General features: G+C 71.0%; 44 protein-coding genes and 1 pseudogene. 13 read left to right on the forward strand and 32 right to left on the reverse strand.

Annotated features, from left to right (window positions below):
* Nucleotides 1–77: 77 nt before the first annotated feature.
* Nucleotides 78–503, reverse strand: a complete 426-nt coding sequence (locus ACZ5ID_RS29680; protein ID WP_468903932.1) for a winged helix-turn-helix transcriptional regulator — start codon at nucleotides 501–503, stop codon at nucleotides 78–80.
* 105 nt (nucleotides 504–608) lie between these two features.
* Between ACZ5ID_RS29680 and ACZ5ID_RS29685 the strand changes: the two genes are divergently transcribed.
* From ACZ5ID_RS29685 to ACZ5ID_RS29695, 3 genes are all read left to right on the forward strand, one after another.
* Nucleotides 609–1,478, forward strand: coding sequence for an SDR family oxidoreductase (locus ACZ5ID_RS29685; protein WP_468903934.1), 870 nt, complete (start codon nucleotides 609–611; stop codon nucleotides 1,476–1,478).
* Nucleotides 1,479–1,653: 175 nt separating this feature from the next.
* Nucleotides 1,654–2,577: an EamA family transporter RarD gene (gene rarD, locus ACZ5ID_RS29690; protein ID WP_468904139.1), complete on the forward strand. Its 924-nt coding sequence runs from the start codon at nucleotides 1,654–1,656 to the stop codon at nucleotides 2,575–2,577.
* Between the two features lie 162 nt (nucleotides 2,578–2,739).
* Nucleotides 2,740–4,092 carry a M28 family metallopeptidase gene (locus ACZ5ID_RS29695; protein ID WP_468903936.1) on the forward strand — a complete coding sequence of 451 codons (1,353 nt, stop codon included), beginning with the start codon at nucleotides 2,740–2,742 and terminating at the stop codon, nucleotides 4,090–4,092.
* 54 nt (nucleotides 4,093–4,146) lie between these two features.
* Here ACZ5ID_RS29695 and ACZ5ID_RS29700 read toward each other — a convergent pair whose 3' ends face one another.
* From ACZ5ID_RS29700 to ACZ5ID_RS29715, 4 genes are all read right to left on the reverse strand, one after another.
* A complete protein-coding gene (locus tag ACZ5ID_RS29700) occupies nucleotides 4,147–4,752 on the reverse strand; it encodes a TetR/AcrR family transcriptional regulator (protein ID WP_468903938.1) in 606 nt (201 codons plus the stop codon).
* A 166-nt stretch (nucleotides 4,753–4,918) separates the two neighbouring features.
* On the reverse strand, nucleotides 4,919–5,914 hold the full coding sequence (locus ACZ5ID_RS29705) for an ABC transporter permease (protein WP_468903940.1): 996 nt from the start codon (nucleotides 5,912–5,914) through the stop codon (nucleotides 4,919–4,921).
* A complete protein-coding gene (locus ACZ5ID_RS29710; RefSeq protein ID WP_468903942.1) occupies nucleotides 5,901–6,848 on the reverse strand; it encodes an ABC transporter ATP-binding protein in 948 nt (315 codons plus the stop codon). Before ACZ5ID_RS29710 ends, ACZ5ID_RS29705 begins: the two co-directional genes overlap by 14 nt.
* A 172-nt stretch (nucleotides 6,849–7,020) precedes the next feature.
* The gene (locus ACZ5ID_RS29715; RefSeq protein WP_468903945.1) at nucleotides 7,021–8,280 is read right to left on the reverse strand and encodes a LolA family protein; all 1,260 of its coding nucleotides are present in this window, start codon (nucleotides 8,278–8,280) and stop codon (nucleotides 7,021–7,023) included.
* A gap of 618 nt (nucleotides 8,281–8,898) precedes the next feature.
* Between ACZ5ID_RS29715 and ACZ5ID_RS29720 the strand changes: the two genes are divergently transcribed.
* Entirely contained in the window at nucleotides 8,899–9,459 is a 561-nt protein-coding gene (locus ACZ5ID_RS29720) for a hypothetical protein (RefSeq protein WP_468903947.1), read from the forward strand.
* A gap of 30 nt (nucleotides 9,460–9,489) precedes the next feature.
* Here the strand turns inward: ACZ5ID_RS29720 and ACZ5ID_RS29725 are convergent, their stop codons facing one another.
* Nucleotides 9,490–10,500: a polyprenyl synthetase family protein gene (locus tag ACZ5ID_RS29725; protein ID WP_468903950.1), complete on the reverse strand. Its 1,011-nt coding sequence runs from the start codon at nucleotides 10,498–10,500 to the stop codon at nucleotides 9,490–9,492.
* Nucleotides 10,501–10,732: 232 nt separating this feature from the next.
* Here ACZ5ID_RS29725 and ACZ5ID_RS29730 point away from each other — a divergent pair, with 232 nt between their 5' ends.
* Together ACZ5ID_RS29730 and fahA are read left to right on the forward strand one after the other, a co-directional pair.
* Entirely contained in the window at nucleotides 10,733–12,730 is a 1,998-nt protein-coding gene (locus tag ACZ5ID_RS29730; RefSeq protein WP_468903953.1) for a CocE/NonD family hydrolase, read from the forward strand.
* Nucleotides 12,731–12,814: 84 nt separating this feature from the next.
* Nucleotides 12,815–14,038: a fumarylacetoacetase gene (gene fahA, locus ACZ5ID_RS29735; RefSeq protein WP_468903956.1), complete on the forward strand. Its 1,224-nt coding sequence runs from the start codon at nucleotides 12,815–12,817 to the stop codon at nucleotides 14,036–14,038.
* Nucleotides 14,039–14,181: 143 nt separating this feature from the next.
* Here the strand turns inward: fahA and recQ are convergent, their stop codons facing one another.
* From recQ to ACZ5ID_RS29810, 15 genes are all read right to left on the reverse strand, one after another.
* Nucleotides 14,182–16,116 carry a DNA helicase RecQ gene (gene recQ / locus ACZ5ID_RS29740; protein ID WP_468903958.1) on the reverse strand — a complete coding sequence of 645 codons (1,935 nt, stop codon included), beginning with the start codon at nucleotides 16,114–16,116 and terminating at the stop codon, nucleotides 14,182–14,184.
* A gap of 264 nt (nucleotides 16,117–16,380) precedes the next feature.
* A complete protein-coding gene (gene nuoN, locus ACZ5ID_RS29745; RefSeq protein ID WP_468903961.1) occupies nucleotides 16,381–18,036 on the reverse strand; it encodes an NADH-quinone oxidoreductase subunit NuoN in 1,656 nt (551 codons plus the stop codon).
* Complete coding sequence (locus ACZ5ID_RS29750; protein ID WP_468903963.1) at nucleotides 18,033–19,631, reverse strand: NADH-quinone oxidoreductase subunit M; 1,599 nt, start codon at nucleotides 19,629–19,631, stop codon at nucleotides 18,033–18,035. Before ACZ5ID_RS29750 ends, nuoN begins: the two co-directional genes overlap by 4 nt.
* Before the next feature lie 3 nt (nucleotides 19,632–19,634).
* On the reverse strand, nucleotides 19,635–21,590 hold the full coding sequence (nuoL, locus tag ACZ5ID_RS29755; RefSeq protein WP_468903966.1) for an NADH-quinone oxidoreductase subunit L: 1,956 nt from the start codon (nucleotides 21,588–21,590) through the stop codon (nucleotides 19,635–19,637).
* 15 nt (nucleotides 21,591–21,605) lie between these two features.
* A complete protein-coding gene (nuoK, locus tag ACZ5ID_RS29760) occupies nucleotides 21,606–21,905 on the reverse strand; it encodes an NADH-quinone oxidoreductase subunit NuoK (protein ID WP_067163047.1) in 300 nt (99 codons plus the stop codon).
* Nucleotides 21,902–22,714 (reverse strand): NADH-quinone oxidoreductase subunit J, encoded by an 813-nt coding sequence (locus ACZ5ID_RS29765; protein ID WP_468904141.1) that lies wholly within the window; start codon nucleotides 22,712–22,714, stop codon nucleotides 21,902–21,904. The genes nuoK and ACZ5ID_RS29765 overlap by 4 nt, the downstream gene beginning before the upstream one ends.
* Complete coding sequence (gene nuoI / locus ACZ5ID_RS29770) at nucleotides 22,714–23,394, reverse strand: NADH-quinone oxidoreductase subunit NuoI (protein ID WP_468903968.1); 681 nt, start codon at nucleotides 23,392–23,394, stop codon at nucleotides 22,714–22,716. Before nuoI ends, ACZ5ID_RS29765 begins: the two co-directional genes overlap by 1 nt.
* Nucleotides 23,387–24,745 carry an NADH-quinone oxidoreductase subunit NuoH gene (gene nuoH, locus ACZ5ID_RS29775; protein WP_468903971.1) on the reverse strand — a complete coding sequence of 453 codons (1,359 nt, stop codon included), beginning with the start codon at nucleotides 24,743–24,745 and terminating at the stop codon, nucleotides 23,387–23,389. The genes nuoI and nuoH overlap by 8 nt, the downstream gene beginning before the upstream one ends.
* Before the next feature lie 61 nt (nucleotides 24,746–24,806).
* Nucleotides 24,807–27,308, reverse strand: coding sequence for an NADH-quinone oxidoreductase subunit G (locus ACZ5ID_RS29780; RefSeq protein WP_468903974.1), 2,502 nt, complete (start codon nucleotides 27,306–27,308; stop codon nucleotides 24,807–24,809).
* Nucleotides 27,305–28,675, reverse strand: a complete 1,371-nt coding sequence (gene nuoF / locus ACZ5ID_RS29785) for an NADH-quinone oxidoreductase subunit NuoF (protein WP_468903977.1) — start codon at nucleotides 28,673–28,675, stop codon at nucleotides 27,305–27,307. The genes ACZ5ID_RS29780 and nuoF overlap by 4 nt, the downstream gene beginning before the upstream one ends.
* Nucleotides 28,675–29,532 (reverse strand): NADH-quinone oxidoreductase subunit NuoE, encoded by an 858-nt coding sequence (gene nuoE / locus ACZ5ID_RS29790; protein ID WP_468904144.1) that lies wholly within the window; start codon nucleotides 29,530–29,532, stop codon nucleotides 28,675–28,677. Before nuoE ends, nuoF begins: the two co-directional genes overlap by 1 nt.
* Nucleotides 29,533–29,558: 26 nt before the next feature.
* Nucleotides 29,559–30,893: an NADH-quinone oxidoreductase subunit D gene (locus ACZ5ID_RS29795; RefSeq protein WP_468903979.1), complete on the reverse strand. Its 1,335-nt coding sequence runs from the start codon at nucleotides 30,891–30,893 to the stop codon at nucleotides 29,559–29,561.
* Nucleotides 30,893–31,576: an NADH-quinone oxidoreductase subunit C gene (locus tag ACZ5ID_RS29800; protein WP_468904147.1), complete on the reverse strand. Its 684-nt coding sequence runs from the start codon at nucleotides 31,574–31,576 to the stop codon at nucleotides 30,893–30,895. The genes ACZ5ID_RS29795 and ACZ5ID_RS29800 overlap by 1 nt, the downstream gene beginning before the upstream one ends.
* Before the next feature lie 71 nt (nucleotides 31,577–31,647).
* Nucleotides 31,648–32,202 (reverse strand): NuoB/complex I 20 kDa subunit family protein, encoded by a 555-nt coding sequence (locus ACZ5ID_RS29805; protein WP_067163033.1) that lies wholly within the window; start codon nucleotides 32,200–32,202, stop codon nucleotides 31,648–31,650.
* A gap of 17 nt (nucleotides 32,203–32,219) precedes the next feature.
* On the reverse strand, nucleotides 32,220–32,579 hold the full coding sequence (locus ACZ5ID_RS29810; RefSeq protein ID WP_007383963.1) for an NADH-quinone oxidoreductase subunit A: 360 nt from the start codon (nucleotides 32,577–32,579) through the stop codon (nucleotides 32,220–32,222).
* 806 nt (nucleotides 32,580–33,385) lie between these two features.
* Here ACZ5ID_RS29810 and ACZ5ID_RS29815 point away from each other — a divergent pair.
* Nucleotides 33,386–34,207, forward strand: coding sequence for a C40 family peptidase (locus ACZ5ID_RS29815; RefSeq protein ID WP_468903982.1), 822 nt, complete (start codon nucleotides 33,386–33,388; stop codon nucleotides 34,205–34,207).
* Nucleotides 34,208–34,307: 100 nt separating this feature from the next.
* Here ACZ5ID_RS29815 and ACZ5ID_RS29820 read toward each other — a convergent pair whose 3' ends face one another.
* Nucleotides 34,308–35,594: a geranylgeranyl reductase family protein gene (locus ACZ5ID_RS29820; RefSeq protein WP_468903984.1), complete on the reverse strand. Its 1,287-nt coding sequence runs from the start codon at nucleotides 35,592–35,594 to the stop codon at nucleotides 34,308–34,310.
* Nucleotides 35,595–35,695: 101 nt separating this feature from the next.
* Between ACZ5ID_RS29820 and ACZ5ID_RS29825 the strand changes: the two genes are divergently transcribed.
* The gene (locus ACZ5ID_RS29825; RefSeq protein WP_468903987.1) at nucleotides 35,696–36,214 is read left to right on the forward strand and encodes a GNAT family N-acetyltransferase; all 519 of its coding nucleotides are present in this window, start codon (nucleotides 35,696–35,698) and stop codon (nucleotides 36,212–36,214) included.
* 121 nt (nucleotides 36,215–36,335) lie between these two features.
* Here the strand turns inward: ACZ5ID_RS29825 and ACZ5ID_RS29830 are convergent, their stop codons facing one another.
* From ACZ5ID_RS29830 to ACZ5ID_RS29850, 5 genes and pseudogenes are all read right to left on the reverse strand, one after another.
* Nucleotides 36,336–37,256: a glutaminase gene (locus ACZ5ID_RS29830; RefSeq protein WP_468903989.1), complete on the reverse strand. Its 921-nt coding sequence runs from the start codon at nucleotides 37,254–37,256 to the stop codon at nucleotides 36,336–36,338.
* Between the two features lie 23 nt (nucleotides 37,257–37,279).
* Complete coding sequence (locus ACZ5ID_RS29835; RefSeq protein WP_468903991.1) at nucleotides 37,280–37,975, reverse strand: demethylmenaquinone methyltransferase; 696 nt, start codon at nucleotides 37,973–37,975, stop codon at nucleotides 37,280–37,282.
* A gap of 261 nt (nucleotides 37,976–38,236) precedes the next feature.
* A pseudogene (locus ACZ5ID_RS29840) lies at nucleotides 38,237–38,739 on the reverse strand (imidazolonepropionase-like domain-containing protein).
* Nucleotides 38,740–38,756: 17 nt separating this feature from the next.
* A complete protein-coding gene (gene mqnC / locus ACZ5ID_RS29845; RefSeq protein WP_468903994.1) occupies nucleotides 38,757–39,956 on the reverse strand; it encodes a cyclic dehypoxanthinyl futalosine synthase in 1,200 nt (399 codons plus the stop codon).
* A gap of 129 nt (nucleotides 39,957–40,085) precedes the next feature.
* Nucleotides 40,086–41,867 carry a serine/threonine-protein kinase gene (locus ACZ5ID_RS29850; protein WP_468903996.1) on the reverse strand — a complete coding sequence of 594 codons (1,782 nt, stop codon included), beginning with the start codon at nucleotides 41,865–41,867 and terminating at the stop codon, nucleotides 40,086–40,088.
* Between the two features lie 200 nt (nucleotides 41,868–42,067).
* Here ACZ5ID_RS29850 and ACZ5ID_RS29855 point away from each other — a divergent pair, with 200 nt between their 5' ends.
* The gene (locus ACZ5ID_RS29855) at nucleotides 42,068–43,117 is read left to right on the forward strand and encodes an alpha/beta hydrolase (RefSeq protein ID WP_468903998.1); all 1,050 of its coding nucleotides are present in this window, start codon (nucleotides 42,068–42,070) and stop codon (nucleotides 43,115–43,117) included.
* Between the two features lie 12 nt (nucleotides 43,118–43,129).
* Here the strand turns inward: ACZ5ID_RS29855 and ACZ5ID_RS29860 are convergent, their stop codons facing one another.
* Entirely contained in the window at nucleotides 43,130–43,978 is an 849-nt protein-coding gene (locus ACZ5ID_RS29860; RefSeq protein WP_468904001.1) for a menaquinone biosynthetic enzyme MqnA/MqnD family protein, read from the reverse strand.
* A gap of 260 nt (nucleotides 43,979–44,238) precedes the next feature.
* Between ACZ5ID_RS29860 and ACZ5ID_RS29865 the strand changes: the two genes are divergently transcribed.
* On the forward strand, nucleotides 44,239–44,442 hold the full coding sequence (locus ACZ5ID_RS29865) for a cold-shock protein (RefSeq protein WP_006347360.1): 204 nt from the start codon (nucleotides 44,239–44,241) through the stop codon (nucleotides 44,440–44,442).
* A 100-nt stretch (nucleotides 44,443–44,542) separates the two neighbouring features.
* Here ACZ5ID_RS29865 and ACZ5ID_RS29870 read toward each other — a convergent pair whose 3' ends face one another.
* On the reverse strand, nucleotides 44,543–44,953 hold the full coding sequence (locus ACZ5ID_RS29870) for an ATP-binding protein (RefSeq protein ID WP_468904003.1): 411 nt from the start codon (nucleotides 44,951–44,953) through the stop codon (nucleotides 44,543–44,545).
* A 121-nt stretch (nucleotides 44,954–45,074) separates the two neighbouring features.
* Here ACZ5ID_RS29870 and ACZ5ID_RS29875 point away from each other — a divergent pair, with 121 nt between their 5' ends.
* Complete coding sequence (locus ACZ5ID_RS29875) at nucleotides 45,075–45,908, forward strand: helix-turn-helix domain-containing protein (protein WP_468904005.1); 834 nt, start codon at nucleotides 45,075–45,077, stop codon at nucleotides 45,906–45,908.
* Nucleotides 45,905–46,132 carry a DUF397 domain-containing protein gene (locus tag ACZ5ID_RS29880; protein ID WP_468904008.1) on the forward strand — a complete coding sequence of 76 codons (228 nt, stop codon included), beginning with the start codon at nucleotides 45,905–45,907 and terminating at the stop codon, nucleotides 46,130–46,132. The genes ACZ5ID_RS29875 and ACZ5ID_RS29880 overlap by 4 nt, the downstream gene beginning before the upstream one ends.
* Before the next feature lie 64 nt (nucleotides 46,133–46,196).
* Here ACZ5ID_RS29880 and ACZ5ID_RS29885 read toward each other — a convergent pair whose 3' ends face one another.
* Both ACZ5ID_RS29885 and ACZ5ID_RS29890 read right to left on the reverse strand, forming a co-directional pair.
* On the reverse strand, nucleotides 46,197–46,559 hold the full coding sequence (locus ACZ5ID_RS29885) for a hypothetical protein (RefSeq protein WP_468904010.1): 363 nt from the start codon (nucleotides 46,557–46,559) through the stop codon (nucleotides 46,197–46,199).
* Nucleotides 46,556–53,020, reverse strand: coding sequence for an RHS repeat domain-containing protein (locus ACZ5ID_RS29890; protein WP_468904013.1), 6,465 nt, complete (start codon nucleotides 53,018–53,020; stop codon nucleotides 46,556–46,558). Before ACZ5ID_RS29890 ends, ACZ5ID_RS29885 begins: the two co-directional genes overlap by 4 nt.
* Before the next feature lie 284 nt (nucleotides 53,021–53,304).
* On the opposite strand from ACZ5ID_RS29890, the gene ACZ5ID_RS29895 reads away from it, so the two are divergent.
* Nucleotides 53,305–56,916, forward strand: a complete 3,612-nt coding sequence (locus ACZ5ID_RS29895) for a ricin-type beta-trefoil lectin domain protein (RefSeq protein WP_468904016.1) — start codon at nucleotides 53,305–53,307, stop codon at nucleotides 56,914–56,916.
* A gap of 70 nt (nucleotides 56,917–56,986) precedes the next feature.
* On the opposite strand, the gene ACZ5ID_RS29900 is transcribed toward ACZ5ID_RS29895, so the two are convergent.
* Nucleotides 56,987–57,646: a TetR/AcrR family transcriptional regulator gene (locus tag ACZ5ID_RS29900; RefSeq protein ID WP_468904018.1), complete on the reverse strand. Its 660-nt coding sequence runs from the start codon at nucleotides 57,644–57,646 to the stop codon at nucleotides 56,987–56,989.
* Nucleotides 57,647–57,671 lie beyond the last annotated feature (25 nt).

Below are 57,671 nucleotides of genomic sequence, written 5' to 3' on the forward strand. Positions count from 1 at the left end.
CCAACTCGACCAAGCCACCGAACAACACGGCAAAGGCGACCTCACCACCCTCCTCACCGGCAACGACACCTGGACCGTCACCCCCTGACACCACCAGGATCAACCGCCGACCGGGCCGCGCGGGCCTCGTCGTACGCGGCGCGGGCCCGCTCCACGTCTTCCATCCGTACGCCGGTCCACTCGGCGAGGGCCTGGACGCGTTCGGCTGCCTCGCGGCCGAGCGGGGTCAGTGAGTAGTCGACGCGGGGCGGGATGACCGGCTTGGCGTCGCGGTGCACGAAGCCGTCACGCTCCAGCGTCTGAAGGGTCTGCGTCAGCATCTTCTCGCTGACCTTGCCGACGTGCCTGCGCAGCTCGCTGAACCGGAACGACCGCTCCGTCAGCGCCAGGAGGACGAGGACACCCCAGCGGCTGGTGACGTGTTCCAGGACGAGCCGGTGCGGACACATCGCCTCGCGGAGGTCCTCGGTGGGCCGGGCACCGCCCGGGGTACTTACTGCCATACCAGTACCTTACTTCAAGGTGGGTACTTACGAATGGTTAGCGCCAGCCGTACGGTGAGTGGCACGCGCTCCGCACGGGAGCCCAGAGCCAAGGAGTCACCAGCCATGAGCATCGTCGTCACCGGAGCCACCGGAGCCCTCGGCCGTCTCGTCATCGACGAGCTGCTGACCGCGGGAGTCCCCGCGGACGGGATAGCCGCCGTCGTACGGAACAAGGAGAAGGCCGCCGGGCTCGCCGAGCGCGGTGTGGAGCTGCGGGTCGCCGACTACAGCGCGCCCGAGACGCTGGCCGGGGCCTTCCGCGCCGGCGACCGCGTCCTGCTGATCTCCGGCAGCGAGGTCGGGCAGCGGGTGGCGCAGCACAGTGCCGTGATCGCGGCGGCGAAGGAGGCCGGGGTGGCGCAGCTCGCGTACACCGGCATCCTCGGCGGCCCGGACGCCGACTTCGTCCTCGCGGACGAGCACCGGGCCACCGAGGAGCTGATCCTCGACTCGGGGCTGCCGTACACCTTCCTGCGCAACGGCTGGTACACCGAGAACTACACCGACCACCTGGAGCCGGTCCTGGCGCGCGGGGCGGTCGTGTCCAACGCGGGCGAGGGCCGGGTGGCCTCGGCCGCCCGTGCCGACTACGCGGCGGCTGCGGCGGCGGTGCTGACCGGTGAGGGGCACCTCGGCCGGGCGTACGAGCTCAGCGGCGACGTGGCGTGGTCCTTCGCCGAGTACGCGGCGGAGGTCGCGCGGGTCACCGGCAAGGAGATCGGCTACCGGGCCGTGACCCCCGAGGTGCACCTCGGCATCCTCACGGGCGCGGGCGTCCCGGCGCCGTTCGCCGAGATCCTGGTCGACGTGGACCTCGCGATCGAGCGGGGCCGGCTCGCGGGCACGTCCGGCGAGCTGTCGCGGCTGATCGGCCGGCCGACGACGCCGATCTCCCGGTCCATCGCCCAGGCGACCGCGGCGACCGTGGCCTGAACGGATCGCTCGATGGTCAGGACCGTTTTCGGATATAGGGCATGACAGGCGTGGCCACCTGACGCTACCGTCGATTTCGTCGACGCGCGCGCAGGGAGGGCCAGTGGCCGAAGAACCGACAACCGCAGCCGGTGAGCAGCGGGCAGGACTGCTGTACGGGATCGGCGCCTACGGGATGTGGGGCCTGGTCCCGCTCTTCTGGCCGCTTCTGAAACCGGCCGGCCCGGTCGAGATCCTGGCCCACCGAATGGTGTGGTCCCTCGGCTTCGTCGGCATCGCGCTCCTCGTACTGCGCCGCTGGGCGTGGATCGGCGAACTCGTGCGCCAGCCGCGCCGGCTGGCGCTCATCGGGCTCGCCGCCGCCGTGATCACGGTCAACTGGGGCGTCTACATCTGGTCGGTGAACTCCGGCCATGTCGTCGAGGCGTCCCTCGGCTACTTCATCAATCCGCTGGTCACCATCGCGATGGGCGTCTTGCTGCTCAAGGAGCGGCTGCGCCCGGTGCAGTGGGTGGCGGTGGCGACCGGCGCGGTGGCGGTGGTCGTCCTGGCGGTGGGAGCGGGCAGGCCGCCGTGGATCTCGTTGACGCTGGCGCTGTCGTTCGCCACGTACGGGCTGGTGAAGAAGAAGGTCAACCTCGGCGGGCTGGAGTCGCTGGCAGCCGAGACGGCGATGCAGTTCGTGCCGGCGCTGGCGTATCTGATGTGGCTGGGGACGCGCGGGGAGGCGACCTTCGCGTCCGAGGGCGCGGGTCACGGGGCGCTGCTCGCGGCGACCGGCATCGTCACGGCGGCGCCGCTGGTCTGCTTCGGGGCGGCGGCGATACGGGTACCGCTGTCCACGCTGGGGCTGCTCCAGTACCTGGCCCCGGTGTTCCAGTTCGGCCTGGGCATCCTGTACTTCCACGAGGCGATGCCGCCCGAGCGGTGGGCCGGGTTCTCGCTGGTGTGGCTGGCGCTGTCGCTGCTCACCTGGGATGCGCTGCGGGCGGCCCGGCGCGGGAGGGCGGCGCTCGCGGCAGCGGCGGCCGAATGCCACGTGGAGCCGCTGCCGGTGGAACCGCTGCCCGCGCGGGGGGCGGCACCGGGCGCGCGCTGACCAGGCCGTTGCAGGACGGGCGGGGCCGGGGCTCCACTTCCGGCCACTGTCCGCCCATCGGACACCCGTGACCGGAATCCGTTCTTGACGGTGAGTCAACCCCTCCCTGAACATCAGGCTCGCGTTTCCGTCCCATCCCCGAACGGAATACGGAGCCCCCACATGCGCATCAAGCACCCCACACACCCCAGAACCACCCGCGCGGCCCGCATCGCGGCCACCGCCACCGCCACCGCCGCGGCCCTCGGCATCGGCATCGGCCTCGGCGCCCCCGCCGTACAGGCCGCCCCCACCGCCACCCCGGTCGCCGCCGCCGCGCCGGACATACCGATCGCCAACGTCAAGGCGCACCTCACCCAGCTCCAGCAGATAGCCAACGCCAACGGCGGCAACCGCGCCCACGGCCGCGCCGGATACAAGGCCTCCCTCGACTACGTGAAGGGCAAGCTGGACGCGGCCGGGTTCACCACTTCCGTCCAGCAGTTCACCTCCTCCGGCGCCACCGGCTACAACCTGATCGCCGACTGGCCCGGCGGGGACACCTCGCAGACCGTGATGGCGGGCGCGCACCTCGACTCGGTCACCGCGGGCCCCGGCATCAACGACAACGGCTCCGGCTCGGCCGGCATCCTGGAGACCGCGCTCGCCGTATCCCGCGCGCAGCTCAAGCCCGACAAGCACCTGCGGTTCGGCTGGTTCGGCGCCGAGGAGCTGGGCATGGTCGGCTCCAAGTACTACGTCAACAGCCTCTCGACGGGCGACCGCGGCAGGATCTCCGCCTATCTGAACTTTGACATGATCGGCTCGCCCAACCCGGGTTACTTCGTCTACGACGACGACCCGGCCCTGGAGAAGGTCTTCAAGGACTACTTCGCGACCCTCTCCATACCCACCGAGATCGAGACGGAGGGCGACGGCCGCTCCGACCACGCCCCGTTCAAGAACGCCGGGATACGCGTCGGCGGTCTCTTCTCCGGCGCCGACTACACCAAGACCTCGGCCCAGGCCCAGAAGTGGGGCGGCACGGCGGGCCGCGCGTTCGACGCCTGCTACCACTCCTCCTGCGACACCAGCGCCAACATCAACGACACGGCGCTCGACCACAACAGCGACGCCATCGCCTACGCGCTGTGGCAGCTGTCCGCCGGAACCACCACCCCGCCCACCGGCGACACGTACGAGAACACCACCGACGTCACCATCCCGGACTCCCCCGGCGCGGCCGTGACCTCGTCGGTCTCCGTGACCGGGCGTACGGGCAACGCGCCCTCCGCGCTGAAGGTCGGGGTGAACATCGTCCACACCTACAGCGGCGACCTCGTGGTCGACCTCATCGGTCCGAGCGGCAAGGCGTACCGGCTGCACAACTCCTCGTCGGACGCCACGCCGAACATCGACACCACGTACACCGTCAACGCCTCCACGGAGACGGCGAACGGGACGTGGAAGCTGAAGGTGCAGGACAAGGGGCCGCAGGACACCGGCTACATCAACAGCTGGAAGCTGACCTTCTGACCCTCAGCGGGTATGCGCGTGCATGTACCGCACGCGCATACCCGCTTACCCGTTTCAGCTCGCGGCCGAAGCCCGCAGCGCGCGCATGACGTGGGCGACCAGCACCGCGATCCTGTCCGGGTCGTGGAACGGCCGCTTCAACGCGTGCCGGTAGTACAGCGGCCCGTACAGCATCTCCACCGCCAGCTCCAGATCCGCGTCCGGCGGCAGCTGGCCCGCCCGTTGACCGGCCCGCAGCCGCTCGTACACCAGCGCCACCCGCGGCACGACCAGCGTCTCGTTGACGGCCGTGGCCAGCGCCTCGTCATGGAGCAGCTCGGAGAGGATCCCCGTGTACGCGGGGCCGATCACCGGAGAGGTGAAGACCCGCATCACGCTGGTGACATGCGTCACGATGTCGGTGTCCACGTCGCCCGTGTCGGGCAGCGGCGACGTACTGACCACGGCCTCGATCACGGCCTCCAGGAGCACCGCGCCCTTCGTCGCCCACCAGCGGTAGATGGTCTTCTTGCTCACCCCGGCACGAGCGGCGATGCCCTCGATCGTCACGCGTCCATAGCCGTTTTCCGAGCACAATTCGAGGGCTGCGGAGAGGATCGCGCGGCGCGATCTCTCGCTCCGGCGCCGGGGGTTGGGGGCGTGGCGTGGCGGCTCGGTCACGGGGCGAGTCTATGAGGACGGTCCGTAGCGTATTGACAGCGGAATGGTCTGCTCCAAGAATGTGCCAAGGAAACGGCACGTGTCGTGTCGAGCCGCCACGGGGGTCGGCTCGCACGGCCGTCCCGTTCCTCTTCGCCCACCCCCGTCTCCCGGGCGCCGTTCGCGCTCAGGCCGTGATGTCCTTCGCCGTGAAGCGCGCCCAGGCCGCGGCCCCGAACACCGCCACGTACAGCGCCTGCAACTCCAGGTTCTTCACCAGCTGGTCCCAGTAGACCGGCACCCGCAGCAGGTCCGCGAGGGACAGCCAGTAGTGCGGGAAGAGATAGGGCTGTATCGCGTGCAGCTGGGGGATCTGGTCCAGGATCTGCACGGTGATCAGCAGGCCGACCGTCGCCGCCATCGCCGCGACACCGCTGCCGGTGAGGGTGGAGATGAACAGGCCGAGCGCGGCCATGCCGGTCAGCGACAGGGCCACCGCCCCGGCGACCGCCAGCGCGCGCACCAGCCCCTCGGTGAACGATATCTCCGTACCGGAGAGGGTCGTGACGTCGCCGAGCGGGAAGAGCAGCGCCCCCACGGCGAGCCCGGACGCCGCCACGACCAGGGTCGCCAGCAGGCAGAACGCCAGCGTCGAGGCGTACTTCGCGAGCAGCAGCCTGGTCCGGCCCGCCGGGGCGACCAGGAGATAGCGCAGGGTGCCCGCGTTGGCCTCGCCCGCTATCGCGTCGCCCGCGACCACGCCGATCGCCATCGGCAGGAAGACGGGGAGGGTCGCGGCGAGCCCCGCGAAGACGAGGAACAGTCCGTTGTTGGTGATCTGCGAGATGAAGGCCGGGCCGCCACCGCCGTCGGGTCCGGCCGAGCCGCCGCCGCGCGTCTCGATCTTCACGGCGATGCCGATCAGGATCGGGACGACCGCGAGGACCCCGAGCAGCGCGAGGGTGCGCCACCGCCGTACGACGGTCACCAGCTCGGACCGGAAGAGCCCGAGCGTCCAGAGGGCGCCGGGCCGCCGGCCCTCGGCACCGACCGCGCCGGAGGTCACCGGCGCCGCCTCGGCCCGCCCCACGACGGGACCGCTCGAATCACTCGGACCGGCCGAACCGGCCCGGACAGTTGACGTGGGCGCGTCCTGCGCCGCGTTCACCTCAGCCCGCGACATCGAACCCCTCCCCCGTCAGCGCCACGAAGGCGTCCTCCAGCGAGGCCCGTTCGACCCCGAATGCCCTCACCCGTACGCCCCCGTGCACCAGCGCCGCGTTGAACTCGGCCAGTTCCACCTCGTCCGGCGGGAGCTCACCGGTCACCCGGTCTCCGTCCACGGTCACGTCCGCCACCCCGCGCTCCTTGAGCAGCCGGGCCGCGTCGGCCGGGTCCGGGGTGGTGACCGCGAGCCGGCCGCGGTTGCCCCCCGCCAGCTCGGCCACCTCGCCCTGGACGACCAGCCGGCCCTGGGTCATCACCGCCGCGTGCGTGCAGAGCTGCTCGATCTCGTCGAGGAGGTGCGAGGAGAGGAAGACCGTGGTGCCGTCGGCCGCGAGCTCGCGCACCAGGGCGCGGATCTCCCGCATGCCCTGCGGGTCGAGGCCATTGGTCGGCTCGTCCAGGACCAGCAGCTTGCGCGGCTGGAGCAACGCGGCGGCGAGCCCCAGCCGCTGCTTCATCCCCAGCGAGTACGCCCGCGCCTTCTTGCCGGACGCGGCGGCAAGACCGACCCGGTCCAGCGCGTGGGCGACCCGGCTCGCACGGGTGCGGGGGTCGGCGGTCGGGTCGGCGGAGTCATACCGGACGAGGTTGTCGCGGCCGGAGAGGAATCCGTACAGCGCGGGGCCCTCGATCAGGGCGCCCACCTGCGGCAGGACCGTGCGGCCCGCGTGCGGCATGGGGCTGCCGAGGACCCGGGCCGTGCCGGAGGTCGGCGCGATCAGGCCCATCAGCATGCGGATGGTGGTCGTCTTGCCCGAGCCGTTGGGGCCGAGGAAGCCGAAGATGCTGCCGCCGGGGACGGTGAGGTCCAGCCCGTCCACGGCCAGTTGGCCACCGCGGTATCTCTTGGTGAGACCGCGCGTTTCGATGACCGATGGAGAGTTCCCCACCCCGCCCCTTCCCTTGCCGGGTGCTGCGCCCCGGGCCCCCGTCGTCTGCGGAATCGCGACCCGTGCGCCCGCACGGGTCACGGGTGGTGGGCGGAAGGGGGACGGGACCGGGTGCCCGGGGCCGCGACCCCGAACCCCGAATCCCCGTCCCCCCTCGCGCCGACCGCGGTGTCTACTTCGCGGCGTTGGCCGCGTTCACCAGCGCGTCCTTGGTGACCGCGCCCACGAACACCTTGCCGTCGTCCGTCACCAGCGCGTTGATCAGACGGGTCTTGAAGACCGTGCCCGAGCCGAACTTGCCCGTGACCTTGTCGCCCAGGGAGCTGAGGAACTTCTCGGCCTCCGGCGGGACACCGCCCCTGCCGCCCTTGCCGGAGTGCGCGGACGGGATGCCCTTACCTCCTGGAACGTCGAGGCGGGCGATGGAGTTCCAGCCCTTCCCGATGACGTCGAGCCCCTTGAACGCGCTGCCCTCGGCGCCCTTGAAGCCCTTCTCGCCGCGGCCTGCGTGGCCCTTGCCGTCGTCCTGGGTGACCTTCGCACCCCTGGGCGGCGTGAAGTGGAACGTCGAGGCGGACGGCTTGCCGAAGTCGACCTTCGTGAAGCCCGCGTCGACCACCGCCTTGCCCCCGCCGGCCGGCGCGAGCGTGAACTTCAGCGGCACCCCGTTCCCGGCGTCCACCGCGATCCGGATCGCGCCGATGGTCGAGCCGGACTGCTTCGGCTTGATCACCAGCTGGTAGGCGTCCCGGCCCGCCACATGGGAGGTGCCGTCCACGGTCACCGAGGTGGTCGGGTCGACGGACTTCAGAGCCTGCTCGGCCAGCGCCCTGGGCGTGGTCGGCAGGGACTCGGGGGTCCCGCCCGGACGGCCGTGGCCCTTGGCCGCGCCGCCCCCGTGGCCCTTCTCGCCGCCGGCCGCCCGCTGGGAGTGGTAGACCTCGTTCGAGGAGCTGTCGTACGCCCACACGTCGTCCCCGCTGTGGATGACGCTGTACTCCGACGCCTTGTCGAGCACCGACAGCTTCTGCCGGTCGGGGCCGTCGGCCGCGACCCGCAGGGTGTGCGTGCCGGACGCGAGCTCCATCAGCTTGCTGTCGGGCGAGGCGGAGGACCCGCCTCTGTCCGCGCCGCCGCCCTTGGGGGCGAAGGAGTCGAGGCCGCCCAGGGACGGCAGGCCCAGATCCGTGGTGATCTTCACCGTGCCGGAGAGCTGCTGGGCGTCCGACGCGGCGATCTTCTCTATGAGCTGCTGTGCGCTGATCTTCGGCAGATCCGGGTCACCTGAAGCCGCGAGCGCCGGGACCAGCCCGATGGTCGCAGCCGCCACCCCCGCCACCCCGACCGGGACCAGGTACCGGGCGGCCTTGCGGCGGCCCGCGACGAGGTCCCCGGCCTCCTCGGTGGTGTGTGCGCTGTCGTTCGGTGCCATGTGTGCCTTACCTCCGTGGTCGGCGGCGTCCGTCCGTAGTGCTGCGCTCTGTCCACCCCGCGCCGCCATTCTCACCCGAATTGGTCAGGAGTGGTGTTCTCAATCTGACCAAATCAGCCGCCCTCAGGCGTCACCCTCCGGGAGCAACCTCGTGTACCTCTCTGGGATGACACCTGTGTGCGACAGCCGACCCGACCAGTAGGGGATGTACGTCGCGTACCTGTCAGACACCTGTCAGGGGCGGCAACTCCGCCGAGGCCAGGAGGGGTTGCCGCCCGGCCAACGTCAACCCTCCTCGGCCCGACCGGCACTGAGCGCTCTTCAGCCGCGGTCCGGGCGCTCGTCCGCGCGCCGGCTCGTACGCCGGACCGGGCCCCCGCCGCCCCGCCCCCACGGCGGCGCCGCCGCGCGCCACCGCTCCGGGACCGGTTCACTGGTGTTTCGCCAGGTATGCGGCCGTTCGCACAGCGCTACCGAACCCGCGACGATGTGACCTGGGTCACACTCTTGCCTGATCGGGTGTTCGAGTTGCTTTGGGCCGGAATCCGTACATCTGAATAAGAGCACCGGTGAACAAGAGCAGCCGGCACCGGCCGTGTACCACCAAAGGGGATCGCCATGCTCAGCGTCCACCGCATCGCCGTCGGCGCCGCAGCCGGGACAGCCGTCCTGGCGCTGGCCGCCACGGGATGCGGAAGCAACACCAGCAGCAGCAAGACCGAGAAGCCGTCCACGACGGCACCCGCGACCCCTGATCCGGCCGCCTCCACCCTCGCCGCCGCCCAGGTCGACAAGGTCGGCACCGTCGTCACGGACGGCAGCGGATACGTCCTCTACCGCTTCGACAAGGACACCGCGAAGCCGTCCCACTCCGCCTGTCTGGCCGCCTGCGCGGCGATCTGGCCCCCGGTCCCCGCCACCGGCACGCTGACCGTCAAGGGCGTCGACAAGGCCCTGGTCGGCAAGGTCGCCCGCCCCGACGGCACCACGCAGCTGACCCTCGGGGGCTGGCCGCTGTACCGGTACGCCAAGGACGACGCGCCCCGCGAGGCGTACGGGCAGGGCGCGGCCGGCACCTGGTTCGCGATCACTCCGACCGGGGGCAAGGCCACCGCCGACACGGGCGGCGGCACGACCTCCGGCGGTGTCAGCACACCGCCGGACGGCTCCGGGTACTGAGGCCATCCGCCGGGCCGACGGGTACGGGGACTAGCCCGCGCGGTGCACCACCGCGTCGCACAGCTCCTCCAGAGCCGCCTTCGCGTAGCACTCCGGCAGCGGGGCCAGCGTGGCGCGGGCCTCCTCCGCGTACCGCACGGTGTCCCTGCGGGCCTGTTCGAGCGCCGGGTGCACCCGCAGCCGGCGCAGCACCTCGGCGTGCCGGGCGTCGTCCGTCAGATCGCCGTCGAGGAGCGCGACCAGCTCCAGGTCCTCCGGGCGCCCGTGCTGGGCGGCGTGCGCCCGCAGGTGCAGGACCGGCAGCGTGGGGATGCCCTCGCGCAGGTCGGTGCCGGGGGTCTTGCCGGACTCGTGCGAGTCGCTGGCGATGTCCAGGACGTCGTCGGCCAGCTGGAACGCGGTGCCGAGCCGCTCGCCGTACTGCGTGAGGATGTCCACGACCGACTCGTCGGCGCCCGACATCATCGCGCCGAACCGGCCGGAGACGGCCACCAGCGAGCCGGTCTTGCCGGCGAGCACGTCGAGGTAGTGGTCCACCGGGTCGCGGCCGTCGCGCGGGCCCGCGGTCTCCAGGATCTGGCCGGTGACCAGCCGTTCGAACGCCTCGGCCTGGATGCGCACGGCCTCCGGGCCCAGGTCGGCCAGGATGTGCGAGGCGCGGGCGAACAGGAAGTCGCCGGTGAGGACCGCGACCGAGTTGTCCCAGCGGACGTTGGCGCTGGGTACCCCGCGCCGCACCTCGGCCTCGTCCATGACGTCGTCGTGGTAGAGCGTCGCCAGATGCGTGAGCTCCACGACCACGGCCGAGGGCACGACACCCGGCGCGTAGGGGTCGCCGAACTGCGCGGCGAGCATCACGAGCAGCGGCCGGAAGCGTTTGCCACCCGCGCGCACGAGGTGCTGCGCGGCCTCCGTGATGAAGGGGACCTCGCTCTTGGTGGCGTCGAGCAGGCCCGCCTCGACTGCCGCCAATCCGGTCTGGACATCGGCCTCAAGAGCCTGGTCCCGCACGCTCAGCCCGAACGGCCCGACGACGGTCACGAGGGGTACTCCTGTCTGCTGACGATCACACGGATTGTCGATGTGTCGCTGCCTTCACTCAAGTCAGCGTATCCGGTCGTTGTTCGATCACCGTTGGCGCCTTCCCGTCACCCCCCGCGCACAGCCCGATAGACCCCGGTATGTTCGTGATCAGCCCATATCTTAGGAAAGATGCCGATTGTCCGGAACCCACCGAGACCGTGACCGGCCCGGCGCCGAGGGATGGCTGACCATGCGGATCCGCACCGACTTCCCGTACGAGACGACCCGCACGGACGTGCTCGTCCCGCTCCCGGACGGGACACGGCTGTACGCACGGATCTGGCGTCCGGTGACCGAGGAGCCGGTCCCGGCGCTGCTCGAATACGTGCCCCACCGCCTCACCGACGCGACCGCGCCGCGCGACCACCAGCGCCATCCGTGGTACGCGGGCCACGGCTACGCCTCCGTACGCGTCGACGTGCGCGGGCACGGCAACAGCGAGGGGCTGCCGGGCGACCGGTGCGACGCGACCGAGCTCGCGGACGGGGTCGCGGTCGTCGAGTGGCTCGCCGCGCAGCCCTGGTGCGACGGCGGCGTCGGCATGATCGGGATCTCCTGGGGCGGCTTCAACTCCCTCAAGATCGCGGCCCTCGCGCCCGGGCCGCTCAAGGCGGTCGTCACCGTCTGCGCGCCGGACGACCGCTATGACAACGACGGGCACTACCTGGGAGGTTCCGTCCTCGCCGGAGCCATGCACGCACGGGCGGCGCGGACGCTGGCGTTCACGGCGCGCCCGCCGGACCCGGAGCACGTCGGCGAGCGGTGGAGCCGGCTGTGGGCGGACCGGCTGGAGGCCCTGGAGCCGCCCCTGCACATCTGGCTGGCGCACCAGCGGCGCGACGACTACTGGCGGCACGGCAGCGTCCGGGAGGAGTACGGGGCGGTCCGGGCCGCCGTGCTCGCGGTGGGCGGCTGGCACGACCCGTACCGGGACACCGTGCTGCGCCTGGTGGAGCAGCTGCCCGCGGACCGGGTGCGCGGGCTGATCGGGCCGTGGTCGCACCAGTACCCGGACCGGGGGCTTCCGCCGGGACCCGCCATCGGCTTCCTCCAGGAGACCCTGCGCTGGTGGGACCAGTGGCTCCGGGGCCGGGACAGCGGGATCATGGACGAGCCGCTGCTGCGCTCCTGGATCAGCGACTCGCACCGGCCCGCCACGGTGTACGGGGAGCTGCCCGGCCGCTGGGTCGGCGACCCGGCCTGGCCCTCCCCGCACGTCACCCCCGTCGTGTACACGCTCGGGGGCGCCCCGGTCCGGGTCGACTCCCCGCAGCACACCGGGCTGGACGCGGGCCGCTTCCTCCCGTCCGGCGGCGACGGCGATCTGCCGCCGGACCAGCGGGCGGAGGACGCGCACTCGGCGGCGTTCGACTTCGCGGTACCCCTGGACGGGCCGCCGCTGGAGATCCTGGGGCGTCCACGGGTGACGCTGCGGCTGCGGGTGGACGTGCCGTTCGGGCAGGTCGTCGCGCGGCTCTGCGATGTGGCCCCGGACGGCTCGTCCACGCTGGTCACCCGGGGCGCGCTCAATCTCTCCGCCCGCGAGGGCCCGGACCGCGCGGACGCCTGGCCGCTGGGCGCCACCCAGGACGTGACGTTTCCCCTCGCCGGCATCGGCCACGCCTTCCCGCCCGGCCACCGCGTCCGCCTGGCGGTCTCCTCCGCGTACTGGCCGTGGCTCTGGCCGCAGGCGGACTCGGTGGGATTCACGCTCGACCCGCGGGACAGCGCCCTGAGCCTGCCGGTCCGCGAGCGCACGACCGACAAGATCGCCTTCGAGGAGCCCGAGCAGGCGGCACCGCTCAACGTGGTCTGCCCCGAGCCGCTGGACGAACCCCGCCCCGAGCGCCTGGTCGTCCGCGATGTCGCCAAGGGCGAGTGGCGCCTCGAAGTGACCCCCCGCTCCGGCGGTACGAAGGTCCACCCCGACGGTCTGGAGGTCACCGAGGAGGTCGTGGAGACATACACGATCGAGGAGGCGGACCCGCAGTCCGCGCGCGCCCGCTCCGACTGGACGCTCCGGCTGCACCGGCCGGAGCTCGCCTGGAACGTGACCATCACCACCCGCTCCGAGCTCGCCTGCGACGCGGCGGACTTCCTCACCTCGGACGAGGTGGTGTGCCGCGACGGCGACGAGGTCGTCTTCCACCGGACCTGGGAGAAGCGCATCCCCCGGACGGCGGGCTGAGGCGGCCCGGTTCGGGGCACTGCCCGGGCAACCGCCGCCGACGTAACGTGTCCTCCACACCCGTGGAAAGCGAGGCAGGCACAGATGTCCGAGCAGAGCCCGCTCGACCTGGCCGAGGGCGATCCCTTCGGCCCGCACAACCTTCCGTACGGCGTCTTCTCCACGCCCGACGCGCCCGGCCACCGCCGCGTCGGCGTCCGCGTCGGCGACCACGTCCTGGACGCGGGGGCAGCCGCGCACGCGCTCGGCTCCCCGTACGCGGCACTGCTCGCGAAGCCCACACTGAACCCGCTGCTCGCGGCAGGGCGCACGGCCTGGCGCGATGTGCGGCGCGCGCTCACCGCGTGGGTGACGGTGCCCGCGCACCGGCCCGACATCGAGCCCCTGCTGCACCCGCTGGACACGGTCACCCTGCATCTGCCGTACGAGGTCGCGGACTACGTCGACTTCTACGCGAGCGAGCACCACGCCACCAACGTGGGCCGGATCTTCCGCCCGGACGGGGACGCGCTCACCCCCAACTGGAAGCATCTGCCCATCGGTTACCACGGCCGGTCCGGCACGATCGTGGTGTCGGGGACGGACGTGGCGCGCCCGCACGGGCAGCGCAAGGCGCCCTCGGACCCGGCGCCGGTGTTCGGCCCCTCGGTGAAGCTGGACATCGAGGCCGAGGTGGGCTTCGTGGTGGGCACCCCCTCCGAGCTGGGCAGGCCGGTGGAGCTGGCCTCCTTCGAGGACCACGTCTTCGGCCTGTTCCTGCTGAACGACTGGTCGGCGCGGGACATCCAGGCCTGGGAGTACGTGCCGCTGGGCCCCTTCCTCGGCAAGTCCTTCGCCACCTCCGTCTCGGCGTGGGTGACGCCGCTGGAGGCGCTGACGGCCGCCCGGGTGGCCCCGCCCGCGCGGGACTTCCCGCTGCTGCCCTACCTCGACGACGCGGGGGCGGAGGTCCCCGGCGGCTTCGACATCCACATCTCGGTCGCCCTCAACGGGCAGGTGGTGGCCGAGCCGCCGTTCGCCGGCATGTACTGGACCGCCGCCCAGCAGCTCGCCCATATGACGGTGAACGGCGCCTCGCTGCGCACCGGCGACGTGTACGGCTCGGGGACCGTGAGCGGCCCCGAGCGCGACCAGCGCGGCTCCTTCCTGGAGCTCACCTGGAACGGTACGGAGCCGATGGACCTGCCCACCGGCAAGCGCACGTTCCTGGAGGACGGCGATGTCGTCACCATGACCGCGTGGGCCCCCGGCCCGGACGGCGTCCGGGTCGGCCTCGGCGAGGTCACGGGCCGGATCGTCGAGTCCTAGCGGGGCAGGCGTCGAGTCCCGGCGGGGCAGGCGTCGAGTCCCGGCGGGCCGGGGCAGGCAGTCCCGGCGGGGCAGGCAGTCCCGGCGGGGCAGGCAGTCCCGGCGGGCGGGGCAGGCGGAGGGGCGCTCGGCGCGCCCTCCGCCTACTCCTGCTCCTGCTCCTGCTCCCCCAGCACCGCCAGCACGCCCTCGCCGTACGTCAGCAGCTTCTTCTCGCCCACCCCCGCGATCGTGCCCAGCTCCTCCACCGATCCGGGGCGGGCCACGGCGATCTCCCGCAGGGTGGCGTCGTGGAAGATCACATACGCGGGGACGCCCTGCTCCCGGGCCTGCGCGGCCCGCCAGGCGCGCAGGGCCTCGAAGAGCGGCGCCGCCTCCTGCGGGAAGTCGGCCGGGGCGGCCTTGGCCTTGCCCGCGCCCCGGGCCCGGGCAGCGCGCTCCGGCTTGGCCGGCTCCGAGCGCAGCCTGACCTCCCGCTGACGCCCCAGGACCTCGGCGCTCGTCCCGGTCAGGACCAGCGTCCCGTACTCCCCCTCCACCGCCAGCAGGCCCTGGGCGAGCAACTGCCGCACCACGCCCCGCCACTGGGCCTCGGAGAGGTCCTCGCCGATGCCGAACACCGACAGCGCGTCGTGGTCGAACTGGATGACCTTCGCGGTCTTGCGGCCGAGCAGGATGTCGATGATCTGGCCGGCCCCGAACTTCTGGCGCCGCTCCCGCTCCAGCCGCACCACCGTCGACAGCACCTTCTGCGCCGCCACCGTGCCGTCCCAGGTCTCGGGCGGGTTCAGACAGGTGTCGCAGTTGCCGCAGTGGGCGGCCGGGGCGTCCTGGCCGAAGTACTGCAGGAGCTGGGCGCGGCGGCACTCGGCGGTCTCGCAGAGCGCCAGCATCGAGTCCAGGTGCGCGCCCGCCCGGCGCCGGAACGCCTCGTCGCCCTCCCCGCCCTGGATGAGCTTGCGCTGCTGGACCACGTCCTGGAGGCCGTACGCCATCCACGCGGTGGACGGCAGGCCGTCGCGGCCCGCGCGGCCCGTCTCCTGGTAGTACCCCTCGACCGACTTGGGCAGGTCCAGATGGGCGACGAACCTGACGTCCGGCTTGTCGATGCCCATGCCGAACGCGATGGTCGCCACCACGACGAGGCCGTCCTCGCGCAGGAAGCGGGACTGGTGCAGCGCGCGCGTGGCCGCGTCCAGGCCCGCGTGGTACGGCACGGCCGCCACGCCGTTGTCGTTCAGATACTGCGCGGTCTTCTCCACCGACGCGCGCGAGAGGCAGTAGACGATGCCCGCGTCCCCGTCGTGCTCCTCCTTCAGGAAGGACAGGAGCTGCTTCTTGGGGTCGTTCTTCGGCACGATCCGGTACTGGATGTTGGGCCGGTCGAAGCTCGCCTCGAAGTGGCGGGCGTGCGGCATCACGAGCCGGTCGGTGATCTCGCGGTGGGTGACCCGCGTCGCCGTCGCCGTCAGGGCGATGCGCGGCACGTCCGGCCAGCGCTCCCCCAGCATCGACAGCGCCAGGTAGTCCGGCCGGAAGTCGTGGCCCCACTGCGCCACGCAGTGCGCCTCGTCGATCGCGAAGACGGAGATCTTGGCCCGGGAGAGCAGATCGAGGGTGGCCTCCACGCGCAGCCGCTCGGGGGCCAGATAGAGCAGGTCGAGCTCGCCCGCGAGGAGCTCCGCCTCCACCGTGCGGCGCTCGTCGAAGTCCTGGGTGGAGTTGATGAACCCGGCCCGCACGCCGAGTGCCCGCAGCGCGTCCACCTGGTCCTGCATCAGGGCGATGAGGGGCGAGACCACGACTCCCGTACCGGGTCTGACCAGGGCGGGGATCTGGTAGCAGAGCGACTTGCCGGCGCCCGTGGGCATGAGCACCACGGCGTCGCCGCCGCCGACCACGTGCTCGATGACCGCGCCCTGGTCGCCACGGAAGCTCTCGTAGCCGAAGACCCGGTTCAGCGTACGCAGCGCCTCGCTCTCGACCGCCGCCCCGGCCGTCGTCCCGGCCGCGGCCCCGGCCACCGGCTGGTCCACCGGCTGGTCCACCACCTCGACCGCCCCTTCCGTCCCGTTCATCCCGCCGTCCCCCACCGTCGTTCTCCTGTCTCCGCCACCCCTGCCACGATAGGGCGCCGCGCGGACACCCCCTGCCGCACTCCGCCCAGATCCGGCCAAAGCCGCAGGTCAAGTGGGGCGAAAAGTTATCCACAGGCCCCGATGGGGGTAGCGCGGAGCCCCGGCACGCCGTGGCGTACCGGGGCTCCTGAATCTGTCGGGGGCACGGGGAGCCGCGCGGGCGGCCACCACGGCCGGCCGGCGTATCCCCGGCCCCGCCGAGCGCTACCGCACGAACACCCCCGCCTGACCGGCCAGGTCCAGGAAGTACTGCGGCGCCACACCCAGCACCAGCGTCACCGCGACACCGACACCGATCGCCGTCATCGTCAGCGGCGAGGGCACGGCCACGGTCGGCCCGTCCGCCTTCGGCTCGCTGAAGAACATCAGCACGATCACCCGGATGTAGAAGAACGCGGCGATCGCCGAGGAGATCACACCGACCACGACCAGCGAGCCCGCGCCGCCCTCCGCCGCCGCCTTGAAGACCGCGAACTTCCCCGTGAAGCCGGAGGTCAGCGGGATACCGGCGAAGGCGAGCAGGAAGACCGCGAAGACCGCCGCCACCAGCGGCGAACGGCGGCCGAGCCCGGCCCACTTGGACAGGTGTGTCGCCTCGCCGCCCGCGTCGCGCACCAGCGTGACGACCGCGAACGCCCCGATCGTCACGAACGAGTACGCGCCGAGGTAGAAGAGCACCGACGAGATCCCGTCCGCGTTGGTAGCGATCACACCGGCGAGGATGAAGCCCGCGTGCGCGATCGACGAGTACGCGAGGAGCCGCTTGATGTCGGTCTGGGTGATCGCCACGATCGCGCCGCCGACCATGGTGACGATGGCGACGCCCCACATCACCGGCCGCCAGTCCCAGCGCATGCCGGGCAGCACCACGTACAGCAGCCGCAGCAGCGCGCCGAAGGCGGCGACCTTGGTGGCGGCGGCCATGAAGCCGGTGATCGGGGTGGGCGCGCCCTGGTAGACGTCCGGCGTCCACATGTGGAACGGCACCGCGCCCACCTTGAACAGCAGCCCCATCAGGAGCATCGCGCCGCCGATCAGCAGCAGCGCGTCGTTGCCCATGGTGCCCGCGAGCGCCGGGTCCACGGTCTGGACCGTGCCGTCCACGACGTCCGCGATCGTCGCGTACTGGACGGAGCCCGCGTATCCGTAAAGAAGGGCGATGCCGAACAGCAGGAACGCCGACGAGAAGGCGCCGAGCAGGAAGTACTTCACCGCCGCTTCCTGCGACATGAGCCGCTTGCGGCGGGCCAGCGCGCAGAGCAGATAGAGCGGCAGGGAGAAGACCTCCAGGGCCACGAAGAGCGTCAGCAGGTCGTTGGCCGCCGGGAACACCAGCATCCCGGAGACGGCGAAGAGCGCCAGCGGGAAGACCTCGGTGGTCGTGAAACCGGCCTTGACCGCGGCCTTCTCGCTGTCGCTGCCGGGCACGGACGCGGCCTGCGCGGCGAAGGAGTCGACCCGGTTGCCGTGGGCGTCCGGGTCCAGGCGGCGCTCGGCGAAGGTGAAGACGGCGACGATCGAGGCGAGGAGAATGGTCCCCTGGAGGAAGAGCGCCGGGCCGTCGACGGCCACCGCGCCCATCGCCGCGATGTGCGCCTTCGTCGTGCCGTACCCGTCCGCGGCGAGTCCGACGACCGCGGCGAAGGCGGCGGCGAGCGCGACCACCGAGAGGAACACCTGGGCGTAGTACCGGCTTCTGCGCGGGACGAACGCCTCGACGAGGACGCCCACCACCGCCGCGCCGAGCACGATCAGCGTGGGTGCCAGCTGGGCGTACTCGATGTGCGGCGCCGGGATCTTGTCGACCTTCCCGTCGGCCGCCGTCGTCCACAGGCTGTGGACAGCTGCTGCTGTGCTCACTGGGCCGCCTCCACCACGGGCTCGGGGTCCTTTTTGTGTACGTCGGACATGGTGTGCTGGACCGCCGGGTTGACGATGTCGGTCAGCGGCTTGGGATAGACCCCCAGGAAGACCAGGACCGCGATCAGGGGGGCGACCACCAGGAGCTCGCGGACCTTCAGGTCGGGCATGCCCCGCACCTCGTCCTTGACCGGGCCGGTCATCGTCCGCTGGTAGAGCACCAGCACGTACAGCGCGGCCAGCACGATGCCCAGCGTGGCGATCACGCCGATCGCCGGGTAGCGGCTGAACGTGCCCACCAGGACCAGGAACTCGCTCACGAAGGGCGCGAGGCCCGGCAGCGAGAGCGTCGCCAGACCGCCCACCAGGAAGGTGCCCGCCAGCAGCGGGGCCACCTTCTGCACCCCGCCGTAGTCCGCGATCAGACGCGAGCCGCGGCGCGAGATCAGGAAGCCGGCCACCAGCATCAGCGCTGCCGTCGAGATCCCGTGGTTGACCATGTAGAGCGTGGCGCCGGACTGGCCCTGGGTGGTCATCGCGAAGATGCCCATCACGATGAAGCCGAAGTGCGAGATCGAGGCGTACGCCACCAGGCGCTTGATGTCGCGCTGGCCGACCGCCAGCAGCGCCCCGTAGATGATGCTGATCACGGCGAGGACCAGGATCACCGGCGTGGCCCACTTGGAGGCCTCGGGGAAGAGCTGGAGGCAGAAGCGGAGCATCGCGAAGGTGCCGACCTTGTCGACCACCGCCGTGATCAGCACCGCGACCGGGGCCGTGGCCTCGCCCATCGCGTTCGGCAGCCAGGTGTGCAGCGGCCACAGCGGGGCCTTCACCGCGAAGGCGAAGAAGAAGCCGAGGAACAGCAGCCGTTCGGTGTTGGTCGCCATGTCCAGCGAGCCGTTCGCGCGCGCCGCCGCGATCTCGTCGAGCGAGAAGGTCCCGGCGACGTCGTAGAGGCCGATCACCGCGGCCAGCATGATCAGACCGCCGACCAGGTTGTAGAGCAGGAACTTGACCGCCGCGTACGACCGTTGGGTGGCCGCCGCCTCGTCCCCCCGCGCCGCGTCGGCGGCGGATCGGTACGAACCGTGCGCCCGGTCGCCGAAGCCGCCGATCAGGAAGTACATCGGGATCAGCATGGCTTCGAACAGGATGTAGAAGAGGAAGACGTCGGTGGCCTCGAAGGAGAGGATCACCATCGCCTCGACGGCGAGGATCAGGGCGAAGAAGCCCTGGGTGGGCCGCCAGCGGCTGCTGCTGGTCTCCAGGGGATCGGCATCATGCCAACCCGCCGCAATGATGAACGGGATCAGCAGGACCGTGAGCGCGATCAGCGCCACTCCGATGCCGTCCACGCCCAGTTCGTAGCGGACGCCGAAGTCCTTGATCCAGGCGTGCGACTCGGTCAGTTGGTACCGGTCGCCGCCCGGCTCGAACCGGACGAGCTGGACGGCGCCGAGCACCAGCGTGCCGAGCGAGACCAGCAGCGCCAGCCACTTGGCGGCCGTCCGCCGCTCGGCCGGGACGGCGGCGGTGGCGATCGCGCCGACCGCCGGGAGCGCCGCCGTCGCGGTAAGGAGGGGGAACGACATGCCTTACACCGCCCTCATCAGCAGGGTCGCGGCGATGAGCACCGCCGCACCTCCGAACATCGAGACCGCGTAACTGCGGGCGAAGCCGTTCTGCAGCTTGCGCAGTCGGCCCGAAAGGCCGCCGAACCCGGCCGCGGTGCCGTTGACCACTCCGTCGACCAGGGTGTGGTCGACGTACACCAGCGAGCGGGTGAGGTGCTCGCCGCCGCGGACCAGGACCACGTGGTTGAAGTCGTCCTGGAGGAGGTCGCGGCGGGCGGCCCGGGTGAGCAGCGAGCCGCGCGGGGCGGTGACCGGGACCGGCTTGCGTCCGTACTGGAGGTACGCGAGACCGACGCCGATCAGCAGCACCGTGACGGTGGCCGCGGTGACCACGCCCTCGCTCACCGGCGAGTCGCCGTGCGAGAGGCTCGTGACCGGCTCCAGCCACTTCACGAACGACTCGTTGATGCTGAAGAGCCCGCCCGCGAGGACCGAGCCGAAGGCCAGCACGATCATCGGGATCGTCATGGTGCCGGGCGACTCGTGCGGGTGCGGCTCGGCGTGCTCCCCGCGGTGCTCGGCGGCCGGCTCCACGCTCGGCTCGGCCGGCGACGGGGTCGGGGCGTCCCGCCAGCGCTCCTCGCCGAAGAACGTCATCAGCATCACGCGCGTCATGTAGTACGCGGTGATGGCCGCGCCCAGCAGGGTGACCGCGCCGAGGATCCAGCCCTCGGTGCCGCCCTTGGCGAACGCGGCCTCGATGATCTTGTCCTTGGACCAGAAGCCGGACAGCCCCGGGAAGCCGATGATGGCGAGGTAGCCGAGGCCGAAGGTGATGAAGGTGACCGGCATGTACTTGCGCAGACCGCCGTACCTGCGCATGTCGACCTCGTCGTTCATGCCGTGCATCACGGAGCCCGCACCGAGGAAGAGCCCGGCCTTGAAGAAGCCGTGGGTCACCAGGTGCATGATCGCGAAGGGGTAGCCGATGGGGCCGAGGCCGGTGGCGAGGACCATGTAGCCGATCTGCGACATGGTCGAGCCCGCCAGGGCCTTCTTGATGTCGTCCTTGGCGCAACCGACGATCGCACCGAACAGGAGCGTGACCGCGCCGACGACCACCACGACCGTCTGCACGTCCGGCACCGCGTTGAAGATCACGCCGGAGCGGGTGATCAGATAGACGCCGGCGGTCACCATCGTCGCCGCGTGGATCAGGGCCGAGACCGGGGTCGGGCCCTCCATCGCGTCCCCGAGCCAGGACTGCAGGGGCACCTGGGCGGACTTGCCGCAGGCGGCGAGCAGCAGCATCAGGCCGATGGCGGTGTTGCGGCCGTCGCCGGTCTCGCCGACCTCGTTGAAGACGGTCGAGAAGGCGAACGAGCCCCAGGTGGTGAACATGATCATGATGGCGATGGACAGGCCCATGTCGCCGACCCGGTTGACCAGGAAGGCCTTCTTGGCCGCCGTCGCCGCGCTCGGCTTGTGCTGCCAGAAGCCGATGAGCAGGTAGGACGCCAGACCCACGCTCTCCCAGCCCACGTACAGCAGCAGGTAGTTGTCGGCGAGGACCAGCAGGAGCATCGCCGCCAGGAACAGGTTGAGGTAGCCGAAGAACCGGCGGCGGTTCTCGTCGTGCTCCATGTAGCCGATCGAGTAGATGTGGATCAGCGTGCCCACACCGGTGATCAGCAGGACGAAGGTCATCGACAGCTGGTCGAGCTGGAAGCCGACGTCGGCCTGGAAGCCCTCCACGGGGACCCAGCTGAACAGGTGCTTGTGCACCGCCCGGTCGTCGGCCGAGCGGCCCAGCATGTCGGCGAAGAGCGCCACACCGAGGCCGAAGGAGACGGCCGCGAGCAGGGTGCCCAGCCAGTGTCCGACGGCGTCGAGCCGCCGTCCGCCGCACAGCAGGACGGCCGCTCCGAGCAGAGGCGCCGCGATGAGCAGCGCAATCAGGTTCTCTGTGTTTCCCACGGTTCTAGCGACCCCTCAGAGCTTCATCAGGCTGGCGTCGTCGACCGATGCCGAGTGGCGGGAACGGAAGAGCGACACGATGATGGCGAGCCCGACCACGACCTCCGCGGCGGCGACGACCATCGTGAAGAACGCGATGATCTGGCCGTCGAGGTTGCCGTGCATCCGGGAGAAGACCACGAACGCGAGGTTGCAGGCGTTGAGCATCAGCTCGACGCACATGAAGACCACGATCGCGTTCCGCCTGATGAGCACGCCGGCCGCGCCGATGGTGAACAACAGGGCTGACAGATAGAGATAGTTGACGGGATTCACTTCGCGGCCTCCTCTTCCCTGCCGAGCCGTTCGGCGGAGCGCTGCTCCAGCGCCTTCAGGTCCGACAGCGCCTCGCTGGAGACGTCACGGATCTGGCCCCGGCCGCGCAGCGTCTGGTTGACGGTGAGCTCCGACGGCGTGCCGTCGGGGAGCAGGCCCGCGATGTCCACCGCGTTGTGCCGGGCGTAGACACCCGGGGCCGGCAGGGGCGGCAGGTGCTTGCCGTCGCGCACGCGCTTCTCGGAGAGCTCGCGCTGGGTCATGGCGCGCTCGGTGCGCTCGCGGTGGGTGAGGACCATGGCGCCGATCGCCGAGGTGATCAGCAGGGCGCCGGTGATCTCGAAGGCGAACACGTACTTGGTGAAGATGAGGGCGGCCAGGCCCTCCACATTGCCCCCGGCGTTGGCCTCCTTGAGCCCGTCGAAGTGCTTCAGGGAGGCGTTGGCGATGCCCGCGACGAGGAGCACCCCGAAGCCGATCCCGCAGACCGCGGCCCAGACGCGCTGGCCCTTGATGGTCTCCTGGAGCGAGTCGGCCGCGGTGACACCGACCAGCATCACCACGAAGAGGAAGAGCATCATGATCGCGCCGGTGTAGACGACGACCTGGACGATGCCCAGGAAGTACGCCCCGTTGGCGAGGTAGAAGACCGCCAGGATGATCATCGTCCCGGCCAGGCACAGCGCGCTGTGCACGGCCTTCTTCATCAGTACGGTGCACAGCGCGCCGATGACGGCGACGGTGGCGAGCACCCAGAACTGGAACGCCTCCCCGGTGGAGGTCGTCGTGGCGGAGACGGCGAGCTGCATCACGCGTCCACCTCCTCGGGCTGCTCCCCGTTGGCGGACTGCTCCCCGTTGGCGGGCTGCTCGGGGGCCGGGGGCCGCTCGCCCCGGGAGACCGCGACCTGGCGGACCGTGCCGGGGGCGGCCTCGGTGACCAGGCCCCGGTAGTAGTCGCCCTCGGTCATACCGGGGTGGATCGCGTGCGGCGAGTCGACCATGCCCTCGTCGAGCCCGGCGAGCAACTGCTCCTTGGTGTAGATCAGGTTGGCGCGGCTGGTGTCGGCCAGTTCGAACTCGTTGGTCATCGTCAGCGCGCGCGTGGGGCACGCCTCGATGCACAGGCCGCACAGGATGCAGCGGGCGTAGTTGATCTGGTAGACGATTCCGTACCGCTCGCCCGGCGAGTAGCGCTCCTCGTCCGTGTTGTCGGCGCCCTCCACATAGATCGCGTCGGCCGGGCACGCCCAGGCGCACAGCTCGCAGCCGACGCACTTCTCCAGGCCGTCCGGATGCCGGTTGAGCTGGTGGCGCCCGTGGAAGCGGGGGGCCGTGGTCTTCTGCTGCTCCGGATACTGCTCGGTCAGCCGCTTCTTGAACATGGCCTTGAAGGTCACGCCGAAGCCGGCCACCGGGTTCAGGAACTTGCCCTCGGACGAAGCCCCGGGTTCCCCCGAAGTCTCCGCCGGTTCCGATGACTTAGACACCCTCGTCCTCCCTTCCGTCACGGTCACTCTCAGTATCCGACCCACCACTGACAACCAACTCCCGCTGGTGCCTCGGGCGTCGGCGCGGCACCGGCGGAAGGGTCTGTCCGGGCAGCGGTGGCACCGGGAACCCGCCCGCCATCGGGTCGAACGCGGGTGGCTCGGCCTCGGCCGCCGACTCATCCCGGCGGCCCCGGAAGACATCCGCGACCAGGGAGATCAGCAGGACCGCGACGACCGCGCCACCGACGTAGAGCACGATCCTGGAGAAGTCGTGGCCGTCGTTGCGCAGCGCGCGCACGGTCGCCACCAGCATCAGCCAGACGACCGAGACCGGGATGAGGACCTTCCAGCCCAGCTTCATCAGCTGGTCGTAGCGGACGCGGGGCAGCGTGCCGCGCAGCCAGATGAAGAAGAACAGCAGCAGCTGGACCTTGATGACGAACCAGAGCATCGGCCACCAGCCGTGGTTGGCGCCCTCCCAGAAGGTGGACACGGGCCACGGGGCCCGCCAGCCACCCAGGAAGAGGGTGGTCGACACCGCCGAGACGGTGACCATGTTGACGTACTCGGCCAGCATGAAGAGCGCGAACTTGATCGACGAGTACTCGGTGTTGAAGCCGCCGACGAGGTCGCCCTCGGACTCCGGCATGTCGAAGGGGGCGCGGTTGGTCTCGCCCACCATGGTGACGACGTAGATGATGAAGGAGACCGGCAGCAGCACGATGTACCAGCGGTCGTGCTGCTGGGCGACGATCTCCGAGGTCGACATCGACCCCGAGTAGAGGAAGACCGAGGCGAACGCGGCGCCCATCGCGATCTCGTACGAGATCATCTGCGCGCACGAGCGGAGCCCGCCGAGCAGCGGGTACGTCGACCCGGAGGACCAGCCCGCGAGCACGATGCCGTAGATGCCGACCGAGGCGCACGCGAGGATGTAGAGCATCGCGATCGGCAGGTCGGTGAGCTGCATCGTGGTGCGGTGGCCGAAGATCGAGACCTCGTTGCCGGACGGCCCGAAGGGGATCACGGCGATCGCCATGAAGGCGGGGATCGCGGCGACGATCGGGGCCAGGACGTAGACCACCTTGTCGGCCCGCTTGACGACCACGTCCTCCTTCAGCATCAGTTTGATGCCGTCGGCGAGGGACTGGAGCATCCCCCAGGGGCCGTGCCGGTTGGGGCCGATGCGCAGCTGCATCCAGGCGACGACCTTGCGCTCCCAGACGATCGAGAACAGCACGGTCACCATCAGGAACGCGAAGCAGAACACGGCCTTGAGGGCGATGAGCCACCAGGGGTCGCGGCCGAACAGGGAGAGGTCCTCGGCCGCGAGGAAGGTCGGGGTCACGCGCGCACCTCCGGTACGTGGACGGCGGCGCCCGGTGCCGCGGGGCGGGAGGGGAAGTCGGTCACGGCCGCACCTCCGGTGCGACGGTGGCATCGGCACGCGCCGCCGGGCCGATGCGGACGATCCGGCCCGGGACCGCTCCGGTGTCCGCGTACACGCCGTGGCCGGTCGAGGCGAGCGGCAGCCACACCACCCGGTCGGGCATCTCGGTGACCTTCAGCGGCAGCCGGACCGCGCCCGCGGGGCCGCTCACCTGGAGCAGGTCGCCGTCCTTGACGCCGCTCTCGGCCGCGGTGGCCGCCGAGAGCCGGGCGAGGGCCTCGTGCCGGGTCCCGGCCAGTGCCTCGTCGCCCTCCTGGAGGGTGCCGAGGTCGAGCAGCAGCCGGTGGCCGGCGAGGACCGCCTCGCCCTCGGCGGGCCGGGGCAGGGCCTGGGAGGTCTCCAGGGGCTCGGTGGCGCGCGGGCCGTCCCAGTGGCCCAGGCGCCGCAGCTCCGCGCGCGCGGAGCGGTTGTCGGGGAGCGCCAGGTGTACGTCCATGGCGTCCGCCAGCATGTGCAGCACGCGCGCGTCGGCGGGCGCCAGGGGCCGGATCATCTGCTCGGGCTTCAGCGCGGCCTCGAACATCCGCGCCCGGCCCTCCCAGTTGAGGAAGAAGCCGGACTTCTCGGCGACGGCCGCGACCGGGAAGACCACGTCCGCCCGTTCGGTGACCTCGCTCGGCCGCAGCTCCAGGGAGACCACGAAGGCACCGGCCAGCGCCTCACGCGCGCGTGCCGGGTCCGGCAGGTCGGCCGGGTCGACGCCCGCGACCAGCAGCGCGCCCAGCTCACCGGTGGCCGCGGCCTCGACGATCTGGCCGGTGTCCCGCCCGAAGCGGTGCGGCAGTCGACGCACCCCCCAGACGGCGGCGACCTCCTCACGCGCGCGTGGATCGGTGGCCGGGCGCCCGCCGGGCAGCAGCGCCGCCAGGGCACCCGCCTCGATCGCGCCCCGCTCCCCGGCCCGGCGCGGAATCCAGACCAGTTCGGCCCCGGTCGCGGCGGATGCCCGGACGGCCGCGGTCAGGGCGCCCGGGACCGCCGCGAGGCGCTCACCGACCACGATGACCGAGCCGGGGGCCCGCAGCGCCTCGGCGGCGGCCGAGCCGTCGCCGTCCAGGCCGACCCCGCCCGCGAGCGCGTCCAGCCACTCGGTCTCGGTGCCGGGCGCGGCGGGAAGCAGGGTGCCGCCCGTCTTCTCCAGACCCCGGGTCAGATGGGTGGCCAGCGAGAAGGTGCGCTGGCCGTGCTTGCGCCAGGCCTTGCGCAGCCGCAGGAAGACGCCGGGCGCCTCCTCCTCCGCCTCGAACCCGACGAGCAGCACCGCGGGCGCCTTCTCCAAGGAGGTGTACGTGACGCCCTCCCCGGTGAGGTGGCCGCGTCCGGCGACCTTCGCCGCCAGGAAGTCGGCCTCCTCGGCGGAGTGCACGCGCGCGCGGAAGTCGACGTCGTTGGTGTCGAGGGCGATCCGGGCGAACTTGGCGTACGCGTAGGCGTCCTCGACGGTCAGCCGGCCGCCGGTGAGCACCCCGGCCCGGCCCCGGGCCGCGGTGAGTCCGGCCGCCGCGGCCTCCAGCGCCTCGGGCCAGGAGGCGGGCTCCAGCTCCCCGGCCGCGTTGCGCACCAGCGGATGGGTCAGCCGGTCCGGCTTCTGCGCGTACCGGAAGGCGAACCGGCCCTTGTCGCACAGCCATTCCTCGTTGACCTCGGGGTCGTTGGCGGCGAGGCGCCGCATGACCTTGCCGCGCCGGTGGTCGGTGCGGGTGGCGCAGCCGCCCGCGCAGTGCTCGCACACCGACGGCGAGGAGACCAGGTCGAAGGGGCGGGAGCGGAACCGGTACGCCGCCGAGGTCAGCGCGCCGACCGGGCAGATCTGGATGGTGTTGCCGGAGAAGTACGACTCGAACGGGTCGCCCTCGCCGGTGCCGACCTGCTGGAGGGCGCCGCGCTCCAGGAGCTCGATCATGGGGTCGCCCGCGATCTGCTCGGAGAAGCGGGTGCAGCGCGCGCACAGCACGCAGCGCTCGCGGTCCAGCAGCACCTGCGCCGAGATCGGTACCGGCTTCTCGTAGGTGCGCTTGTGGCCGTCGAAGCGGGTGTCGGGGTCGCCCACCAGCATGGCCTGGTTCTGGAGCGGGCACTCGCCGCCCTTGTCGCAGACCGGGCAGTCCAGCGGGTGGTTGATGAGCAGCAGCTCCATCACCCCGCGCTGGGACTTCTCCGCCACCGGCGACGTCAGCTGCGACTTGACCACCATGCCGTCGGTGCAGGTGATGGTGCAGGACGCCATCGGCTTGCGCTGGCCCTCCACCTCCACGATGCACTGGCGGCAGGCGCCGACCGGGTCGAGCAGCGGGTGGTCGCAGAACCGGGGGATCTCGATGCCGATCTGTTCGGCGGCCCGGATCACCAGCGTGCCCTTGGGGACGCTGATCTCCACGCCGTCGATGGTCAGCGAGACCAGGTCCTCCGGCGGCACCGCCGCCTCTCCGCCGCCGGAGGGAGCGCCAGTCGTCACCGTCATGCGTTCACCTCCGTGGTGCGGTGCGGGTTGTCGGCCCACAGGGTCGACTTGGCCGGGTCGAAGGGGCAGCCCCGGCCCGTGATGTGCTGCTCGTACTCCGCGCGGAAGTACTTGAGCGAGGAGAAGATGGGCGCCGCGGCGCCGTCGCCGAGCGCGCAGAACGACTTGCCGTTGATGTTGTCGGCGATGTCGGAGAGCTTGTCGAGGTCGTCCATGGCGCCCTTGCCCGCCTCGATGTCCCGCAGCAACTGGACCAGCCAGTAAGTCCCCTCGCGGCAGGGTGTGCACTTGCCGCAGGACTCGTGGGCGTAGAACTCGGTCCAGCGGGTGACCGCCCGCACCACGCAGGTGGTCTCGTCGAAGCACTGGAGCGCCTTGGTGCCGAGCATGGAGCCCGCGGCGCCGACGCCCTCGTAGTCCAGGGGTACGTCGAGGTGCTCGTCGGTGAACATCGGGGTCGAGGAGCCACCGGGCGTCCAGAACTTGAGGCGGTGGCCCGGCCGCATCCCGCCGCTCATGTCGAGCAGCTGGCGCAGCGTGATGCCGAGGGGCGCCTCGAACTGGCCGGGGCTCGCGACGTGCCCGCTGAGCGAATAGAGCGTGAAGCCGGGCGACTTCTCGCTCCCCATCGACTTGAACCAGTCTTTTCCCCGGTTGAGGATCGCGGGAACGCTGGCGATGGACTCGACGTTGTTCACCACAGTGGGGCACGCGTAGAGACCGGCGACCGCGGGGAAGGGGGGACGCAGCCGGGGCTGACCGCGACGGCCTTCCAGGGAGTCCAGCAGGGCGGTCTCCTCACCGCAGATGTACGCGCCGGCGCCGGCGTGCACGGTGAGTTCGAGGTCGAGTCCGCTGCCGAGGATGTCATTGCCGAGGTAGCCCGCCGCGTAGGCCTCCCGCACGGCCTCGTGCAGCCTCCGCAGTACGGGGACGACCTCCCCGCGCAGATAGATGAACGCGTGCGACGACCTGATCGCGTAACAGGCGATCACGATGCCCTCGATGAGGCTGTGCGGGTTGGCGAAGAGGAGCGGGATGTCCTTGCAGGTCCCTGGCTCCGACTCGTCGGCGTTGACAACTAGATAGTGCGGTTTGCCATCGCCCTGCGGGATGAACTGCCACTTCATGCCCGTGGGGAAGCCCGCGCCGCCCCGGCCGCGCAGCCCGGAGTCCTTCACGTACGCGATGAGGTCGTCCGGTGACATGGCCAGGGCCTTGCGCAGCCCTTCGTAGCCGTCGTGCCGGCGGTAGGTCTCCAGGGTCCAGGATTCGGGCTGGTCCCAGAAGGCGGAGAGAACGGGCGCCAGCAGTTTCTCCGGGCTGCTTCCGTTCCCGTTGCCGCTGAGTTCGGCTGCCAAGGTCATCACTCCCCCTCCTCGTCGACCGGGCCCGCCGGGTGTGCGGGGTCGGACGCAGAGGTCTGCTGTGGTGCGTCGTGCGAACTCAGGTGCCCGGAGCCGGGCTGGGCCGCCTCGCGGGGGCTCTCGTCGGGGCGGCTCCGGTCGTGGGGGCCGCCGTCGCCCGGTCCCTCGCCGCGCGGGTGGACCACGCGCGCCTGCGGTGCCTCGCCCCTCGCCAGTCGCAGCCCGACCAGGGAGGCCGGGCCCGCGCCACCGCTCGCCGCGACGGCGCCGGGGCGCTCGTCGGGGAAGCCGGCCAGGATGCGGGCGGTCTCCTTGTAGGTGCACAGCGGGGCCCCGCGGGTGGGCTCCACCGGCCTGCCCGCGCGCAGGTCGTCGACCAGGCGCTTGGCCGACTCGGGAGTCTGGTTGTCGAAGAACTCCCAGTTGACCATCACCACGGGCGCGAAGTCGCAGGCGGCGTTGCACTCGATGTGTTCGAGCGTCACCTTGCCGTCGGGGGTGGTCTCGTCGTTGCCCACCCCGAGGTGGCGCTTGAGCTCGTCGAAGATGGCGTCCCCGCCCATCACCGCGCAGAGGGTGTTGGTGCAGACGCCCACCTGGTAGTCGCCCGAGGGCTTGCGCCGGTACATGCTGTAGAAGGTGGCCACCGCGGTCACCTCGGCGGTCGTGAGGCCCAGCATCTGTGCGCAGAAGCGCATCCCGGTGCGGGAGACATGGCCCTCCTCCGACTGCACGAGGTGCAGCAGCGGCAGCAGCGCGGAGCGGCTGTCGGGATAGCGGGCGATGACTTCCCCGGCGTCCGCCTCCAGCCGGGCGCGGACGTCGGCCGGGTAGTCGGGCGCGGGCAGCTGGGGCATGCCCAGGCTCGTCGGCGTGGTCTCGGTCACCGGTCGACGCCTCCCATCACGGGGTCGATGGATGCCACGGCCACGATGACGTCGGCGACCTGGCCGCCCTCGCACATCGCCGCCATGGCCTGGAGATTGGTGAAGGACGGATCGCGGAAGTGGACCCGGTAGGGGCGGGTGCCTCCGTCGCTGACGACGTGCACCCCGAGCTCGCCCTTGGGCGACTCGACCGCCGCGTACGTCTGTCCGATGGGCACCCGGAAGCCCTCGGTCACCAGCTTGAAGTGGTGGATCAGGGACTCCATGGAGGTGCCCATGATCTTCTTGATGTGGTCGAGGGAGTTGCCGAGTCCGTCCGGGCCGAGCGCGAGCTGGGCGGGCCAGGCGATCTTCTTGTCGGCGACCATGACCGGGCCGGGCTCCAGCCGGTCCAGGCACTGCTCGACGATCCTGAGCGACTGGCGCATCTCCTCCAGCCGCACCAGGAAGCGGCCGTAGGCGTCGCAGCTGTCGGCGGTGGGGACCTCGAAGTCGTAGGTCTCGTAGCCGCAGTAGGGGTCGGTCTTGCGCAGGTCGTGCGGCAGCCCCGCGGAGCGCAGGATCGGGCCGGTTGCCCCCAGCGCCATGCAGCCGGTCAGATCGAGGTAGCCGACGTCCTGCATCCGGGCCTTGAAGATCGGGTTGCCGGTGGCGAGCTTGTCGTACTCCGGCAGGTTCTTCTTCATCGTCTTCACGAACTCGCGGAGCTGGTCCACCGCGCCCGGCGGCAGGTCCTGGGCGAGGCCGCCGGGGCGGACGAACGCGTGGTTCATCCGCAGGCCGGTGATCAGCTCGAAAACGTCGAGGATGAGTTCGCGGTCCCGGAAGCCGTAGATCATGATCGTGGTGGCGCCGAGCTCCATGCCGCCGGTGGCGATGCAGACCAGGTGCGAGGAGAGCCGGTTCAGCTCCATCAGGAGCACCCGGATCACCGAGGCGCGGTCGGGGATCTGGTCGGTGATGCCGAGCAGCTTCTCCACGCCCAGGCAGTACGCCGTCTCGTTGAAGAACGGCGTCAGGTAGTCCATGCGCGTGACGAAGGTGGTGCCCTGCGTCCAGGTGCGGAATTCGAGGTTCTTCTCGATGCCGGTGTGGAGGTAGCCGATGCCGCAGCGGGCCTCGGTGACCGTCTCGCCGTCAATCTCCAGGATCAGCCGGAGCACACCGTGCGTGGAGGGGTGCTGGGGCCCCATGTTGACGACGATGCGCTCGTCGTCGGCGCGGGCGGCGGTGCGGACGACCTCGTCCCAGTCGCCGCCGGTGACCGTGTAGACGGTCCCCTCGGTCGTCTCCCTGGCAGAAGCGCGGGAAGCGTCGCTGGAAGTACTCATCAGGTGTACGACCTCCGCTGGTCCGGAGCCGGGATCTGGGCGCCCTTGTACTCGACGGGGATGCCGCCGAGGGGGTAGTCCTTGCGCTGCGGGAAGCCCTGCCAGTCGTCCGGCATCATGATCCGGGTGAGGGCGGGGTGGCCGTCGAAGACCAGGCCGAAGAAGTCGTAGGCCTCGCGCTCGTGCCAGTCGTTGGTCGGATAGACGCCGACCAGGGACGGCAGGTGCGGATCGCTGTCGGGGGCGGTGACCTCCAGACGGATCAGCCGGCCGTGGGTGAGCGAGCGCAGGTGGTAGACGGCGTGCAGCTCGCGGCCCTTGTCGCCCGGGAAGTGGACGCCGCTGACGCCCGTACAGAGCTCGAAGCGCAGGGCCGGGTCGTCGCGCAGGGTCCGGGCCACGCGGACGAGGTGCTCGCGCGCGATGTGGAAGGTGAGCTCGCCGCGGTCCACGACCGTCTTCTCGATGGCGTTCTCCGGGAGGAGGTCCTGCTCCTCCAGGGCGCCTTCGAGTTCGTCGGCCACCTCGTCGAACCAGCCGCCGTAGGGGCGGGAGGAGGCGCCGGGCAGGGTGACGGTGCGCACCAGGCCGCCGTAGCCGGTGGTGTCGCCGCCCTTCTCCGCGCCGAACATGCCCCGGCGGACGCCGATGACGTCGCCGGTGTCGTCGCGCTGGGCGGGCAGACCGCCGCTCTCGGGCGCCTCGGGCGTCCCGGGGGCGCCGTCGCCCGGCCCCTTGGGAGTACGGTCGTCGCTCACCGCAGCAGCCCCTTCATCTCGATGGTGGGCAGCGCCTTGAGGGCGGCCTCCTCCGCCTCGCGGGCGGCCTCCTCCGCGTTCACGCCGAGCTTGGAGCCCTGGATCTTCTGATGGAGCTTGAGGATCGCGTCGATGAGCATCTCGGGCCGGGGCGGGCAGCCGGGCAGATAGATGTCGACCGGGACAATGTGGTCGACACCCTGCACAATCGCGTAATTGTTGAACATTCCGCCCGATGATGCGCAAACCCCCATGGAGATGACCCACTTGGGGTTCGGCATCTGGTCGTAGACCTGCCGCAGGACCGGCGCCATCTTCTGGCTGACCCGGCCGGCCACGATCATCAGGTCCGCCTGGCGCGGCGAGCCGCGGAAGACCTCCATGCCGAACCGGGCCAGGTCGTAGCGGCCCGCGCCGGTCGTCATCATCTCGATGGCGCAGCAGGCCAGACCGAAGGTGGCGGGGAAGACGGACGCCTTGCGCACCCAGCCCGCGGCCTGTTCGACGGTGGTCAGCAGAAAGCCGCTCGGCAGTTTCTCTTCGAGTCCCATAGGTGCCCCTCAGCCCCTCAGTCCCATTCCAGGCCGCCGCGCCGCCATACGTACGCGTAGGCGACGAACACGGTGAGCACGAAGAGCAGCATCTCCACGAGCCCGAAGACCCCCAGGGCGTCGAAGGTGACGGCCCAGGGGTAGAGGAAGACGATCTCGATGTCGAAGACGATGAAGAGCATCGCCGTCAGGTAGTACTTGATGGGGAAGCGGCCTCCGCCGGCCGGCGTGGGAGTCGGTTCGATGCCGCACTCGTACGCCTCAAGTTTCGCCCGGTTGTACCTTTTTGGGCCGATAAGCGTGGCCATGACCACGGAGAAGATCGCAAACCCAGCCCCGAGGGCGCCGAGCACGAGGATGGGCGCGTAGGCATTCACGCTCCTCGCTCCTTCCAGTCGTCCTTGACCGTTGGACCGCACACGGGCCCCGCTGCCGCCCCTCCCGCCGCGCGAAGATCGCGCACATGTGAGGCAGTTCACAAGCCCGACTGCCCCGCATCCTATGCCCGGCGGTCTGTGATCTGCGACACGGGGTGCGCCAACGGCTTTGTGATCTCCACCACCTGACGAAGGATCATGAAGTCGGATGAGCGGTGATCTTCACACCCGAAGCGGCCGAGTGATCACAAGGCGTAGCATCTGCTCCTGTTACCGCTGGTCGCAGGGGGTGCGGCACTATCAAGACATGGGGTCTACAGGCAAATTGGCGATGGACTCGTTCGAGTGATAAAGGATCGCCGCCCACTCGTGCGGGTGAGAGCGTCGCCGACCGGTGGACCTGTGCACGCGTTCACGAACTCCGCAGCACCACACCGACCGGTCCGGACCGATCCGGACCGGGCCTAAACGATCTAGAACCGACACCACGCCACCGCGCCCCGCGCCCCCATGATCACGGCCCGGTCACGGGAGGGCGGAGGCATGGCCACGAAGTGACCTGCGTCACACCGAACCGTCACGGATTAAACCGGGCTTGGCCAACGGTGTGAACGGATGGTAAGCGGCGGGCAATTCGGACTATTTATAAAAACCACATGATCACAGCCGTGATCGCGCATGCCCGTATTGCCCGTTACGGCGTCAATAAGGGCGCGCAGGAAGCGGATTCGCCCGTTCCGAGCGCAACTGTGGCGCAGCACACGTTTCTTGAAGGGAACCCCGTACCCCTGATAGCGGTTGTACCCATGTCCCACACCGCTCACATACCCAGCCACCGGAAGCCCCGCCGCAGCGCCTCCAAGCTCGCGCTCCGTGCCGGAGTTGCCGGTGGCGTCCTCAGCACCCTCGCGGTGGCAGGCGCCGCCGCCCCGGCCATCGCCGCCGAGCCGGTGACCGAGACCATCGAGATGCCCACGCTTACGACCGGTCTCGCGAGCACCGCCGCCGCCGCCTCCGAGGCCACCCAGCAGGTCGCCGCCGACCTCCAGCTGAAGGCCGAGCAGAACGCCGCCGCCTCCACCGCCGCCAAGGTCGCCAAGAAGGCCAAGGCCGACGCGGACGCCAAGGCCGAGGCGGAGAAGAAGGCCAAGGCGGAAGCCGAGGCCAAGGCGAAGGCGGAGGCCACCGAGCGCGCCTCCCGCTCCTCCGCGCGCACCACCCTGGCCTCGACCGGTGGCGGCAGCAGCTCCGTCACCACGTCCTCCACCGCCACGGGTTCCGCCGCCACCATCGTGAACTTCGCGCTGGCCCAGGTCGGCAAGGCGTACGTGTCCGGGGCCACGGGCTCCAGCGCGTACGACTGCTCGGGCCTGGTGCAGGCGGCCTACCGCCAGGTGGGCGTCGACCTGCCGCGCGTCTCGCAGGACCAGTCGACCGCGGGCCGCCAGGTCTCGCTCTCGAACCTCCAGCCGGGCGACGTCCTGTACTGGGGCAGCGCGGGCTCCGCGTACCACGTGGCCATCTACGTCGGCGGCGGCAAGTTCGTCGGCGCGCAGAACTCCTCGACCGGTGTGGTCGAGCGCAGCATGGACTGGGACCAGCCGACCGGCGCGGTCCGCGTCCTCTAGTCGCGGCGCTCACGGATACGGATACGGATACGGCGAAGGGCCGGTGCTCCTCTCGGGGAGCACCGGCCCTTTCGCGTGCGCGCGTGGGCGAGGGAGCCGCTCAGGCCTTGGGGGCCACCTTCGACAGCCCGTTGATGATGCGGTCCATCGCGTCGCCGCCCGTGGGGTCGGTCAGGTTCGCGAGCATCTTCAGCGTGAACTTCATCAGCACCGGGTGCGTCAGACCGCGCTGGGTGGCGATCTTCATGACCTTCGGGTTGCCGATGAGCTTCACGAAGGCGCGGCCCAGCGTGTAGTAGCCGCCGTAGGTGTCCTTGAGGACCTTCGGGTAGTTGTGCAGGGCCAGTTCCCGCTGGGCTGGGGTCGCGCGGGCGTGGGCCTGGACGATGACGTCGGCGGCGATCTGGCCGGACTCCATGGCGTACGCGATGCCCTCGCCGTTGAACGGGTTCACCAGGCCGCCCGCGTCGCCCACCAGCAACAGGCCCTTGGTGTAGTGCGGCTGGCGGTTGAAGGCCATGGGCAGGGCCGCGCCGCGGATGGGGCCCGTCATGTTCTCCTCCGTGTAGCCCCAGTCGGCGGGCATGGAGGCGCACCAGGCCTTCAGGACCTCGCGCCAGTCGAGCTCCTTGAAGGAGGCGGAGGTGTTCAGGACGCCGAGGCCGACGTTGGAGGTGCCGTCGCCCATGCCGAAGATCCAGCCGTAGCCGGGCAGGAGGCGGTCCTCGCCCGGGCCGCGCCGGTCCCACAGCTCCAGCCAGGACTCCAGGTAGTCGTCGTCGTGGCGGGGTGAGTGGAAGTACGTCCGGACGGCGACGCCCATCGGGCGGTCCTCGCGGCGGTGCAGGCCCATGGCGAGGGAGAGGCGGGTGGAGTTGCCGTCGGCGGCGACGACCAGCGGCGCGTGGAAGGTGACTTCGCGCTTCTCCTCGCCGAGCTTGGCGTTCACGCCGGTGATACGGCCCGTACGGTCGTCGATGACCGGCGCGCCCACGTTGCAGCGCTCGTACAGGCGGGCGCCGGCCTTCTGGGCCTGGCGGGCGAGCTGCTCGTCGAAGTCGTCGCGCTTGCGGACGAGGCCGTAGTCGGGGTAGCTGGCGAGCTCCGGCCAGTCGAGCTGGAGCCGGACGCCGCCGCCGATGATGCGCAGGCCCTTGTTCCGCAGCCAGCCGGCCTCTTCGGAGACGTCGATGCCCATGGCGACCAGCTGCTTGGTGGCGCGCGGGGTGAGCCCGTCGCCGCAGACCTTCTCGCGCGGGAAGGCGGTCTTCTCCAGCAGCAGTACGTCGAGTCCGGCCTTGGCCAGGTAGTACGCCGTGGTCGATCCGGCGGGGCCTGCCCCGACGACGATCACATCCGCGGTGTGTTCGGAGAGGGGCTCGGTCACAGCGGGTTCTCCCGAAGACTCGATTTCGTGTGCCGGAACGCACGGGACATGTGCAGTCTATGGGTGGGTGTTGATCGTTATCGCGAAGGGTTGCCCACGCCATGAGCTCCACTGAGGAGAAGTCCCTGCCCCTCGTACGGCTGCGCGTGCCGACCGAGGAGGACGCCTACGCCTGGCACGAGGTGTTCGACGACCCGGAGGTCATGGAGTTCCACGGGGGCAGGGCGGCGGAGCTGTCGGTGTACGAGGAGCTGACCGCGCGCCAGCGCCGGCACGACGCGGAGCGGGGGTTCTGTCTCTGGACGCTCCTCGACGAGGACGACGCGGTGATCGGCTTCACGGGCGCGCAGCCGTGGCCCCACGGGTGGGGCCCGGTCGGCGAGGTGGAGATCGGCTGGCGGCTCGCCCGCCGGGCGTGGGGGCGGGGGTACGCCACGGCGGCGGCCCGGGTCGCGGTCGACCGGGTGCGGGCCGCCGGGGTCGGCGGGGTGGTGGCCATGGTCGATGCCCGCAACGAGCGGTCCGTCGCCGTTACGCGGCGGTTGGGGATGCGGCTCGCCGAGACGTTCCGGACGCCCACGTCCGACCGGGAGGGATACTGCTTCCGGCTGGGGCTGTGAGGGGCGTCCTCGGGTCGTCGTGGCCTGGTCGCGCCCGCGCGGCGGAGCCGCAGATGTCACAGCCCCGTCTCCTAAACCCCATGGGAGCGGCGTCTTTCGGCCAAGCTGGGGCACGCCGGGGTCAGAACACCGACAGGCCCGTCAGGGTCGTGAAGCGGTCCAGCGCGGCCACGCCCGCCACCGAGTTGCCCCGGGCGTCCAGCCCCGGGCTCCACACGCACAGCGTGCACCGGCCGGGGACGACCGCCATGATCCCGCCGCCCACCCCGCTCTTGCCCGGCAGACCGACGCGGTACGCGAAGTCGCCCGCCGCGTCGTAGGTCCCGCACGTCAGCATCACCGCGTTGACCTGCTTCGCCTCACTGCGCGACAGCAGCCGCGAGCCGTCCGCGCGCAGCCCGTGGCGGGCCAGGAAGCGGGCCGCCAGGGCCAGATCAGCGCAGCTCATCTCGATGGCGCACTGCCAGAAGTAGTGGTCGAGCAGGGTCGGTACGTCGTTGGCGATGTTGCCGTACGAGGCCATGAAGTGGGCGAGCGCCGCGTTCCGGTCGCCGTGGGCCGACTCGGACTCGGCCACCACCGCGTCGAAGGCGAGCCCGGGGTTGCCGGTCTCCTCCCGCAGGAACTCCAGCAGTTCACTGCTGGCGTCCCCCGTGAGGGTCTGGAGCCGGTCGGTCACGACCAGCGCGCCCGCGTTGATGAACGGATTGCGCGGGATGCCGTTCTCGTACTCCAGCTGGACGAGGGAGTTGAACGGGTTGCCCGAGGGCTCGCGGCCGACGTGCTCCCACAGGCTGTCGCCGCCGCGCGCGAGGGCCAGGGCGAGCGTGAACACCTTGGTGATCGACTGGGCGGAGAAGGGGCGCTGCCAGTCCCCCACCCCGTAGACCGTGCCGTCGAGGTCCGCGACGGCCATCCCGAAGCGGGAGGGGTCCACGTCGGCGAGGGCGGGGATGTACGCGGCGGGGGTGCCGGTGCCCACGAGGGGCGCGACGTCGTCCGCGATTGTGTGGAGGACGGCCTGATAGTCCTGCTGGTCCACGGGGTGCCGGTACCGGTGCCGGGTTACTGCGGCTTGTAGCCGCGGTGCAGCGCCACCACACCGCCGGTGAGGTTGCGCCAGGCGACCCTGGTCCAGCCGGCCCGCTGGAGCCGGGCGGCCAGGGCGGGCTGGTCGGGCCAGGCGCGGATGGACTCGGCGAGGTAGACGTACGCGTCGGGGTTGGACGACACGGCGGTGGCGACCGGGGGCAGGGCGCGCATCAGGTACTCGCTGTAGACCGTACGGAACGGCTTCCAGGTCGGCTGCGAGAACTCGCAGATGACCACCCGGCCGCCGGGGCGGGTCACGCGCAGCAGCTCGCGCAGGGCGGTGTCGGTGTCCTGGACGTTGCGCAGGCCGAAGGAGATGGTGACGGCGTCGAAGGTGTCGTCCTTGAACGGCAGCTTCGTGGCGTCGCCCGCGGTGAACGGCAGGTGGGGGTGGCGGCCCTTGCCGACCTTCAGCATCCCGAGGGAGAAGTCGCACGGGACGACGTAGGCGCCGGTGGCGGCGAAGGGGAGGGAGGAGGTGGCGGTGCCGGCGGCGAGGTCCAGGACCTTCTGGGCGGGGCGCGCGTCGACCGCCTTGGCGACCTCCTTGCGCCAGAGGCGGGTCTGGCCGAGGGAGAGCACGTCGTTGGTGCGGTCGTAGTTCGCGGCGACGTCGTCGAACATCGAGGCGACGTCGTGCGGCTGCTTGTCCAGGGATGCGCGGGTCACGCGTTCATTGTGCCTGGGCGCTCCGCCCCCACCGCCCACGCCCCCCGTGTTGCGCCGGGTCCTTTCCGCCTGCGGGCCGGTGGTGGGCCGGTCGCGCAGTTCCCCGCGCCCCTGGGCAAACGGGGGTGCGGGCGCGAGCGGGTGTGATCCGCCGGAGGCGGCTCGAAGGGGCGCGGGGAACTGCGCGATCAGCCCCCACCGGCCCGCAGACGGAACAGGCACCCTCGGAGAGTTTCGGGAGGGGGCGGGGTGGGGGCCGGATCAGCGGGCGCGGTACACCAGGCGGCCCCCCACCACCGTCGCCACGCACACCTCGCCGTCGAAGACCGCGAAACGGGCCGGGCCGCCCACGGCCAGCGGGGGCAGGACCGACGAGGGCACCACGGCGAGGCCCGAGCGCCGCACCGCCTCCGCGACCACCCGCACCCGCAACTCCCCGACCACCGCCACCACCCCGCGCGCCAGCAGCCGCTGCACGCCCCGCCGCGCGCTCCCGCCCCGGCGGACGTCGTCGATGGGGAAGGAAGCGCGAGGATCGGCTCGGTGCCGAGGGCGTCCGCCTCGCGGGGATCCGGGTGGTACGCGCGCTCCAGGAGCTCCGGACCGGAGGTGTCGACGAGCCCGGGCGACACCACCCCCGGCCACCGCCGCACCCGCGCGGCCGGATACGCCGCGGCCAGCGACTCGTACGGGCCGATCGCCGCCAGCCGGTCGCCCTCGACCAGGACCGCGTCGCCCGTCGAAGGGGCGTGGATCGTCAGCACGGAAAGCTGCGGGAGGGCTAGTTGGACGCCAGCAGCTTCAGCTCGGGGTGCGCCGTGCCGCCCTCGATCGCCGTCGACGAGATGTGCGACATGACCCGCTCGTCGACCGGGTCGTTCGCCGGGTCGTCGTGGACGAACAGGTGCTCGTAGGTCGTGGCGCGCTGCGCCGGCACCCGGCCCGCCTTGCGGATCAGGTCGATGAGTTCCATGCGGTTGGAGCGGTGCCGGGCGCCGGCCGAGGAGACGACGTTCTCCTCCAGCATCACGGAGCCCAGGTCGTCCGCGCCGTAGTGCAGCGACAGCTGGCCCGCCTCCTTGCCGACGGTGAGCCAGGAGCCCTGGATGTGCGCGACGTTGTCGAGGAAGAGCCGCGCGACCGCCAGCATCCGCAGGTACTCGAAGACGCTCGCCTGCGTCCGGCCCTTCAGATGGTTGTTCTCGGGCTGGTAGGTGTACGGGATGAACGCGCGGAAGCCGCCCGTGCGGTCCTGTACGTCGCGGATCATCCGGATGTGCTCGATGCGCTCGGCGTTGGTCTCGCCGGTGCCCATCAGCATCGTGGAGGTGGACTCCACGCCCAGCCGGTGCGCCGTCTCCATGATCTCCAGCCAGCGCTCGCCGCTCTCCTTGAGCGGGGCGATGGCCTTGCGCGGACGCTCCGGCAGCAGCTCCGCGCCGGCGCCCGCGAAGGAGTCGAGACCGGCGGCGTGGATGCGCTCGATCGCCTCCTCCACGGAGACCCCGGAGATACGGGCCATGTGGTCGACCTCGGAGGCGCCGAGGGAGTGGATGACCAGCTGCGGGAAGGCCTGCTTGATGGCGCTGAAGTGCTTCTCGTAGTACTCGACGCCGTAGTCCGGGTGGTGGCCGCCCTGGAACATGATCTGGGTGCCGCCCAGCTCGACGGTCTCCGCGCAGCGGCGCAGGATGTCGTCGAGGTCGCGGGTCCAGCCCTTCTTGGTGTCCTTGGGGGCCGCGTAGAAGGCGCAGAACTTGCACGCCGTGACACACACGTTCGTGTAGTTGATGTTGCGCTCGATGATGTACGTGGCGATGTGCTCGGTCCCGGCGTACCGGCGGCGGCGCGCCGCGTCGGCGGCGGCGCCCAGCGCGTGCAGCGGCGCCGAGCGGTAGAGGTCGAGCGCCTCTTCGGGGGTGATGCGTCCACCCGCGGCGGCACGGTCGAGGACGGACTGGAGGTCGGCCTTCTCAGTCACCGGAGTGTCCCTTTCGGCAGGGTTGCGGACGGACCGCGCCAGCCTACGCCAGCGGGCCGGACCCACTGCGGCCCGGGTGCCGGGGCTGCCCCGTACGGACCTGTACGGACCCGTACGGACCCGTACCGCTCAGCCCGTCTGCTTGACCAGCGTCGCGTACGGCTTGCCCGCGCCCGCCTCCTGGGATTCGTACTTGAGCGTGCCGTCCGCGTTGCGGGTGAAGACCAGGATCGCCCTGCCGCCGGTGCACAGGCCCGCCGTGCCCGGGCGCGCCGGGTCGGTGCGCTCCTCGATCGTGACGCTGCGGTCGGTTCCGGAGACGAGCCTGCCGACTCCGAAGCACTCCACGGTCGTGCCGAGCACGCTGATCCTGGAGGAGGTGCGCAGGACGTCCTTGCCGGTGCCGCCCGCCGTGAACACGGCCGTCAGGTCGCCGTGCGGCTGTCCGGTCGTGGACTCCGTCATCGGGCCCTTCCAGGTCCCCAGGAACGTCCTCGGCACCTGGGTGACGGCCGGGCCGCCCGTCCCGCCGGGGGTCGAGTCCGGCGGCGTGGCCGAGCTGCTGGGGCTGCCCGACGCCGCGTCGTGCTTTTGGCCGCTGTCCCCCGGCATCAGGTCGAAGAGGAATGCGGCGCCGACGGTCGCGGCGGCCACCGCCCCCGCGACGGCCAGCGCGACCGTGCAGCTCATGCGCCGGCCCCGGCCCCGTTCGCCGGGCTCGACGGCGGTGCCCACGGAGAACGAGAACCGTGACGGCGGGGCGGGCGGCTCGGGAGCGCGCGGCCCCGGCACGGCGTCGGCGGGGCCGCCCCCGCCGCCGGTTCCGCCGCCGGTGCGACTGTGCGCGTACGCCCCGGGCGCCCCGGAACCGTACGAGTCCTCCGCGCCGCCGGGCCCGAACGGACCCCGCGCCCCGTAGGAGGCGTCCGGCGGCCCGAACACCCCCACCGCCGGGCTGGTGAACGCCACCGGCCCCGACGCCTGCTCGTCCGCCGCCCGCGCGTCCGCCGCCTCCGGTTCCAGGTCCAGCAGCCGCACCGCCGACCGGCTGACCTCCTCCACCAGCGCCCCCGGCAGCCAGCCCGCCGCGACCAGGGCGGACGCGCCCCGCGGGGCGAGCCGGCGGGCGAGTTCGGCGGGGGCGGGGCGGGCCCCGGGCGTCTTGACGAGGCACGCCTCCACGGCCGCCCGCAGCTCCCCGTCGAGCCCTTCGCCCAGCTCGGGCTGCTCGTGCACCACCTTGTAGAGCAGGGCGGCCGAGGAGTCGCCCGGGAACGGGGGCTCGCCGGTGGCCGCGTAGGCCAGGACCGCGCCGAGGGAGAAGACGTCGGCGGCGCCGGTGACGCCCTTGCCGAGGATCTGTTCGGGCGCCATGTAGCCCGGCGAGCCGATCGAGACCCCGGAGGCGGTGAGCGAGGCCGTGCCCTCCAGGGCGCGGGCGATCCCGAAGTCGATCAGTCGGGGGCCGTCGAGGGTGAGCAGCACGTTGGAGGGCTTCACATCGCGGTGGACGAGCCCGAGCGCGTGCACGGCCGCCAGCGCCTCCGCGAGCCCCGCGCCCAGCGCCCGCACCGAGTGTTCGGGCAGGGGGCCGTGCGCGGTGACCGCCTGGGCCAGCGAGGGGCCGGCCACATAGCCGGTGGCGACCCAGGGCACGGCCGCCTCGGGGTCGGCGTCCAGGACCGGCGCGGTCCAGGCGCCACCCACTCGGCGGGCCGCTTCCACCTCGTGGCGGAACCGGGCGCGGAACTGTTCGTCGAGGGCGAAGTGCGGGTGGACCACCTTCACGGCGACCGTGCGCCCGCCCGCGCTGCGGCCCAGGTAGACCCGGCCCATGCCGCCCGCGCCGAGTCGGCCGAGCAGCCGGTAGGCGCCGATGGTGCGCGGTTCGCCGGCTTCCAGCGGCTGCATCGCGATCTGCCTTCCCCCATGCCGTCACGTACGGTCGACAGCAGGGTAGAGCGTGGGGTGTGCCGGATCACCGGGCCGGGCCGGATCGGGACCGTACGGCGACGAACCGATACCGGTACCCGGTCGTCTCTCCCTGCGGAGTCCGCCCGGAAGACCCCGCCGCCCGCCGGCACCCGCACCAGACCGTCTCGGAGCAACGTATGAATCGCCGTACCGCCGCACTCATAGCCGCCGCCGTCCTCGGCCCGGTCGCGCTGGTCTCCGGCTGCTCCGACGAGGGCGAGCCGGTGAGCTTCGACAGCCCGGCGGCCTCCACGCCGGCGCCCGCGCCCAAGGGCGGCGGTCCCGGCGGGCAGAACAAGGCGGGCGGGGGCGCGGTCTCCGAGGCCGTGGCGAAGACCCTGCTGCCGACCGGCCCGAAGGCGCAGTTCACCACGCAGAACACGCTGGAGGACGGCACGAAGATCGGGATGACCACCCTTCACGGGAAGAAGTCGGGGTTCACGGGCAAGGTGTGGGTCTGGGCGCCGAAGCAGTACTTCGACCCCAAGTACGCGCAGAGCGGCTTCCCGGTGCTCATAGCCCTGCCGGGCGGCAACGGCTACCCGAAGAACTACTGGATGGGCACCGACCTCAAGCTCCAGAGCAGCATCACCCAGTGGTCCAAGGAGGGCAAGAGCGTCCCCTTCGTGGTGGTGATGCCGGTCCTCAACCCGGACGCGAAGTACTACTACGACGGCAGTGACATACCGGGGCGGCCCAGGATGGGCACCTGGATGACCGAGGACGTGCCGGACTTCGTGAAGGCGAACTTCCGGACCTTCAAGTCCCGTGACGGCTGGGCGTTCATGGGCTCCTCCTCCGGCGGCTTCGTCGGCCTGAAGTCGGTGCTGAAGCGTCCCGACCAGTTCAAGGCCGTGATCGCCTCCGGACCCGACACCGTGCCGGACTCGCCGCTGTGGGCCGGCCACGAGGCCGAGAAGCAGGCGAACAACCCGGAGAAGCTGGCCCAGGCCCTGATCGACCGCAACGGCCCCGAGGTCGACCTCGCCTTCCAGATCGGCACCAAGGAGGGCGGCATGGCGAACCTGAACGGCTTCATCGCCCGGTACGGCAAGGGGCCGGTCAAGACCCACCTGCAGGTGATCCAGGGCGGCCGGCACAACGCCCACACCTACATCAAGGGGATGGGCGACGGGACCATGCAGTGGATCAGCAGCAAGCTCCAGGCCCCGATCCCGTCGCCCTGACGGAGGGCTCGCCTAGGCGCCGAGCAGCTCGACCGTCACGTCCGCCGGGAACCCGGTGGTCGGTCCGGTCCGGCGGGCGAACTCCCGTACGCCCGCGATCTGGTCGGCCCCGAAGCGGAAGTCCAGGGTGGTGAAGTAGCGCTCCAGCAGCTCCGCGTCGAAGACCTCCCAGCGGGCGGCCTGCTCGGCGACCTTGGTGACCTCCTCCAGGGAGAGGTCGCGGGAGGCCAGGAACGCCTGGTGGATCTCGCGCACCACCCCGGGCTCACGGGCCAGGTAGTCCTTGCGGGTCGCCCACACGGCGAAGACGAACGGCAGACCCGTCCACTCCTTCCACATGGCCCCCAGGTCATGGACCTGGAGCCCCAGGCGCGGGGCGTCGTGGAGCGAGGCGCGCAGGGCGGCGTCCCCGATCAGGACCGCCGCGTCCGCCTCCTGCATCATCAGCCCGAGGTCGGGCGGGCACGAGTAGTACTCGGGCGTGACGCCGTACCGCTCGGCAAGGAGCAGCTGCGCCAGGCGTACGGAGGTGCGCGAGGTGGAGCCGAGGGCCACCCGGGCGCCGTCGAGCTCCTCCAGCGGGCGCTGCGAGACGATCACGCAGGACATGACGGGGCCGTCGCAGCCGACCGCGAGGTCGGGGAAGGCCACCAGGTCGTCCGCGTTGCGCAGGAACTCCACGAGGGTCACCGGCGCTATGTCGAGATCTCCCCGGACGAGCTGCTCGCTCAGCTTCTCGGGGCTGTCCTTGGTCAGCTCCAGATCGAGCAGGGTGCCCGTGCGGGCGAGGCCCCAGTAGAGCGGCAGACAGTTGAGGAACTGGATGTGCCCGACCCGTGGCCGGGTGGTTGTTTGGTCCACATCGCGAGACTAGACCTGTCCGGTTTGTCCAGCTACGGCGGGTCCATTCGTCAGCGCGTCGCGGGGCTGTCAAACGTCCGGGTGACGTGATCTTTCCCTCTACCGCAGCCCCGATCCTGCGTGCTACGCTCAGCGCAAGTTGCAGTTTGGTTTCCCTTGCAGTACAGAGCCTGCGGAGCATGTAACCCGCAGGCTTTTGTAGTTTTCAGACTTCTTAGCAGGTTCTGGAGCAGGGCAACCCTTTGGCCCAAGGAGGGCTTATGGCTACCGGAACCGTCAAGTGGTTCAACGCTGAAAAGGGCTTCGGCTTCATCGCCCAGGACGGCGGCGGCCCGGATGTCTTCGTCCACTACTCCGCGATCAACGCGGCCGGGTTCCGCTCCCTCGAGGAGAACCAGGTCGTGAACTTCGACGTCACGCAGGGTCCGAAGGGCCCGCAGGCGGAGAACGTCACCCCGGCCTAGTTGCCCGGGTCGGCGATCGCTGACTAGCAGCAGTACCCAAGGAGCCCTTTCCCGTACGGCGACGTACGGGAAAGGGCTCCTGCCTTTTTCCGGTCCGCCGCTAGAGCCCCACCTCCGCCCACACCGTCTTGCCCGGCGGACGCTCGGCCACGCCCCACGCCGTCGCCAGCGCCTCCACCAGCAGCAGCCCGCGCCCGGACTCGGCCTCCCCGGCCGGCTCCGGGCGCAGTGGCCGGCGCGCGGCCCTGGCGTCGGTCACCTCGATGCGGAGCACCGTGCCGAGCGCCAGCCGGAGCTCGAACTCGTGCCCCGGTACGTGGCCGTGCAGCACCGCGTTGGCCGCCAGCTCCGCGACGATCAGCGCGGCCCGGTCGGAGCGCTCGCTCCCGTGCGGCACGCCCCACGCGTCCAACTGCCCGAGCGCCAGCTTCCGCGCACTGCTCGCACCCCGCCGCGTACTGCCGAACCGCCGCGCGAACTCGACCGTGGGGGTGGTCATTTGGGAATTCATGTCACCGAGCGTGACGAGATGTGCGTACGCTGAACAAGGGGTGTCGCCCGACACCGGCCTTTCTGTACGGGTACGGCGAAAGTCCTGTACGAGTCGTCGCCCGTGACCCCTGGAGACGTACATGGATGATGACGACGGCCTCACGTCGGAGCTGTTCATCGCCGTGGGTGAGCAGCTGAAGGTGCTGCGCGTCCGGGCCGGGCTGACCCAGAAGGAGTTCGGCCGGATCGTCGGCTACACGGAGAGCCAGATCTCCGCGATGGAGCGGGGTGTACGGATCACCCAGCCGGACTTCCTCGACAAGGCGGACGACGTCCTGAACGCGGGGGGCGTACTGAAGGCTGCGCGCAAGGCGATCGAGAGCGTTCAGGCCAAGGGCCGGGTGCGCCATCCGGGCTGGTACCGGAGCTACGCCCAGCTGGAGGCAGAGGCCATCGAGCTGCACCACTATGGCACGCAGGCGGTGCACGGCCTGCTCCAGACGGAGGCATACGCGCGGGCACTGTTCACCCAGCGGCGCCCCTTGCTGAGCGACGAAACCATCGAGAAGCGCGTCGCCGACCGCCTCGCCCGCCAGGAGGTGCTTCACGCCTGGCCGTCACCGACGTTCAGCTTCGTGTTCCAGGAGGTCGTCCTGCAACACCCCATCGGTGGAAGCACCGTATGGGGGGAGCAGCTTCAGCAGCTCCTGCGCATCGCCCAGATGCGAACTGTCGAGCTTCAGATCATGCCTACAGATCGCGAGGACTGCCCCGGCATCGACGGCCCGTTCAATCTGCTAACCACCAAGAAGGGGCAGCAGGTTGCGTACACCGAGATCCAGGGGCACCCTCGGTTGATCACGGATCCCGAAGAGGTCCGCGTCATCATCACTCGCTATGGGATCATCCGGGCGCAGGCTCTCACGCCCCGGGAGTCGCTGGCCCTGATCGAGAAGATGCTGGGAGACGCATGAACTGGTTCAAGAGCAGCTACAGCGGCGCCGAGGGCGGGGACTGCATAGAAGTCGCCTACGACTGGCGCAAGTCGAGCCACAGCGGAGCCGAAGGCGGCGAATGCGTCGAGGTCGCCGCACACCCCGCCGCCATCCACATCCGGGACTCCAAGGTCACCCAGGGCCCGGAGATCACCGTCGTACCGCACGCCTGGGCCGCGTTCGTCTCGTACGCCGCGCGGTAACCACCGGCACGGCGAGGGGCCCGGCACCGTGACCGGTGCCGGGCCCCTCCCCCTACGCACTACCTCACACCGCCAGCAGCTCCGGCTTCGGCATGACCGCCGTCGCGAAGACCAGCTGCGTGAGGAGCATGATCCCGAACAGCGCTCCCCCGCCGCCCAGTGCCAGCGGCAGCACCGGCACGAGCAGCAGGAACCCCGCCGCCGTACGGAAGCCGCCCGGCGTCCCGTACCTCTTGAGCAGGCTCAGGAGGAGGAGCAGGAACAGCGAGACCGCCGCGACGTACAGCATGAGGTTCACGCCGTCCGCCAACTGCTCCCCGAAGGAGAGCGCGCCGCGCGGGGTCAGCGCCATGGCCAGGAACCAGCCGATCGCACAGACCGGTACGTACCTCGCCGCGCAGCGCGGGAACCAGGGTGCGTGGGTCACTTCGGCGGATCCTTCAGGCATTGGGCGGAGTTCCAGTACCGCATGTCCTTGTTGCCGTACCAGGGCATCGAGTCCAGACCGGAGACGTGGTCCATCCGGTCGTGGGCCACCACCAGCGGCTTCTGCGTCCGACGGTACTGGACGACCTCCATGTCCGGGTAATGGTCTCCCTTCCTGGTCACCGTCACGGAGCCCTTGTTGGCGGCGATCGTCACATGGGTGTCGACCGAGAACAGGGGCATCAGGCTGTTCACCCCGGCTATGCCGAGGTCGAGCTTGGACGAGTTCGAGTGGTACTGGCCGAGGAAGCTGTAGTTCACGATGTTGCGGCCGGTGACGCTCCCCGACGGGTAGTCGTTGAGCGACAGCGGGTCCGCCGGGATCATCCGTGACGGCGACTCGATGTCGTACCCCTCGCCGCCGCCCGCCTGGCTGAGCAGGTACGACGAGACGTGCTTGGTGGAGGGCCGGGTGTGGGAGGGCGAGACCTTGAAGGTCACGTCACCCGTGGCGGTGTCCCAGAACAGGACCATGCGGTAGGCCGCGTCCGGGTCCGTGCTGTACTCCCGGTTGTCGCCGAGCAGCTGGTAGCCCAGGCCCGGGATCTTCATCGCGTCCTTGGTGTGGATGAAGAACTTCATCATGATGATGCCCCGGTCGGGCCCCTTGCCCACGTTGAAGTGGCCGAACTGGGTGCCCTTCTCGCCGTGCGACCACATGGCCCTCTTGGCGATGGCGTACGGCGAGTAGTGGCGGGCCACCTTGTGCACCACGCGGTGGACGATCCGCTTGATCCGGTGGAACACCTTCTTGACCGCGTGCTTGATCTTCTTGAAGATGTGGCCGATGTGGAACTCGCCGCTCGGGTCGCTGTCGGTGACCGGTGAGTTGTTGGCGTACGCGTACCCGTTGATCTGCTGCGGGTCCGAGAGGTCCATGACCGGGTCCACCGACGCGAACCGGCCGTTGGCCGCGTCGTACTCCCGGGCCCCCATGTGCGTGAGGCCCGTGGACTTGTCGGTGGTGCCGCCCACGAAGCCCCGGTCGCCCGGCCAGCCCGACTGCGGCTGGGTGCCGCGCGGGGTGCCGAACGGGCCGGAGACGCGGCGGGTGACCGACAGGGTGACGGAGTCGACCGCCACCTCGTCGGTGCCCTGGTGGTCACCGAGGAGGTAGGTGACCGTGCCGTCCGAGCCGCGCGCGACGGTCGTGTTGCCGGCCGTGTAGTAGCGGACGCCGCTCACGGTGTCGCTCGCCCTGGTCAGCGTCAGCTCCTCCGCACCCAGGTACAGGGTCACCGCGCCCGGGTCCCGGCGCAGCAGCCGGGAGCCGTCCGCGTCGTAGAGGAACGTGGAGGTCTGGCCGCCGATCGTGGAGGAGGCGAGGTTGCCCTCGGCGTCCCAGGTCAGCTGCTGGTCCCCGGCGGAGGTCACCCGGCGGGTGGTGTTGCCGGAGGCGTCGTACTCGAACGCGTCGGTGCGCGCCCCGGGACCGGTGACGTCGACCTTGTCCATGCCGTGCGGACGGGTCTCGCCCGGCTGCGGGTAGGAGTAGCCGCGCCGGACGTCCTTGGCGGTGTCGCCGGTGACGTCGTGCTGGACCTCGGCGGCCCGGTTGCCGACCGTGTCGTAGGTGTACGAGTACCAGTACGGGTCGACGCCGCCCACCTTCGGGCGTACGTCCGTCGACGGCTTCAGCGCGCAGTCGTCCGTGCCGGTCCACGCGTGCGAGAGCCGCGCCGCGAAGTCGTAGGTGAAGCACTGCGTGTCGGTGACCGACTTGTCGTCGCGGTCGTTGCGGATACGGGTGATGTTGCCGGCCGCGTCGTAGCTGTAGACCTTGCTGTCGATGGTCTGCGGGCCCTGCGACTCGCGGTCGTTGACCACGCTGCTGAGCCGGTGGGTGTCCTCCTCGTAGGTGTACGTCTGGACGGTGCGTCCGCCGACCGCGCCCAGCACGGTCTGGAGGATCTCACCGGACGGGGCGTACTGGTTGCCCAGCGAGTACACGTCCGTGCCGTTGCCGACCGTGGTCGCGAGGCCGTAGTCCGTGTAACCCTGGCGGACGGTCTCCGCGGGAAGCCCGCCGCCGGCCGGGAAGGTGGTGGTGTTGGCCAGGCCCGTGGTCGGCGTGTAGGTCGAGCTGAACTCGTAGGTGCCCTGGAGCTTGCCCTCGGCCGCCGGGACCGTGATCACCGAACCGGTGGCCCGGCCCGCCGCGTCATAGCCCTTGACGGCCGTGGTGTAGGCGTTGCCGCCGTCCCAGCGGGTCGAGGAGCTGAGCATCTTCTTGCCGCCGGCCAGGGTGTCGTACGTCCACTCGGCGAGCTTGGGGCCGGTGACGCCGTCCTTGCGCAGGCTGGTGGGACGGCCGATCTCGTCGTAGGTGTACGCCAGCGTGGTGCCCCGGGCGTCCTTCGTCGTCTCCGTCCTGCCGTCGGGCGTGAACGTCGTGGAGACGGCGCCCTTGTCCGGGTCGGACGAGGTGATCTGCCGGCCGCGCAGGTCGAAGGTGGCCGACCAGGTGTTGCCCGCCGCGTCGACCAGCTTCGTCAGCCGGTCGGCGGTGTCGTAGGTGTACTTCAGCGCCTCGTACTTGTCGGCGCTCGCGCCGATGACCGGGTTGCGGTCCTTGTACTGGCGCAGCTCGACCGGCTTGTCGTGGGCGTTGTTGACCACCAGCGTGGCGGCGGCGCCGCTCGGCGGGACGGTCGCCGTCCAGTCGCCGCCGTAGGTGGTGGTCGTGCGCCACCGCTCGGTGCCCTTGGTGAGCGCGATGGAGGCGGTGGTGCGGCCCATGCCGTCGAACTCGGTCACGGTCTGCGCCGGGACCTGGCTGTCGGGCACCGCGAGGACGGCCGTCGCGACCGGCTGGTCGTTGTAGTACTCGGCGTTGTCCTTGTAGGTGCGGCCCTGGCTGTCGTAGAAGCTGTCCGTGATCAGCCGGCCCGTGCCGCCGTACGCCTCGGTCTGGGTCTGGCGCTTGCGCAGCAGACCGTCGTAGAGCGTCACCGCCTTGCGGTACTTGCCGCTCTCCAGCAGCGTGTTGGAGGTGACGGCGCTCGGGCCGTCGTTCCTGACCTGGTAGGAGAAGGTGACGTCGGCCGAGGCGGGCTTGGTGCGGCCCGGCTTCCAGGCGGCGGTGAGCTGCCCGAGCGCGTCGTACTCCTGGCTGGTGACCCGGCCGTTGGCGTCGGTCGCCTTCAGCGTCAGACCGCGCAGACCGTCGAGGTCGACGCTGGTGGTGAAGCCCATGTTGTCCGTGGTCTTCACCGTCGTGGGCTGGGCCCCGGTGGCCGGGGTGTACGCGGTGAGGGTCTTGGCCCCGGCCGCGTCGACGGTCTGCGTCATCCGCCCGTACGCGTCGTAGAGCGCGGTGGAGGTGGTGACGTACACCGGCAGCCCGGCGCTGTAGTGGTCCAGCTCCTCGATCTTGGAGGGCAGCGCCTTGCCCGCGACGGGCGCGGCGCCGTACGCGCTCGTGTCGTACGTGGTGCGGGTCTCGCCGGTGACCGTGCTCGCGGTGGGAGCCGTGCCGCAGACGGTGGAGCTCTTCTGCTCGGCGGCGATGTAGGCGATCAGGTAGTTGGTGGTGTCCGGGGTGACGTAGGTGGTGCGGGTGCACTGCTCGTCGCCCGAGACGGCGATGTCGCCCTCGTCCGAGGCGGTGAGGGTCTGGCCGTAGGCGTCGAAGGTGGCGGACGAGCGCGTGGTGCGCCAGCTGCCGTCGTCCAGCAGGGTCCTGTCGGTGCTGGACTCGGTGTCCGTCTGGTAGGCGTGCAGATCGGTCGTGCCGGGACGGGTCTGCGTCGCGGTCAGCTTCGACCACGGCTTGTCCACGGACGACTCGACGATCCTGCCGCCGTCCTTGTCGTAACTGGCGCTCTCCAGCTCCTGGCCGCTGTACTGCTCGGCGTCGGTGTAGAGGGCGCCGAAGGAGTCGGCCACCTGAGCGCCCGCGATGCCCCGCAGGTACGTCGTCTCCGACAGCGTCTTGTTGGACGTGCCGGTCCGGGTGCGGACCTTGCCGTAGCCCCGGTAGTCGCTGTACGTGCGGTGCTTGTCGAGGGTGAACTCGCTGGTGTCCTTGGCCCAGGCGATCCCGCCCAGGTACTCGTACTCGGTCACCTCCGAGTCGGTGCCCGCGACCTTGTCGTCCTCGGTCACCTTGGTCACCACGTACTTGTGGAACCAGTCCTTGACCGGCACGCTGCCGCCCTCGGGGGTCCACCAGTTCGGGTAGCAGCGCTTGGTGTTGGTCGCCTCGTCCGGCGGGCTCGCGTAGGCACACTCGGTCGGCGAGTACTCGACGAGGGTGTCGGCGCCGTACTCCGAGCTGATGCGGGTGATGCGGTACTTGTTCAGCGGCGGGCGGCCCTCGGAGGCGTCCACGCGGTTGGGCATCAGGGTGCCGCCGAAGGTCACCGCCGGGTTCGACAGGGCGGTGCCGCCCGCCTTGCCGGTGCGGGTGATCGAGTCGAGCCAGAGCCCGTTGCCTCCGGTGTCACCGGTGCCGGGGAAGCTCTGCCCGAAGGCCCAGGTGTCGATGTCCGCGTAGCCGGTGCCCTTGAGCACCTGGGTGGTGACCGAGGTCAGCCGCTTCTTCGACCAGAACGACGGCGAGCCGTTGAGGCAGTCCGCGCCGAGCGCGCAGACCTCGTCGACCGGGGTGTCCGGCCAGTTCGAGGCGTGCGCCTTGTCGAAGGCGCAGTCGGTGGCGGTGCCCAGGCAGCGGTCGGCCATGGCGAAGTTCACCTTGGCGGCGGGCTGGGCCGCGTAGACCTGTCCGGCGCGGTGGCCGTACTCGATGTGGTCGAGGTAGCCGCCGCGTGTGTAGGACGCGTCCGCCTTGGGCTTGGTGGTCGTGGAGCCGCCGGAGTTCTTGGCGTAGGCGTTCTTCTCCTGGGTGTAGAAGAGCGCCATCGCGTTGCCGTGCGGGTCGACCACGTAGTCGAGGTTCCAGCGCCAGCCCTGGTTGCGGACCGAGTCCGTGAAGGCGGTGGCGTGGCCGGGCTCGCCGGTGTGGTTGCCGTAGACCGGGACGGTGTAGGCGGAGCCGGTCTCGGTCTTGCCGGTGCTCCAGCCGGGGAGGCGGTTCTTTCCGAACCAGTACTGGGTGCCGTCGAGCGTGGTCACCTTCCAGTACTCGTTGTCGTCGTCACCGTTGTTGGTGTCGGTGGCGGTGCCCTTGACCCGCTCGATGCGCGAGCCGTCGTCCTCGGCGGGCCGCCACACGTCGCCGGTGCCGGTCCTGACCAGCTCGGTCGAGGAGCCGTTCAAGGACATCATCGCGTTGTCCGAACGCCAGCACAGGTCACCGGACTTGGAGGGGGCGTTGGTGCCCGTACCGTTGTCGTCCTTGCAGGCCATGTACTGCCGCTCGATGAAGCCCATCTCCATCTGCCAGCCCTCGCCGAGCGCGGAGGGCTGGTTGTTGCTGGAGGCGGTCCGGCCGTCGACACCCGAGGAGGAGTAGCCGAGGGCGAGCTTGGGGGACAGCTCGCCGGGCACGGGCGGCACCTGAAGCGGGTACTCCCAGGAGAACCCGCCCTCGTTGCCCCCCGCGGTCCAGCTCCCGGACGCGGAGAGCGAGGTCGCCTTGAAGTCCCCGTTGGCCCCGTCGGGGGTGGCGGTGGCGGCGAGCACGGTGAAGGCGGGGGCGGCCGGGGCCGCGCTCCTCGTCCCGGTGTCCGGCGCCAGGTCGACCTCGGCCGTCAGCAGCCCGGACGTGGAGTCGTTGTGCGAGGCCAGCGGCGTGACCGTACGGCACTGTGCCTTCTCCGGCGTCGTCAGGGCACACCCGGGCAGCCGCACGAGCCGCAACCGGGTGGCCCAGTCCGCCCCGTACGCCCCCCGGAACCCCTTGTAGTCGAGCTGCACGGAAGCCCGCCCCGCCACGGCCCCCCGGTCGTCACGGGCGACCCCGAGCACGACCCCGTCGAGGCCCAGCCGGTCGGCCGCCCCGCGGTCGCCCATCCGCACCCGCACCCTGGCGGGCGCACCGGGCGCGGCGGAACCCTCGGCGGACTTGGCCGACTTGGCGGACTTCGGCGCGAGCGGGGCGATACCGACCGGGCTGCCCGGTGCCACCGCGTGACGTGATCCGGCCACGCTCCGGCCCGCCGCGCTCTTTGCCAACGCATCGGGCGCGACCCCGCTCAGGTCCACCTCGCTGTCCCCGGCCGCCGGCCAGGTCACCTTCGGCGCCCGCCAGGGACGCTTCGCGGTCTCGCTCCTGGCGGCGGAGCCGCCCCCGCCCAGCTCGGAGCCGGAAACCGAGGCCGTCTTCTGCACCGAACGCAGTGAGAAATCGACCTTCCCGGCCGCCGCCGCGACGCTCGGCAACAACGTGACCAGCACCGCGCTCGCCGTAAGCGCGCCCAGCGCCGCCGTGGCGCGGCGGCGTCTGGCTCCTCCCGAGTCCTCGTCGTATCTCGAAGTCCCCGCCCGTGTACGACTCACTGGAAGTCTCCAACTCTCCGTATTCAGCTCAAAAGGCGCCCCAAGTCAGGGGCGCCTCGGGGAACTTAACACCAAGGAATTTACGGGCGGAAGCACAATTCGCCATGCGAACACCGCAGTTGAGAGGGGAGGTAACGAGAGGAGAACAATTGCCGAAACATACACACGCAAAGACGCAGCCAAGGGTGCGAACAGGCTAGTTCGGACGTTATTCCGGCGTTACGCTCCCGCTCTGCAAGCAGCATTAACTGATATGAGGGTGGGGATTGGTGAGGGGACATCACATGCGCCGCGGCAGACGGCTGCCGACCGCGCTGATGGCAGCCGCGCTCGGTGCGGGCGGTCTTGCACAACTGGCCGCGGCGCACGCCGCATTTGCGGACGAGATCACCGGCGGGGGTACACAGAGCCGGACAAGTACGCATGGAACCCAGGGCTCCGCGGCCGAAACCAACACTTCTGGAATCAGTAATTCCGGAGTCAAGGTCTCCGGAATTACTGATTCCGCGGCGCGGGCGTCCGCCACCGCCGAGGCCCGGGCGCGCGCGCAGGCGAAGCGGACCGGCCGCCAGGTCGAGATCCTGGACCGCCGCGACGAGATGTCACAGGTGCTGGCCAACCCGGACGGGTCGCTCACCATGCGCCAGTACGTCCGCCCCGCCTTCGCCCGGGTCGCCGGGGACTGGCGCGCGGCCGACGCCACGCTGAAGCAGGGCGCCGACGGCCGGTACGCCCCGGCCGCCGCCACCTTCGGCATCTCCTTCTCCGGCGGCGGCACCGGCCCGCTCGCCACGATGACCAAGGACGGCAGGGCTCTCTCGGTCTCCTGGCCGGACGCGCTGCCGCAGCCGCGCGTCGAGGGCGACACCGCCCTCTACCCCGAGGTGCTGCCCGGCGTCGACCTCACCCTGCGGGCCGACGTCGACGGCTTCGCCCAGCACCTGGTCGTCAAGACCCGCGAGGCCGCCTCCAACCCGCGCCTGGCCGAGCTCTCGCTCGCCCTGCACCTGGCGGGCGCGCGCCTGAAGGCGGACGCCAAGGGCAATCTGACGGCCACCGACACCCGCTCCGGCGCCCGGCTCTTCACCGCCCCCGCGCCCACCATGTGGGACTCCTCGCACCTGCCGAAGCAGGCGGCGGCCCAGCTCGCCCGCGGTGCGCGCCCGGCCGAAACCGCGCCCCCCGAGCTCGTCCCGATGGGCACCGAGGTCAGCGGCGACCACCTGCGGATCACGCCGGACGCGGCGATGCTGAAGGACCCGAAGACGGTCTTCCCGGTCGTCATCGACCCCGTCTTCTCCGGCGGCGGACGCAACAACTGGGCGATGGCGTACAAGCAGTCGGGCAACTCCTCGATCGCCAACACCGCGTACTGGAACGGCGGCACCTTCAGCGACAAGATCGCCCGCCTCGGCCACGAGAACTCGACCAACGGCACCGCCCGCTCCTACTTCCAGCTGAACACCAAGGGCCTGGCCGGATCGAAGATCATCTCGGCCACGTTCAACGTCTTCAACAGCTACTCGTGGTCCTGTACCAAGACCCCCGTGGAGCTGGGCCTGACCGGCCCCATCTCCTCCTCGACCACCTGGAACAACCAGCCCGCCTGGAAGCAGACCCTCCAGGAGAAGACGTTCGCGCACGGCTGGTCCTCGACCCAGTGCGCCGCCGCCGGCGAGGACTTCGACGCCGCCGCGATCAAGACCGCGGTGCAGGCCGTCGCGGACGCCGGTGACAACGACATGACCCTCGGCCTGCGCTCACGCGCCGACTTCGAGGGCAACGAGCAGAGCTGGAAGAAGTTCCAGAACGACCCCAGCCTGGAGATCACCTACAACTCGCCGCCCAAGGTCGACTCCTCCGGCGCCTTCCAGGGCTCCTGGGCACCCGGCGCCGACGGACTGCTGCCGATCGCCTGCTCCACCGACCCGGCCGCCTTCCCGGTCGTCGGCAACGACGGCCTCACCCTCACCGCGAAGATCTCCGACCCGGAGGGCGGCCAGATCACCGCCGCCTTCCAGCTGAAGGACTACGACACCGGCGCGGTCATCTCCTCGCCCACCTCGACCGTGACCGCGGGCGGCACCGCCCAGGCCCGGATCGACGCCGCCCTGCTCGCCACCGGCAAGCGCTACACCTGGACCGTCCAGTCCCGTGACGGCCTGGACACCTCGGCGTGGACCACGGGCTGCGGCTTCGGCGTGGACAGGGCCGCGCCCGCCCAGCCCACCGTGACCGCCACCGACGGCCACCCGCTGGACGTGGCGGAGCTGCCCGCGCGCACCGACCGTACGGTCAGGTTCGCCTCCACCGACCAGGGCGGCGTGGACGGCTTCTGCTACTCGCTCAACCAGCCGCTGTCGGTCTCCGCTCTGCGGTGCCCCAGCGGTACGTATGTGAAGGCCGGTGCCGACGGCACCGCCACGGTGACCGTGAAGCCCAGCCTGTGGCCCAGCAACCGGCTGCATGTGGAGGCGTACGACAAGGCGGGCAACACCTCCGCGTACGGCGGCGGTTCGGCGCCCACCGACACCACCCTGATCGCCACCGACCGGCCCGCCTTCGTGCACGACTCGGCCGGGCGGGTCCACGGCGACCTGCCGGGCGACCTCGACGGCGACGGCCAGGTCGACCTGCTGGCCACCGCGTCCGACGGCACGCTGCGACTGTTCAGCGGCAAGGGCGACGGCACCCTGACGGCGCCGCGCACCCTCGCCTCGGGCGGCTGGAACGGTGTGCGCGTGGCCCACCGGGGCGACTTCATCGCCGCCACCGACGGCCAGACGATGGACGGGTACGAGGACTTCTTCGTCAAGGTCGGCAACAAGCTCTACCTGTACCCGGGCGACGGCAACGGGATGCCGCTGACCACGCAGCGCAAGGAGCTGCTGCGGCCCACCGGCAAGGACAACGGCCCGCTGACCGGCCCCGGCGGCCTCTGCCTGGACGTGAAGTCCGCGAACAGCGCCAACGGCACCCCGCTCCAGATCTACACCTGCAACGCCACCACCGCCCAGGACTTCCAGCTCACCGGCGGCGCCCTGAAGGTGCTCGGCAAGTGCGCGGCGGCGGCCGGCACCGATCTGGCCTCGGCGGTCCAGCTGGCCGACTGCGACGGCAGCCCCGCCCAGCAGTGGCTGGACCGCGGTGACGGCTCGCTGCTCAACCAGGGCTCGGGCCGCTGTCTGGACACGGCGGCCGGCGCGGCCGTCAAGAGCACGCCCGTGCAGATCATGAACTGCGGCGCCGCCGCCACCCAGGACTGGACGGCCCCCGGCACCTGGGCGGGCACCGGCCAGATCCTCACGCCGCGCGACGCCGACGGCATGCCCGGCTCCGACCTCATCGTCCAGGAGGGCGAGGGGATGTGGCTCTACTCCGGCACCGCCGAGGGCCCCCTCTCCGCCGAGCCCGGCTCGTACAAGCTGCTCCCCGCCAAGCAGTTCGGCTTCACCTCCTGGGACCGCTTCGACTTCACCTCGCCCGGTGACGTCAACGGCGACGGCATCCCCGACCTGCTCGGCCGCCACATCAGCACGGACCCGGCCAACGCCGACTACGGCAAGCTGTACCTGTACCCGGGTACCCGCGCGACGGACACCTCGGGCAACTCGACGTACGGCATCGGCACCCGCACGGTCTACGGCCCGAACTCCTGGCAGTCCACCAACATCCCGTTCTTCGCGGGCGCGGGCAACGCCCAGGGCACGGTCGTCGACACCGGCACGTATCTGAAGTTCGTTCCCACGGCGGGCCAGGAGACCCCCGACTTCTGGGCGGTCTTCAAGGCGGCCCCCGGCGGCCTGCGCTTCTACCCCGGCACCCCGACCGCCCACGGCACATCCACGATCGTGGGCGACGCGGCGCTGGTGCAGGACGTGGTGGGTCTGTTCTGAGGCCCCTCGCCGCCTGATCCGCGGGTGCGCCCGTCCCCGGCCTGCCGGGGGCGGGCGCACCCGCGTCGGCTCACCGCCCCGGGGTCCAGCGCTCCCCGCGCATCAGGCTGCCCAGCCCCACCCACGCGAAGTTCATCAGCGTGGCCGCCGCCTCCTTCGCCGAGGCGCCCTCCGTCTCGTTGGCCCAGCCCGCCAGCGACTCCGCCGCTCCCACCAGGGCCTCGGCCAGGCCGGCCACGTCGCGGGCGGCCAGGTCCGGGGCGTCGTGGGCCTCCCGGGCCGCCGCGCCTATCAGGGCCGTCACGAACGCCACGATCTCCTCGCGCATCACCGCGACCTCGGCGGCGAACGGCTCCCCGTGGGTGCGGGCCTGGCGGTGCAGGACCGCCCAGCCGTCCGGGTGCTCGGCGGTGTGGACGAAGAAGGCCCGCAGCCCGGCCCACAGCTGGGCGTCGGCGGGCAGTCCGGGCTCGGTCCCGGCCCGTACCGCGTCCACGAGCGCACGGGCCTCGCGCCGGATCACGGCGGTGAAGAGGTCTTCCTTGGAGTTCAGATAGAGGTAGACCAGCGGCTTGGAGACCCCGGCCAGCTCGGCGATCTCGTCCATGGAGGCGGCCCGGTACCCGAGCCGGGCGAAGGTGTGGACGGCCGCGTCCAGCATCTGCCGCTCACGTACGGCCCGCGGCATCCGCCGGCCCCGGCCCGAACCCGCGTCCCCACCCGCACCCATATCAGTCCGTGTCCTCCTGGGCCGA

Source organism: Streptomyces sp. NPDC031670 (assembly GCF_055580545.1).

Coding starts and splice junctions, on each gene's coding strand:
- ACZ5ID_RS29680 (WP_468903932.1), bottom strand. CDS start 503: ATGGCAGTAAGTACCCCGGGCGGTGCCCGGCCCACCGAGGACCTCCGC.
- ACZ5ID_RS29685 (WP_468903934.1), top strand. CDS start 609: ATGAGCATCGTCGTCACCGGAGCCACCGGAGCCCTCGGCCGTCTCGTC.
- rarD (WP_468904139.1), top strand. CDS start 1,654: ATGTGGGGCCTGGTCCCGCTCTTCTGGCCGCTTCTGAAACCGGCCGGC.
- ACZ5ID_RS29695 (WP_468903936.1), top strand. CDS start 2,740: ATGCGCATCAAGCACCCCACACACCCCAGAACCACCCGCGCGGCCCGC.
- ACZ5ID_RS29705 (WP_468903940.1), bottom strand. CDS start 5,914: ATGTCGCGGGCTGAGGTGAACGCGGCGCAGGACGCGCCCACGTCAACT.
- ACZ5ID_RS29715 (WP_468903945.1), bottom strand. CDS start 8,280: ATGGCACCGAACGACAGCGCACACACCACCGAGGAGGCCGGGGACCTC.
- ACZ5ID_RS29720 (WP_468903947.1), top strand. CDS start 8,899: ATGCTCAGCGTCCACCGCATCGCCGTCGGCGCCGCAGCCGGGACAGCC.
- ACZ5ID_RS29730 (WP_468903953.1), top strand. CDS start 10,733: ATGCGGATCCGCACCGACTTCCCGTACGAGACGACCCGCACGGACGTG.
- fahA (WP_468903956.1), top strand. CDS start 12,815: ATGTCCGAGCAGAGCCCGCTCGACCTGGCCGAGGGCGATCCCTTCGGC.
- recQ (WP_468903958.1), bottom strand. CDS start 16,116: ATGAACGGGACGGAAGGGGCGGTCGAGGTGGTGGACCAGCCGGTGGAC.
- ACZ5ID_RS29750 (WP_468903963.1), bottom strand. CDS start 19,631: ATGTCGTTCCCCCTCCTTACCGCGACGGCGGCGCTCCCGGCGGTCGGC.
- ACZ5ID_RS29765 (WP_468904141.1), bottom strand. CDS start 22,714: ATGCAGCTCGCCGTCTCCGCCACGACGACCTCCACCGGGGAGGCGTTC.
- ACZ5ID_RS29780 (WP_468903974.1), bottom strand. CDS start 27,308: ATGACGGTGACGACTGGCGCTCCCTCCGGCGGCGGAGAGGCGGCGGTG.
- nuoF (WP_468903977.1), bottom strand. CDS start 28,675: ATGACCTTGGCAGCCGAACTCAGCGGCAACGGGAACGGAAGCAGCCCG.
- nuoE (WP_468904144.1), bottom strand. CDS start 29,532: ATGCCCCAGCTGCCCGCGCCCGACTACCCGGCCGACGTCCGCGCCCGG.
- ACZ5ID_RS29795 (WP_468903979.1), bottom strand. CDS start 30,893: ATGAGTACTTCCAGCGACGCTTCCCGCGCTTCTGCCAGGGAGACGACC.
- ACZ5ID_RS29805 (WP_067163033.1), bottom strand. CDS start 32,202: ATGGGACTCGAAGAGAAACTGCCGAGCGGCTTTCTGCTGACCACCGTC.
- ACZ5ID_RS29815 (WP_468903982.1), top strand. CDS start 33,386: ATGTCCCACACCGCTCACATACCCAGCCACCGGAAGCCCCGCCGCAGC.
- ACZ5ID_RS29825 (WP_468903987.1), top strand. CDS start 35,696: ATGAGCTCCACTGAGGAGAAGTCCCTGCCCCTCGTACGGCTGCGCGTG.
- ACZ5ID_RS29850 (WP_468903996.1), bottom strand. CDS start 41,867: ATGCAGCCGCTGGAAGCCGGCGAACCGCGCACCATCGGCGCCTACCGG.
- ACZ5ID_RS29855 (WP_468903998.1), top strand. CDS start 42,068: ATGAATCGCCGTACCGCCGCACTCATAGCCGCCGCCGTCCTCGGCCCG.
- ACZ5ID_RS29865 (WP_006347360.1), top strand. CDS start 44,239: ATGGCTACCGGAACCGTCAAGTGGTTCAACGCTGAAAAGGGCTTCGGC.
- ACZ5ID_RS29870 (WP_468904003.1), bottom strand. CDS start 44,953: ATGAATTCCCAAATGACCACCCCCACGGTCGAGTTCGCGCGGCGGTTC.
- ACZ5ID_RS29875 (WP_468904005.1), top strand. CDS start 45,075: ATGGATGATGACGACGGCCTCACGTCGGAGCTGTTCATCGCCGTGGGT.
- ACZ5ID_RS29880 (WP_468904008.1), top strand. CDS start 45,905: ATGAACTGGTTCAAGAGCAGCTACAGCGGCGCCGAGGGCGGGGACTGC.
- ACZ5ID_RS29895 (WP_468904016.1), top strand. CDS start 53,305: ATGCGCCGCGGCAGACGGCTGCCGACCGCGCTGATGGCAGCCGCGCTC.
- ACZ5ID_RS29900 (WP_468904018.1), bottom strand. CDS start 57,646: ATGGGTGCGGGTGGGGACGCGGGTTCGGGCCGGGGCCGGCGGATGCCG.